General features: G+C 49.7%; 47 protein-coding genes, 2 tRNA genes and 1 pseudogene. 22 read left to right on the top strand and 28 right to left on the bottom strand.

The annotated features are described in order from the left end of the window. From JIN82_RS05960 to JIN82_RS05900, 15 genes are all read right to left on the bottom strand, one after another. On the bottom strand, positions 1 to 233 hold a 233-nt coding region (locus JIN82_RS05960), incomplete at its 3' end, for an IS3 family transposase (protein ID WP_200310074.1). Between the two features lie 8 nt (positions 234 to 241). Next, positions 242 to 577 (bottom strand): IS66 family insertion sequence element accessory protein TnpA, encoded by a 336-nt coding sequence (gene tnpA, locus JIN82_RS05955; protein WP_200310073.1) that lies wholly within the window; start codon positions 575 to 577, stop codon positions 242 to 244. A gap of 1,014 nt (positions 578 to 1,591) precedes the next feature. Further along, positions 1,592 to 1,909, bottom strand: coding sequence for a hypothetical protein (locus JIN82_RS17150; RefSeq protein WP_234041804.1), 318 nt, complete (start codon positions 1,907 to 1,909; stop codon positions 1,592 to 1,594). Positions 1,910 to 2,081: 172 nt separating this feature from the next. Then, entirely contained in the window at positions 2,082 to 2,459 is a 378-nt protein-coding gene (locus JIN82_RS05950) for a protein kinase family protein (protein WP_200310721.1), read from the bottom strand. A 193-nt stretch (positions 2,460 to 2,652) separates the two neighbouring features. Then, positions 2,653 to 3,060 carry a hypothetical protein gene (locus JIN82_RS05945; RefSeq protein ID WP_234041803.1) on the bottom strand — a complete coding sequence of 136 codons (408 nt, stop codon included), beginning with the start codon at positions 3,058 to 3,060 and terminating at the stop codon, positions 2,653 to 2,655. 369 nt (positions 3,061 to 3,429) lie between these two features. Next, entirely contained in the window at positions 3,430 to 3,801 is a 372-nt protein-coding gene (locus tag JIN82_RS05940) for a hypothetical protein (RefSeq protein ID WP_200310719.1), read from the bottom strand. A gap of 207 nt (positions 3,802 to 4,008) precedes the next feature. Then, entirely contained in the window at positions 4,009 to 4,320 is a 312-nt protein-coding gene (locus JIN82_RS05935; protein ID WP_200310718.1) for a hypothetical protein, read from the bottom strand. Between the two features lie 52 nt (positions 4,321 to 4,372). After that, positions 4,373 to 4,789, bottom strand: coding sequence for a hypothetical protein (locus tag JIN82_RS05930; RefSeq protein WP_234041802.1), 417 nt, complete (start codon positions 4,787 to 4,789; stop codon positions 4,373 to 4,375). A gap of 925 nt (positions 4,790 to 5,714) precedes the next feature. Next, entirely contained in the window at positions 5,715 to 6,266 is a 552-nt protein-coding gene (locus JIN82_RS05925) for a hypothetical protein (protein ID WP_200310716.1), read from the bottom strand. A 464-nt stretch (positions 6,267 to 6,730) separates the two neighbouring features. Continuing rightward, on the bottom strand, positions 6,731 to 7,774 hold the full coding sequence (locus JIN82_RS05920; protein ID WP_200310715.1) for an endonuclease/exonuclease/phosphatase family protein: 1,044 nt from the start codon (positions 7,772 to 7,774) through the stop codon (positions 6,731 to 6,733). A gap of 283 nt (positions 7,775 to 8,057) precedes the next feature. Then, positions 8,058 to 8,189 (bottom strand): hypothetical protein, encoded by a 132-nt coding sequence (locus tag JIN82_RS17460; RefSeq protein WP_267906508.1) that lies wholly within the window; start codon positions 8,187 to 8,189, stop codon positions 8,058 to 8,060. A gap of 171 nt (positions 8,190 to 8,360) precedes the next feature. Next, the gene (locus tag JIN82_RS05915; RefSeq protein ID WP_200310714.1) at positions 8,361 to 8,825 is read right to left on the bottom strand and encodes a hypothetical protein; all 465 of its coding nucleotides are present in this window, start codon (positions 8,823 to 8,825) and stop codon (positions 8,361 to 8,363) included. Positions 8,826 to 8,847: 22 nt separating this feature from the next. After that, positions 8,848 to 9,174, bottom strand: a complete 327-nt coding sequence (locus JIN82_RS05910) for a putative signal transducing protein (RefSeq protein ID WP_200310713.1) — start codon at positions 9,172 to 9,174, stop codon at positions 8,848 to 8,850. Positions 9,175 to 9,671: 497 nt separating this feature from the next. After that, positions 9,672 to 9,758: transfer RNA gene (locus JIN82_RS05905), tRNA-Leu, on the bottom strand. Further along, positions 9,727 to 9,885: a hypothetical protein gene (locus JIN82_RS05900; RefSeq protein ID WP_200310712.1), complete on the bottom strand. Its 159-nt coding sequence runs from the start codon at positions 9,883 to 9,885 to the stop codon at positions 9,727 to 9,729. The genes JIN82_RS05905 and JIN82_RS05900 overlap by 32 nt, the downstream gene beginning before the upstream one ends. A 290-nt stretch (positions 9,886 to 10,175) precedes the next feature. Here JIN82_RS05900 and JIN82_RS05895 point away from each other — a divergent pair, with 290 nt between their 5' ends. From JIN82_RS05895 to nrfA, 4 genes are all read left to right on the top strand, one after another. Further along, on the top strand, positions 10,176 to 11,465 hold the full coding sequence (locus tag JIN82_RS05895) for a cytochrome c biogenesis ResB family protein (protein ID WP_200310711.1): 1,290 nt from the start codon (positions 10,176 to 10,178) through the stop codon (positions 11,463 to 11,465). Continuing rightward, on the top strand, positions 11,462 to 13,237 hold the full coding sequence (locus tag JIN82_RS05890; RefSeq protein WP_200310710.1) for a cytochrome c biogenesis protein: 1,776 nt from the start codon (positions 11,462 to 11,464) through the stop codon (positions 13,235 to 13,237). The genes JIN82_RS05895 and JIN82_RS05890 overlap by 4 nt, the downstream gene beginning before the upstream one ends. Before the next feature lie 146 nt (positions 13,238 to 13,383). Then, on the top strand, positions 13,384 to 14,013 hold the full coding sequence (gene nrfH, locus JIN82_RS05885; RefSeq protein ID WP_234041801.1) for a cytochrome c nitrite reductase small subunit: 630 nt from the start codon (positions 13,384 to 13,386) through the stop codon (positions 14,011 to 14,013). Between the two features lie 3 nt (positions 14,014 to 14,016). Continuing rightward, positions 14,017 to 15,528: an ammonia-forming cytochrome c nitrite reductase gene (nrfA, locus tag JIN82_RS05880; RefSeq protein WP_200310708.1), complete on the top strand. Its 1,512-nt coding sequence runs from the start codon at positions 14,017 to 14,019 to the stop codon at positions 15,526 to 15,528. Positions 15,529 to 15,550: 22 nt separating this feature from the next. Here the strand turns inward: nrfA and JIN82_RS17455 are convergent, their stop codons facing one another. Beyond that, positions 15,551 to 15,679, bottom strand: a complete 129-nt coding sequence (locus JIN82_RS17455; protein ID WP_267906507.1) for a hypothetical protein — start codon at positions 15,677 to 15,679, stop codon at positions 15,551 to 15,553. Positions 15,680 to 16,828: 1,149 nt separating this feature from the next. Here JIN82_RS17455 and JIN82_RS05875 point away from each other — a divergent pair. Beyond that, positions 16,829 to 18,142: a glutamate--tRNA ligase family protein gene (locus JIN82_RS05875; RefSeq protein ID WP_200310707.1), complete on the top strand. Its 1,314-nt coding sequence runs from the start codon at positions 16,829 to 16,831 to the stop codon at positions 18,140 to 18,142. A gap of 24 nt (positions 18,143 to 18,166) precedes the next feature. Next, positions 18,167 to 19,069, top strand: coding sequence for a shikimate dehydrogenase (aroE, locus tag JIN82_RS05870; RefSeq protein WP_200310706.1), 903 nt, complete (start codon positions 18,167 to 18,169; stop codon positions 19,067 to 19,069). Between the two features lie 42 nt (positions 19,070 to 19,111). On the opposite strand, the gene JIN82_RS05865 is transcribed toward aroE, so the two are convergent. Together JIN82_RS05865 and JIN82_RS05860 are read right to left on the bottom strand one after the other, a co-directional pair. Continuing rightward, positions 19,112 to 20,353 (bottom strand): hypothetical protein, encoded by a 1,242-nt coding sequence (locus JIN82_RS05865; RefSeq protein WP_200310705.1) that lies wholly within the window; start codon positions 20,351 to 20,353, stop codon positions 19,112 to 19,114. Between the two features lie 9 nt (positions 20,354 to 20,362). Continuing rightward, positions 20,363 to 21,571, bottom strand: a complete 1,209-nt coding sequence (locus JIN82_RS05860; RefSeq protein ID WP_200310704.1) for a hypothetical protein — start codon at positions 21,569 to 21,571, stop codon at positions 20,363 to 20,365. A 241-nt stretch (positions 21,572 to 21,812) separates the two neighbouring features. On the opposite strand from JIN82_RS05860, the gene tmk reads away from it, so the two are divergent. Together tmk and JIN82_RS05850 are read left to right on the top strand one after the other, a co-directional pair. Next, on the top strand, positions 21,813 to 22,433 hold the full coding sequence (gene tmk / locus JIN82_RS05855; RefSeq protein WP_200310703.1) for a dTMP kinase: 621 nt from the start codon (positions 21,813 to 21,815) through the stop codon (positions 22,431 to 22,433). A gap of 68 nt (positions 22,434 to 22,501) precedes the next feature. Continuing rightward, positions 22,502 to 23,131 (top strand): DUF4126 domain-containing protein, encoded by a 630-nt coding sequence (locus JIN82_RS05850; protein ID WP_200310702.1) that lies wholly within the window; start codon positions 22,502 to 22,504, stop codon positions 23,129 to 23,131. Between the two features lie 13 nt (positions 23,132 to 23,144). On the opposite strand, the gene JIN82_RS05845 is transcribed toward JIN82_RS05850, so the two are convergent. Beyond that, on the bottom strand, positions 23,145 to 24,341 hold the full coding sequence (locus JIN82_RS05845) for a transposase (protein ID WP_200310701.1): 1,197 nt from the start codon (positions 24,339 to 24,341) through the stop codon (positions 23,145 to 23,147). A gap of 283 nt (positions 24,342 to 24,624) precedes the next feature. On the opposite strand from JIN82_RS05845, the gene tatC reads away from it, so the two are divergent. The 7 genes from tatC (at position 24,625) to JIN82_RS05810 (ending at position 31,504) form a co-directional block, all read left to right on the top strand. Next, positions 24,625 to 26,145 carry a twin-arginine translocase subunit TatC gene (gene tatC / locus JIN82_RS05840; RefSeq protein WP_200310700.1) on the top strand — a complete coding sequence of 507 codons (1,521 nt, stop codon included), beginning with the start codon at positions 24,625 to 24,627 and terminating at the stop codon, positions 26,143 to 26,145. 9 nt (positions 26,146 to 26,154) lie between these two features. Further along, positions 26,155 to 27,036, top strand: coding sequence for a YicC/YloC family endoribonuclease (locus JIN82_RS05835; RefSeq protein WP_200310699.1), 882 nt, complete (start codon positions 26,155 to 26,157; stop codon positions 27,034 to 27,036). Positions 27,037 to 27,090: 54 nt separating this feature from the next. Then, positions 27,091 to 28,359 carry a M48 family metallopeptidase gene (locus tag JIN82_RS05830; protein ID WP_200310698.1) on the top strand — a complete coding sequence of 423 codons (1,269 nt, stop codon included), beginning with the start codon at positions 27,091 to 27,093 and terminating at the stop codon, positions 28,357 to 28,359. Positions 28,360 to 28,396: 37 nt separating this feature from the next. Further along, a complete protein-coding gene (locus JIN82_RS05825) occupies positions 28,397 to 29,104 on the top strand; it encodes a Bax inhibitor-1/YccA family protein (RefSeq protein ID WP_200310697.1) in 708 nt (235 codons plus the stop codon). Between the two features lie 224 nt (positions 29,105 to 29,328). Continuing rightward, a complete protein-coding gene (locus JIN82_RS05820; RefSeq protein WP_200310696.1) occupies positions 29,329 to 30,003 on the top strand; it encodes a PEP-CTERM sorting domain-containing protein in 675 nt (224 codons plus the stop codon). Positions 30,004 to 30,318: 315 nt separating this feature from the next. Then, a complete protein-coding gene (locus tag JIN82_RS05815; protein ID WP_200310695.1) occupies positions 30,319 to 30,993 on the top strand; it encodes a zinc metallopeptidase in 675 nt (224 codons plus the stop codon). 115 nt (positions 30,994 to 31,108) lie between these two features. Further along, a complete protein-coding gene (locus tag JIN82_RS05810) occupies positions 31,109 to 31,504 on the top strand; it encodes an NINE protein (RefSeq protein WP_200310694.1) in 396 nt (131 codons plus the stop codon). 1 nt (position 31,505) lies between these two features. Here JIN82_RS05810 and JIN82_RS05805 read toward each other — a convergent pair whose 3' ends face one another. Both JIN82_RS05805 and JIN82_RS05800 read right to left on the bottom strand, forming a co-directional pair. After that, positions 31,506 to 32,186 (bottom strand): hypothetical protein, encoded by a 681-nt coding sequence (locus JIN82_RS05805; protein WP_234041799.1) that lies wholly within the window; start codon positions 32,184 to 32,186, stop codon positions 31,506 to 31,508. Positions 32,187 to 32,253: 67 nt separating this feature from the next. After that, entirely contained in the window at positions 32,254 to 36,033 is a 3,780-nt protein-coding gene (locus JIN82_RS05800) for a hypothetical protein (protein WP_200310692.1), read from the bottom strand. A 414-nt stretch (positions 36,034 to 36,447) separates the two neighbouring features. Here JIN82_RS05800 and JIN82_RS05795 point away from each other — a divergent pair, with 414 nt between their 5' ends. Both JIN82_RS05795 and JIN82_RS05790 read left to right on the top strand, forming a co-directional pair. Beyond that, positions 36,448 to 38,196, top strand: a complete 1,749-nt coding sequence (locus tag JIN82_RS05795) for a serine/threonine-protein kinase (protein ID WP_200310691.1) — start codon at positions 36,448 to 36,450, stop codon at positions 38,194 to 38,196. Between the two features lie 92 nt (positions 38,197 to 38,288). Continuing rightward, positions 38,289 to 38,702 (top strand): hypothetical protein, encoded by a 414-nt coding sequence (locus JIN82_RS05790; protein WP_200310690.1) that lies wholly within the window; start codon positions 38,289 to 38,291, stop codon positions 38,700 to 38,702. A gap of 110 nt (positions 38,703 to 38,812) precedes the next feature. On the opposite strand, the gene JIN82_RS05785 is transcribed toward JIN82_RS05790, so the two are convergent. From JIN82_RS05785 to JIN82_RS05775, 3 genes are all read right to left on the bottom strand, one after another. Beyond that, on the bottom strand, positions 38,813 to 39,433 hold the full coding sequence (locus JIN82_RS05785) for a zinc metallopeptidase (protein WP_200310689.1): 621 nt from the start codon (positions 39,431 to 39,433) through the stop codon (positions 38,813 to 38,815). 44 nt (positions 39,434 to 39,477) lie between these two features. After that, positions 39,478 to 42,330: a hypothetical protein gene (locus JIN82_RS05780; protein ID WP_200310688.1), complete on the bottom strand. Its 2,853-nt coding sequence runs from the start codon at positions 42,328 to 42,330 to the stop codon at positions 39,478 to 39,480. A gap of 61 nt (positions 42,331 to 42,391) precedes the next feature. Continuing rightward, positions 42,392 to 43,360 carry an alpha/beta fold hydrolase gene (locus JIN82_RS05775; RefSeq protein ID WP_200310687.1) on the bottom strand — a complete coding sequence of 323 codons (969 nt, stop codon included), beginning with the start codon at positions 43,358 to 43,360 and terminating at the stop codon, positions 42,392 to 42,394. Between the two features lie 117 nt (positions 43,361 to 43,477). Here JIN82_RS05775 and JIN82_RS05770 point away from each other — a divergent pair, with 117 nt between their 5' ends. Both JIN82_RS05770 and JIN82_RS05765 read left to right on the top strand, forming a co-directional pair. After that, complete coding sequence (locus JIN82_RS05770) at positions 43,478 to 43,840, top strand: hypothetical protein (protein WP_200310686.1); 363 nt, start codon at positions 43,478 to 43,480, stop codon at positions 43,838 to 43,840. Between the two features lie 104 nt (positions 43,841 to 43,944). Beyond that, positions 43,945 to 44,031: transfer RNA gene (locus JIN82_RS05765), tRNA-Tyr, on the top strand. 1,446 nt (positions 44,032 to 45,477) lie between these two features. On the opposite strand, the gene JIN82_RS05760 is transcribed toward JIN82_RS05765, so the two are convergent. Both JIN82_RS05760 and JIN82_RS17700 read right to left on the bottom strand, forming a co-directional pair. Then, entirely contained in the window at positions 45,478 to 46,896 is a 1,419-nt protein-coding gene (locus tag JIN82_RS05760) for a sulfatase family protein (protein WP_200310685.1), read from the bottom strand. Between the two features lie 132 nt (positions 46,897 to 47,028). Next, positions 47,029 to 47,214 carry a pentapeptide repeat-containing protein gene (locus tag JIN82_RS17700; RefSeq protein ID WP_425511511.1) on the bottom strand — a complete coding sequence of 62 codons (186 nt, stop codon included), beginning with the start codon at positions 47,212 to 47,214 and terminating at the stop codon, positions 47,029 to 47,031. Between the two features lie 433 nt (positions 47,215 to 47,647). Between JIN82_RS17700 and JIN82_RS05750 the strand changes: the two genes are divergently transcribed. After that, the gene (locus JIN82_RS05750) at positions 47,648 to 48,553 is read left to right on the top strand and encodes a tyrosine-protein phosphatase (protein WP_200310684.1); all 906 of its coding nucleotides are present in this window, start codon (positions 47,648 to 47,650) and stop codon (positions 48,551 to 48,553) included. A gap of 362 nt (positions 48,554 to 48,915) precedes the next feature. Here JIN82_RS05750 and JIN82_RS17135 read toward each other — a convergent pair whose 3' ends face one another. Then, positions 48,916 to 49,140 carry a hypothetical protein gene (locus JIN82_RS17135; RefSeq protein ID WP_234041796.1) on the bottom strand — a complete coding sequence of 75 codons (225 nt, stop codon included), beginning with the start codon at positions 49,138 to 49,140 and terminating at the stop codon, positions 48,916 to 48,918. A gap of 273 nt (positions 49,141 to 49,413) precedes the next feature. Then, positions 49,414 to 49,587: pseudogene (locus JIN82_RS17695) on the bottom strand (P-loop NTPase fold protein); the annotation flags it as partial. Positions 49,588 to 49,661: 74 nt separating this feature from the next. On the opposite strand from JIN82_RS17695, the gene tnpA (JIN82_RS05740) reads away from it, so the two are divergent. Both tnpA (JIN82_RS05740) and JIN82_RS05735 read left to right on the top strand, forming a co-directional pair. Then, entirely contained in the window at positions 49,662 to 49,997 is a 336-nt protein-coding gene (gene tnpA, locus JIN82_RS05740) for an IS66 family insertion sequence element accessory protein TnpA (RefSeq protein WP_200310073.1), read from the top strand. Positions 49,998 to 50,005: 8 nt separating this feature from the next. After that, a partial coding sequence (locus tag JIN82_RS05735; RefSeq protein WP_200310074.1) for an IS3 family transposase occupies positions 50,006 to 50,238 on the top strand: 233 nt, incomplete at its 3' end.

Below are 50,238 nucleotides of genomic sequence, written 5' to 3'. Positions count from 1 at the left end.
ACGGTATTTTCAGAGCACTTCCAGCCTCTGGCCTGTAGCTCTTTAGTCATTCGAGGCGAGCCATAAACCTTAAGGTTGTGGTCTTTATGTATGGCTTTAATTTCTGCAAGCAATTCTAACTGAGTGCATTTTCTCTGAGTTGACGGCTGGCTAACATAGTACCTATAACCAGCTCTTGAAACGCCGAAAGCTGCGCACAGCTCTAGCTCCGAATAGTTACCCTGATCCTTCATTTTCTGAACTAGCTCATATTGTTGTGAGGATCGTTTCCCAATATGAGCGCAGCCTTTTTTAGGATTTCTTCACGGCGCTGTGACTTGGCTAGCTCTTGGCGCAGCCTCCTAACTTCCTCAGCTAACTCTGCGACCGAAGCCTCCTTGGGGACTTCGTTCATGCCCTCGCCTGAGGCTCGGTCACTCTCTGCGTCCCCAAGGAGCTTCTTTTTCCAGGCATAAAATTGGCTGGGCGAGATTTGGAAGTCTCTACAGATTTGGGTTACGCTTTTTGCACTACTCAGAAAGTAATCGATGACTTCCTGCTTAAATTCTTCGCTATGTCTTCTACGTGGTTGTGTCATGGTCTCTATGATTCCTTGGTATCAATTAGGAGACCTGCTGGCTAGTATTTTGGGGAAGTTCACTCAATCCCCATCTGAATCGCTGTGTCTCTGGTAAGAATGTAATCTTTCTGCATTTGTCGCCTAACGTCTAGCACACCAACCGCTGACCACTCAGCGCGCTACGTTTTTGGGTTGAAATTATCATAAAGGTCATTAATTCGGCCGGGAAGAGCTTGGGAGCTGCGCCTTGTTAGCCATTGGATGGCTTTCAATGAATCTCAGACGCGATATCAATCAGTCAAAGGCCTGTGTCATTGTTAGTTAGGTTTTACTCGTCGAAAAATAGCAACAAAACTCTTGGTTCTACTGAAAACTGCAATAAAAACAAAAAATAGCCCACTACTTTGGATGGGCTTCATTTCGACGTATTCCCAGCCTTCTTTACCTAGTTGGTCAAAGCGAAGATTCAAATCGTCTGGCAGTGATGATTCCGTAGCTAGTCCAGCCTTGAAGTGGAGCAGCTTATATTCGTAGCAAGCCATTATAGTGTATCCTTTTTAGTTGAATGGTGGAATGAGTGATAAGGTGAATTTTCAGCCTAACAATATTGATTCGTAGTGATTGGTGAGTGAGCTAACCTATCTGCAGCGCGATTAGCCGAGGCTACGATCATGGCTTGGGTTTAGCTGGCGGGCGGCATGTTTAGCTAGATGGATAGTTTTCATGATGGTAGCGTGATATGCCCATAGTTAGTAGCTGAAATTTTCAGTTTTCAGTGGACCTAATGAAGATTGCTAGAACGCTCTAATCAGTCAATGAAATAGCTAGCAACAAAATAGTTATCCACCGATCTCCAGCCAGAACGACGAGGTCTAGCTAGCTAGAACGCGGGCAAAAAAGGATCATTGCCCAGCCAGCTGAGATACAGGCATTTCACCAGAAGCGAAGCTCTTCATTGATACCGATTTCCTCACGGATTCTCGAACCGACTAACTTCATAGCGAGAGCTATGTTTCTAGTCGTGAGCTCTGCCTAGTTCGGTCGTTTTCTTCTTAAAAATTTATATAGGAGAATGAGATTATGGATACTCAAAAGTGCGATGATCCAGAGTAACGCCTTCGTTGATTTAAAGTAAGCAGAAGAGGCTTTTTGCTGATTCCAGTTTATCACTTTTTTGAGTGACTCGAACCTCTTCTTTTCTTCTTCATCCAGCTCTTCGTTCAGGAAGTCTCTTTCGATGTTGTCCAGCGCGGTTCTAGTCGGAAGCTTTACCAATGGTCCCGACAGGAATGATTCCATGAACAGAAAAATGGATGCTACTAAGATTAGTGGTGGAAATAATTTCATCATTTCTTATCGAGATTCTAGAGTTGAAGACCAGTCGGGGTTTCGATGTCTTCCTTGTTAGCCCAGCGATTGCGGGCGCTGTTTGCTTCCGAGCATGCCCCTTGCCCAAATAGAATCATTTTCATTTCTTCTAAAAAATACTAGCTTGGGTTAGATGTCCACAACGAGCCTCTAACTAGAGACAGTCAACCCCGTATAGAGAGGCTAGTAACTCTCCCATCACTACACTCCGATTCCCGTCAAAGTCAGCAACTTCCACTCGGTAAAATGTGGTCTGGTTTGGCGATGAATCAACCGACGGACTATATCGGGCAATTGCGTGCCATGAGATCCCTCTAACCTGTCTCTGAATAATCGGCTTCTTGAACAGACTAACGACCAATGAGAAATGGTCATCCTCGGCATTGAGCTCTAGCCGCGTGAACAGCACACAGAGCACACCTAGTAATGTGATAGAGGCAATCAAGACTACCAATTTACCAAATAATAGTGACTCAAACGGGAGCAGTGCACCAACAAAGACTACAAACAGCGGTAAGATGAACGCATTCATCAGCACTATCGAAAGGCGAGGTCTAAATTGTCGTCTCAGCGTTTCCATTTTTGAAAATGTCATAGTGGAGGCAGTGTGGGAAACAAGTCTCGAACCGAGGGGCGTTCGACCGGAGGTAGCTAACAAGAATCAGCTACAGCCGAGCTTACCTCCCACAACTTGTTGGGTATTGTCGTATAGTGCTAGAAGGCAATCAAGAGGATGCACTACGTGCGAGATGAAGTGCTGTGTCAAGGTACTCCAAGGCGCTAGTGACAAGAAGGCGCTCGAGGTAGTAATCTCCAACAGCTTCCGGCTCAATCCCCTGCTCAGATAAACCACGCCAGTAGAGAAATGCCCTGAGAATGACGTCATGATCGTCGCATCGTATCAGACAGTTGTTATGCAACGAACTGCACACGTTGAAGCGCTGCTGCATGGATTGTACCGTTAGCGAAATTGCCTCTTGAACAGTGAGCAACCTTAGCGATGGATCAGCCCACGCTGCGAACGCATCGGCATCTTCGTGTGTTAAGTTGAGGGCTGGAATTTCAGCAATTTCACCGTCTAAGACCCCTCGTTGCTTCAAGTCCGCAACTAGTTCATTTGTGTGGTAATTCATTCGCCCTGGCATTCTCTCCGCTACGGTCTTGTATCCCGTTTCCGAGGTGAATCGCCGCATACAATCAAGCGTGACAACACTTGTGACTTCGAACGCTCCGATAGAGAACGTGTCGTTACTTACGCGGATCTTGCCAGCTGGGCATTTGTAGTACTTCAGTCCTGCAGCTTTCATGAGTTCTTTGGATATTTTGTCAGATAGGGATGTTAATTGCCCGACAGTACTAGTTCGTTGTAATGGTTCAGTGATTTAGCCTATCAGCGGCGTGGTTAGCCGAGGCTACGATCATGGCTTGGGCTGAGCTGGCGGGCGGCATGTTTAGCTAGATGGATAGTTTTCATGATGGTAGTGGGCTGCGCCCATAGTTAGCTACATAACAATTTGTTTCAAGAAGGCACCAATCTGCGCGATGCCTGTGTAGCCAGCTGCAAACTGAGCAATGGCAACAGCAGCCACGGTAAACTGGGACACACTTAACAAACCAACACCAAATTGGCTGATAGAAATTGCCCCTGCAGCAAATTGACCGATGGCGATAATGCCTACCGCTGGCACGGGTCTACCATTAGCTCGATATTTGAACGAGATGTGCAGAATCGGCAAGCCCATCAACTTTGCCTCCGACTTATATTCATAACCGTAACCATCAAACTTGTCTTTCGCTGGCTCAGGAGCGCCACAGTTTGGACAAGCTCTGGCTTGTTCGCTGACCTCATGTTTACATTCTCGGCATGGTTTCATTTTGATAGAAAATTATCGGTTCTTAGTAATCTCGGTGAGCTTAGTCATTTCAGTCATAGAACGCTGCGAGTGTTCTCATAGAGATAGAAGTGATAGAAATGTCAGCTCGCTGCTATGATGATAGATCTCTAACTTGGGTCAATAAAATAGCAACTCGATGTCACCAGCCCACACACAAGTCTGGCTGGCAGCTCGGCAGTTAGAGAGCTAGCTGGCACAGGCTCCCTGTCTGAAAATACCATCGGTAGAGGCTTTCTCCGTGATTTGATCAACGAGTGACTTCTCTCCGCATAGTGTAACGCCCATGTATGTCTCAGTCATTACTGTGATGCTCTTATCCGGAATGGAGAAGTCATACCGGGTGACTTCTTGCGCGCCCCAAAGCCCCCAGCTGTCGCCTTTGTATTCCGCGTTGAAATGAACAACTAGGTATTCACAGAATCGCTTGAGGAACACGTCATCATATTCCTTGTCCCATATTTTTCGCTCCTCCTTTTTGGGTATGCATAGAAATTTCACAAAACATCTTATCTGTTAGTTCTATAGATATGTAAATACCTAGTAGTATGCGTTATCTTCTAATTCTGACAATCTCTGCATCTGAATCAGCAACGTCAGTATCAACGGGAGATTTACCCTCCGCATAATGCTCTTGGTAAATCACCAAGCCATATTTATCGTTCAACTTATGAGTCAGTACATAGACCGAAATAACACCATCATCACTAATGATAAAATCAGTAATGGAAGCCATCAAGCCAACATGAGCATCCTTGGAAAGCATTGATCTGACATATCCAGCAGGTTTTGGAAATTCAGTGTTCATTAACTTAATATGAAGTTCATCCACTTCCTTCTTCGTATAACCATAACCATCTGCATCAGGTGAGCGGATCAAGTAATCTTCATTTAGCCGATAACTTGGAGCACATGATTGTAGAGAAATCACAATTACTATACCCAAAGCAATTATTCCGCTTCTCTTCATCGTCGTGAAATTATTTAGCATAACAGTCTTGGTTCGTAGTAATTCGAGAGTGGCCTAACCTATCTGCGGCGGGATTAGCCGAGGCTGCGATCATGGCTTCGGCTGATGGTTGCGAGCCGCGCCCTTAGTTAGTAGCTGAAATTTTTCAGTGAACCTAATGAAGTTTGCTAGATCGCTCTAATCAGTCAATCAAATAGCTAGCGACAAAATAGTTAACCACAGATTACACAGATTACCCACAGCTCTGGACGCGGTAAAAAACGGTGCCACATATCTAGCTGAGAACAGTTTTCCCCCACTCGAAAAAATGTTATTCAGCTCGATTATTAGCGTATTTTTCAGGATAGATATATGTTTGCCTCCCATCCTTATCAAAGGTCACAATTGCATGCTGCGGGTTTTGCTCTAGGCCGAATTGCCACATCGACCCCGAGGTCCGCAGTTTAGATCGTAGATTCTCGTGCTCTGCATCCGAAATAATGAAGTGGCGCAGACCAGATTCTAGCGCGTTATCATGAGTAATTTGAAATGGTTCACTCGTATTTGATAACCATGTATCTAGTTTACCCACCGATGATAAATAGTAAAAATCGGCCTGAGAGTTAGATCCCTGCTGACGAGCTTCAGTAGTATGACGCCCAGAACGAGGTGTATTCCAAGAACATGAAACTAGAGAGCTAGCAGATAGAATTATGATTGTAGATCGGAAGAGCATGGCAATATAACAGAACATTATTGGTTTGTTGTAAAAGTGGAATGATTTCACAGATAGCCCATCGATCTGGACAAGGCGAAAAAACTCAGCTAACTGAGAAATGATACTAACAAAAATGTATTCATGCTAAGTCCCAGCTCCATAGTATAGGAATCTGTGCAGTCTGTGGTTAGAAATCAGTGCTGGTTTACTCTCGATGCTGGGCACAGATTAGTCGTCGTTCTTGGCTCTAGCCGCATCATCCTTGATGCGTTTAACGAACTCCTCAAGCGGGACTGTTTCACGGTTCTCATTGCTTGAATCAAAATCTCCGTCCCAATCAAAGCCGCTCATACCAACAAGCTCATTTTTGACACGATGCATACAGAATGGGCCGAGCGGATGGAAGTAATTCCGGCTCATGCTGTCTAGAAATAGAATGTAATCTTTAGATTTAGTTAGCTCGCAAGGGCTCTCGTCATAGCTGTAGCCACAGGGAACAAAGATCACTGAATCAACTTGATTTTCGTCGTCCTTGATTACGCTAACAACTCTAATGACAGCAATCGAGTGTGGCCCCGTCCACGCACCTTCGAGAATACTCTCCTTGCCACCACTTGAGTCCTCAACTTCTCCAGCTACGGTTATAATATCGAGCACAACACCTCGAATAATGGCATCTGACCGTTCGCACTTTTCAGCAAACTTCAGAGGAACAACAAATGCGTAACATGGCGAGAGCATGATCAAGGTTGCTAGGATTGCTTGAATTAGGGTCTTCATTCTTTGAGATGACTGTATGGGTTTGCGGTAATGGTTTCCTGACTTAAACTATCTGCACCAGATTAGCTGGTCAGCGCTAAGCTGATAGAAACCTCAGCTCGCCGCTATGATGATAGATCTCTAACTTGGGTCAATAAAATAGCAACTCGATGTCACCAGCCCCCATAATTCAGGCTGGCAGCCCGAAGCTAAAGAGCTAGCTGGCTCAGGTCCCCTAGCTGGAAGTCCAAAGCGGTGCTGAAGCACACGCACTCAAAACGCAGCTGCCCAATTTGAGTTTGTTAGCTAGCCGCTAGCTAGCTTTCGATAAGGTCGTTCTACCTTAACTTAGGTTCAAGTCATTCCCCCGCTCGCCCCTAGCTGAGCTGGTGGCTGAGCTGGGATGATGGGGAGGATTTTTACGACCACGATGAGGAATCTCAGAGCGACGTTAGAAAATTGCTCAGCAGCCTCCGCGTGGTGATTTACTGGAAGCTAAATTTAACCAGCACGCCTTTGTGATCGGATGGCCAATGGATTTCATCACAAATAAATTGATCTTGGCCGGTATTTTTAATGAGTTTGTTAAACTGATAGCTCTCTTGTGGGCCGACGATAAATGCATCTTTTGCCTGAAGGTTGAGCTTTCGATAATAGATATAATCAATGCGGTCTCTTTCATCGGAGAGCGGCGTCCAGGTCGTTGGTTTTTGCTCGTATGCCGGGCTTGGCCAGGTGATCCCTGGATGGGTCACTGGGTCTGGGTATAACTCACGATAAGCATCGATGAAGCCATTTGATTTCAGTTTCTGACTATTTTTCCAAGGAATGACGAGACCTCCGTGACCATATAGATCTTTGGTTGACTCAATCCAGTCGAGGTGGGAGCCATCATTAAAATCGCCAGCCAAAATGATAGATTTACCTTTAAGCTGAGGTGATTTGGCATAATCACAAAAAGCTTTGATAGCCGGTCCCTTATAAGAAGACTGGTTATATGAAATGATTTTATCTACATCCAGCTCATAGTCAGGCACCCCATCCTTGTCTTTATCGATAAGCTTAAATTTAGGAGTGCCCCCATTATACCCACGGACAAGGTTCAGCCCATAGTATTTCCAATCAAGGTGAGCACTGCAGACAACAAGCTCTTGTTTGTTAGTCAGCTCTAAGTGGTAGGCGATGATAGATCCTCTATCAATCTTAGTTTTATCAAAAACGACTTCCGTTTTTATGATAGGAAAACGGCTGATCAGACCAACATCACCACCTCCAAATTTGCCATGATAGGTCTTTCCACTCTCAGCTAGTTTTTGAATAATTTTTTCATGCCAGTCACCCTTTTTATTACGGACTTCTGAAAATGCGATGATGTCAGCATCAGATTCTATGATGGCTGTAGCGATGTGATCAATACCATCTTTCACACGATGAGCCTCGTTCCATATATTAAATTGTAGGATGCTAAACTCAGCTTTATTCGCGTGGCAAAGTGTACTCATAAAGAGTAAGAGTAAAATGATTTTCATAGCTTATATAGATTGTTAATAACAATATTGATTCGTTATAATAATTTGAGGCTTATATATTTCCGCTCCCAACCCAACTAAGATCACCATCATGGCTTTTGCTCAGCTGACAGGCATCTTGATTTGTTAACTTGAGAGCGTTCATGCTAGCGAATCACCTGCAAATTTTATTCGTGTGAAGTTTTGAGTTTTCAGAGAATGCCCGCTACAGTTCACTGCCTGATAGATCATCCTTTGAATTTACCGAAGGATGATAGAAAACTCTAATGAGTCAATGAAATAGCTAGCTGGCTGTAAGACTTAATGGTTTCACCATTCCCACTGCCCCCTGCGGCACAGCCTCCAAGATGGCGTCAATGCCTTTGCTGTTTGATAGACTAAATATCTTGGCATCTAGAGCTATGATGGAGTGCATGGACGATTAATCTCAGAGAGCAACATGTCTGGCTTCATATTATGGAAAGCTGGCAAAGATTCAACAGAGCTGGCTGGCGACGAGCTTAACATTTCTGTTAGCTCTCAGAATGGGAAAGGTGAACTAGCGAGAAGATTCGCAGCTTGTTACGAGCTTTGTCACTTTCCTCACTTAGTTCGATTTGTTAATCTTTTTGGGCTCCGCGAAAGGATCATCGAAAAGATCCGGGTAATCATCCACAACAGTTCGCAGCGGCAAGCGGTACACCTCATGATTTGTCGGCCCCCTGAAGATCAGGCTCCCGAAGTCTATTCCCCCCAGGGGAACTGAGAATGCAGCTCGTATCACGCCGTCAGCTTGTATTTCGAATCTGACCTGTAGCTGTTCCGCCCACTCCCTATCAGGGCCTGCAGCATAGAGTAAATCCAAACGGGCTGGCGCTGCTCCAGGCTCACGATCTACGGGCTTCCACTCGACCGCGAACGAGACCGAGTCATCAAACATCTGACTAGTTACACCGGCGCCAATCTTCGTGAGTTGCTCCTTAGACTCAACGAGACGAAGCATCGGACTCGCATGCAGCGCAGAGCACCAGAGCGCAGCTATGAGGGTGAGGTAGAGTTGCCTAGTCTTCATTTCTAATGATCGAGCTTTTTAATTAATTGGCTAACTCTAAGGGTTCTTCACACGAAAAACACAAATCAAAATTACCGGGATTGATTTCTCCGCAGCTGGAGCAAGCCACTTCCAGATTAGCTTTCTCAGAATTTGTCACCATCGTGCGCTTCATAATCTCCCATGCGCGAGGGTAATCCTCATCATTCATGACACAAATGTTAGGATAGAACTCTGGAATCGGTATGTCCGATAGACCTGACATTGTTGCATGTTCATTTCTAAGCATCACAGCTATCCCCTCGGCTTCTAGAATCGACTTATAATAGGCTACAGTTGAATGGTCCTTATGGCGGTAGAGCTCTTTCATGATTTATATTCAAGATGTGTGGGGCACTTTGATGACTAGAAATTCTATGCTCTCAGTGGCGAGATTAGCCAAGCATAAGCTTAGCGATTTGCTTGATAGAAAATGTCAGCTTGTCGCATGATGATAGATCTCTAACTCAGGTCAACAAAATAGCTCTTACCACAGACAGAACAACATAGAAGTTAACCGCAGATTTCACAGATTGGCTATGGCTCTCGACGTGGTAGAAAAAACTCAGCTAGCGGGTCAATCACACTAGTTAGCTTCCCAAGCTAGCCATGTGTGGGTTTCATAAAATCGAAATCTGCGCAATCTGTGCTTAGAAAACATTTCCCTCACGCTCACCCAACATCTTGGATGTCACCTGCCAACCCAGCCAGCTACGCGAGATCGCAGACCTTATGAGCTGAGGTCCTGAAGTAGCTGGCATCCCAACCACCAAAACACAAAAAAGCCATCTATTTGTTATAGATGGCCTTCAATCCCTTATACTTCAATGGTGCGCGCGAGAGGAATCGAACCTCCACGGGGTCGCCCCCACATGAACCTGAATCATGCGCGTCTACCAATTCCGCCACGCGCGCCTTGAAGTTGGCGGAAGAAATCATTTGTGGCGGAAAATTGCAACAAGTTTTCGCAAAAAAAATGCGCCAGCGTGTTTGAGATACCAGCGTATCCCCCACCAGCCAGCTTACTTTCAATGATTTCCATGGTGCCGCCTACCGACCAGCGAGCTGGACGTTCCTATAAGTCCTATAAGTCCTATGAGCCACTAGCTGATTGCCGCTGAGATTGATATCCAGCCAGCTAACCCGAGCTCACTTGCATTTCACGACCGTCATGGCTTTGTCGAGCTGGCAACCCGAGTGCTCGACAATGGCAAAGTTGTCTCCATGCGCGTTTGCAGCGTGGACGCTCAAGCCAGCTAGCTAGCGATATCAATCAAACACTTAAAAGATTCAGCTTTGCTAAAAGTGGCTGCGGGTGATTGAATGCGCCATATGACGCAAACAAAATCACCCCTGTGGCGAGCGCTGGCTCCGCTGGCCTCAATCCGGCTTACCGTTGGATTGTTAGTAGCGGCGATGGTGTTGGTTTATTTTGCGACCATTGCGCAGGCAGACCAAGGGATATGGGAAATCCAGCGTCGCTTCTTTCGCAGCTTTTGGTGTTATTACGATTTCAAATCCACGCCAGTTTACCATTCCGCCGACGATACGACCGAGCCAGCCAAAGTACTATTTCGGCTATTTTTGCCGGGCGGTTATTTGATTGGCGGACTGCTGCTCATCAACTTGCTGTTAGCTCCTATTTTCCACTACCAGCTGAAGTGGAAAAAACTAGGTATTTGGGCCATCCACATTGGTGTTTTGCTCTTGCTTGTTAGCGAGCTATTCACCGGCATCTTCAGCCAGGAAGGGAAAATGAATATTCCCGAGGGAGGTCAGTCTAACTACGCGGAAAAAGTCACCCCCATGCATACCGAAATCTGCCTGAAGCAATTGCCAGCTAATGATACTTCAGTTAATTCAATGAGCTCGGCAGCATCAGCCACTGGCCGACCAAATGGAGAATTTGCCGTATTGCAGAATGATTTTCTAGTCGACGAGCCAGTCGTCGATCCATCTAGCCAGCTATCTATCAAGGTGCTCACCTTTTTCCCCAATGCCTTAATCATTCCACGGCACACCGAGGAAACCGGCTACTACCATCCACCGTGCAACCGCGGCTCAGGGCTGCACATTGCCTTCCAGCCACAGCCGTATAACCATCTGGAAAATAACAACCCGCCAAACCATCCAGCGGCATTGATAGAAGTGAGAGATTCTCGCTCTAATGAATCGATTGGCAAATTCTTCTGCACCACTAGCATCCATGCACCAGATCGTTTTGAATACAATGGTCATAACTACGAGATCTCGCTGCGACCAGAGCGCATCCATCTCCCATTTGCAGTCCAGTTAGACGACTTTACCTTCACCCGTTACCCAGGCACCCAAACACCAAAAGATTACCGCTCTGAGGTCACGCTGATAGAACCCGATGGCGCTAGCTCGCGCCAACTAAGCATCTGGATGAACCACCCGCTGCGCAAAGATGGATTCACATTATTCCAGCACAGCTTTGGCAGTCAGGAGGACAGCACCGTGCTCAATGTGGTGAAAAACCCTAGCTGGCCGCTGCCCTACATCGCCTTTGCGCTGGTCACCTTCGGGCTGATTTTCCAGTTCTCCTTCTCGCTAACAAGATTCCTCAAACCAGCTAGTTCACCAGCTAACAAAGCCTCATGAAATCATCTCGCCACAGAATCATCCAGCTGGCGACCGTCGCCATCGTCGGGCTCTACTTCGCTCTAACTATTTGGCAAAACCAACGCCAAGCAGAATCTAGCTGGGATCAATTTGCCGCCATCCCCATCGTCTCAGGTGGCCGCATCCAGCCAGTTGATAGCTATGCGCGCAACCAGCTGATGTCGCTCAGCGGCAAGTCATCTATCAAGCTAAAGGAAACGGGTGAAAAGCTTGGCCCACGCGCATGGTTTGCCGAGGTCCTTTTCCTGCCAGAGCTAGCATCTACACGTCCGTGTTTTCGGGTAGAAAACGAGGAAGTGAAAGCGCTTTTTGGCGAGCAAGCGAGCGCGGAAAAGAACTTCAGCTACCAGCAAATCCAGCCGGGCATGGAGAAGATTGCCCAGCTAGCTGAGCGCGCCGAGGCCAAAGAGAAACCACAGCTCACGGTATTCGACCAGCAGATCTCACAGCTGCACAAAAAGCTCAAAACATTCCGTGAACTCAGCCAATGCCTGCCAGCTCACATTGCCGCTGGCGAAGTGCTCACCGAGCAAGAGCTCATCACCATCGTCACCGCCAACCAAGGTCTCAAGCTGCTGCTAGTTCCGCCAGCAGATGAAAAACAGCCGCTAACAAAGTGGCAAAACCTCGGCACCTATTTGGCAAAAAATCCTGCCGTCGCATGGCCAGCTGGAAATGATGGCCAGACTAACTGGTTTACTTTAGCCCACGCCTATCAGGCAGCAAATGGCCAGCCAGATGAAAACTTCCAGCAATGCTGCGCCAGCTACCTTGAGCAAGTTAGAACGAGCACTCCTGATGGTCTGCACAAGGCGGATCACGAATTCACCTTCTACCAGCTGGCACCATTTCAGCGCTCATTACCGCTGTATTTGTTAGCTGGCCTCATCATCCTCGCTAGCTGGAGTTTTTCCAGCCAGCGCACCGCTAGCTGGCTAACGGTAGCCATGACGCTACTGACTACGTTGTGGGTCATCCACACCTGCGGGCTGGCCATGCGCGTCTACCTATCAGGTCGTCCACCTGTGACTAACCTCTATTCCTCAGCGGTCTTCATTGGCTGGGCCGCTATTAGTTTTGCTCTACTGATAGAATCTAAGTTATTGAAAAATGGCATTGGCGGATTCATAGCTAGCGTGATCGGAACCGCCACGCTCATCATTGCCTATCAGCTCTCCTTTGACGGTGATACCATGGAGGTGAAACAAGCGGTGTTGGATAGTAATTTCTGGCTAGCCACCCACGTCATCATCATCACGCTGGGGTACTCGGCTAACTACCTGCTAGGTCTGCTCGCCATCACCCACACGCTGCGCAGCTGGCTGAGTGGGAGTTTCACTAACAAACAGGTAAAACAAAGCTACCAGCTGATCTACGGCGTCACCTGTTTTGCGCTGTTATTCTCATTCATCGGCACCATCCTTGGCGGTATTTGGGCCGACCAGAGCTGGGGCCGCTTCTGGGGCTGGGACCCCAAAGAAAATGGCGCGCTGATGATTGTGCTATGGAATACCATCATGCTGCACGCTCGCCTATCAGGTCTGTGCCGCGTACGTGGATTCATTGCCATGGGCATCTTCAGCATGGTGATCACCTCGTGGTCGTGGTTTGGCACTAACTTACTTGGCATCGGCCTGCATTCCTATGGATTCCGCGAGGGCGCCATGCAGAAACTTGCCATCGTTTGTGCGGCGCTCACATTGATCGCCATCGCCTCGCTTGCTAAGAAACACAGGACCAAAGAGTCGTGAGAATCACGTCACCTGAAATTTAGTTTTTGTTTGATTTTATCACGAATAAAAGAGCTATACTTCAGTAAAACACTTAATTCATACTTGTTAAGTACACAAACCTATGTTTACTTGTGACCTTGCGATGTGGCTCATCGCGCTGCAAAATGAAACTGTTTCACTCCATCACCCGGTTAGTCAACTGGATCAAACCTCCTAAGCGCTGGGTGCTCCCAGTTATTGTCATGCTAGGTATTCTTGTTGGCACCGCTGCCAGCGTGCTGCACATCTCTAATGCCACCTCGTACTTATCCGACGAGCCCGAAGCGTGCATGAACTGCCACATCATGGCTCCGCAGTATGCTACCTGGCAACGCGGCAGCCACGCCAAGGTAGCCACTTGTAACGACTGTCACGTTCCTAACGACAACTATTTACGCAAGTACTTATTTAAAGCCAAAGACGGCGCCCGTCACGGCTACATGTTCACCTTCCGCTTAGAGCCGCAGGTGATTCAAGTTCACGAACCCGGCATGCGTGTGATTCAGGAAAACTGCATCCGCTGCCACGAAAACCTTCTTGGCGATACCAATCACCTCGCCATCAGCTTTGACGACGCAGAAGCAGGCAACGGCACCTTGTGCTGGGATTGCCACCGCCAAACACCTCACGGTCGCGTCAACAGCCTCTCGTCCGTACCACACGCACGCGTTCCCCAGCTTAGCGATCCATTGCCAAAATGGCTCAGCCAAGAGCTCAAAGAAAAACAAAGCATCGAATTTAAAAACCAAGAGTAAGCAATGAAAAGCATCAGCGATACAGTAGAAAAAAAACCCTGGGTCGGTTGGCTCGTCTTCGGCGCCACCGTAGGTGCAGTCATTGTGGCTGGCCTGCTAGCTAGCTCCATCATGGAACGCCGATCTGAGGCAAAACAAATTGGCATGGTCAATCCGATTGCCGATTGGGAACCACGTAACGAAGTATGGGGCGCCAATTTCCCGCGCCAATACGAGACCTACATGGATACTAAGGACACCTCATTCCGCAGTCTCAATGGCGGCGGTGCCCACCGCGACTACCTCGAAGATTATCCAAACCTCGTCGTTCTCTGGGCCGGATACGGTTTTGCTAAAGATTACGAACAAGGACGCGGCCACTACTACGCCGTGGAAGATATTCGCAATACCTACCGCACCAACGCTGGCATGCCATCCACATGCTGGAGCTGTAAGAGCACAGACGTGCCTCGCGTGATGGAAGAACAAGGTGTGGCTGAATTTTACGATGGCAGCTGGTTTGACCGCGGCCACGAGATCGTCAACACCATCGGTTGCCAAGACTGTCACGATCCTAAAAACATGAACCTGCGCATTTCTCGCCCAGCGCTAGCGGAAGCACTCGCTCGCCGCGGCGAAGACATCAACGACGCCACTCACAACGAGATGCGTTCATTGGTCTGTGCCCAGTGTCACGTGGAATATTACTTTGATAAAAGCGACGGCAAAAAGAACTACCTCACCTTCCCATGGGATAAAGGCTTCTCTGCTGAATCCATGGAAGAATACTACGATGAGATCGAGTTTAGCGACTGGACTCACAAGCTGAGTAAAGCGCCAATGCTGAAAGCTCAGCACCCAGATTACGAGCTCTACATGACCGGCATCCACGCCGAGCGCGGCGTTTCATGTGCCGACTGTCACATGCCTTACAAGAGCGAAGGTGCGGTCAAATTCACCGACCACAAAATCCAGAGCCCACTCAACAACGTAGCGAACTCATGCCAAGTTTGTCACCGCCAGAGCGAGCAAACATTGCTAGAAAACGTCTACTCACGCCAAGAAAAAGTCATGGGGTTGAGAAAGATCGTCGAGCAAACATTGGCCACCGCCCACATCGAAGCCAAAGCCGCTTGGGATGCTGGTGCTACCGAAGAGGAAATGAAACCTGCCCTCACCCTCATCCGTCACGCTCAGTGGCGCTGGGACTGGGTAGCTGCTGCTAACGGATCAGGATTCCACGCACCTAATACCGCGCTGGAAGTACTCGGCACATCCATCCAAAAAGCCGAGGAATCACGCCGCCTGCTCGCCAAGATCCTCTGGACTCACGGAGTTACAGATCCAGTGCCACTTCCTGACATTTCTAGCAAAGCCAAAGCACAAGCCTACATCGGCCTAGACATGGCCATGGAAGAAGAAATGAAACAAAAGGCGAAGAAAGAAATCTTCCCTGAGTGGGACAAAAAAGCTGCCGAGCGCCAAAGCAAAATGGACACGCCAGCAAACGTCGACGACAAAAAGAGCGACTACTAATCATCACTAGTAGCTCAGCCAGCTAGACTGCTAGCTGGCCACATTCTAGCAAACAATCTCCAGCTAGTCGATTTCCAGCCAGCTGGAAAACCAATCTCCAACAGGCCGCCATCCCAGCGGCCTGTTTTTTTTGTGCCCAAATCTCTGACATGAGAACTGAAATCAAAACGCTAGCTAGACCATGATCAGCTAGAAAGAACCACCCCAGCTGGAACCACCCAGGACCATTCCGCGCTGAAAGCGCTGCAGAACAAAGCCCGCGGCTTCAGCCGTGGGTTTGGCATCAACAACACCCCGCACGCTGAAAGTGTGCTAGAACCGGCGCCAGCTAACACGCAGTTAACTAAAAATGACCATCGCCAGCTGGTTCAACTGACTCGCTAGCCCGGAGGGCTTACAGAATTTAGCCGCGGGTCAACGAGCCCAAGCGAGTGCAACCCGTGGTTCGCCCAAAAAACCATGCGTCCCCCGAAGGGGAAATGGAATTCCCATCAACGCGCTTCCGCCCACTGACAAAACCATCACCACCTAGCTAAAATCCGTAAACCTTCAAGGTTTGGCTGCAAAAAAATGCACGGCATTTTTTATCACAAAATACTCAGTGCATCGTATTTATAGGCATTCCAGCCGTTTCTCGTAAAAAATTTCGGGTTTTTCCGAGCATTTCCCAGCCGCTGCAACCATCACCTTCAGGCTGACTGGCTCGCTAGCCCATTCCATTCTACCTTCGGCAGATCAACGATTGAACTCCTGCCCTGGGTGGCACTCGCTGCGCTCCCTGACCCACGGCTAAAATCCGTGAAAAAAATGCACGGCATTTTTTATCACAGAATACTCAGTGCATCGTATTTATAGGCATTCCAGCCGTTTCTCGTAAAAATTTTCGGGTTTTTCCCGAGTATTTCCCAGCCGCTGCTAGCATCACCTTCAGGCTGACTGGCTCGCTAGCCCGTTCCACTCTACCTTCGGCAGATCAACGATTGAACTCCTGCCTGTGGGTGCCACTCGCTGCGCTCCTTGACCCACGGCTAAAATCCATAAACCCTCCGGGTTTGGCTGCAAAAAAAATGCACGGCATTTTTTATCACAGAATACTCAGTGCATCGTATTTATATGCATTCCAGCCGTTTTTCATGAAAATTTTCGGGTTTTTCTGGGGGATTTCCCAGCTGACGAGAGGCATCTGCGACCCGCTGACATCGCACGCGGAATAAAATTCGCCCCATTGAATTGGCCAGCTAGATGAGAATGCGCACAGCTGGTTCTTGCCAGCTAGCCTTTGACGTAGTAAAGCAGCGAGGTGGAAACTGTAGTACGAACACGATTTGCTCCTTCGCCGACTGGCTACCTACATATTGGTGGCGCCCGCACCGCATTGTTTAACTGGCTGTATGCCCGCAAACATGGTGGTGAATTTATCCTGCGCGTGGAGGACACCGATAAAGAACGCAATACCGAAGAAGCGCGTCGCGCCATCTTTGACAGCATGAACTGGCTGGGACTCAACGACGATGAGGGACCAGAAACTGGCGGCGAGCACGGACCGTACTACCAGAGCCAGCGCGATGAAATTTACAACGAATGGTTTGCCAAGCTGGAAGAAGCTGGCCGCGTCTATGAGGACGAAGGTGCCTGGCGTTTCCGCTTTGAGCGCAAGCCAATGGTGATGCAGGACATGATCTGCGGCGAGGTGACCGTCGACTACACCGACGAATCTAATACCCCAGACATGGTGGTGAAACGCTCCGACGGCTCCTACGTATTCCATTTTGTAAATGTGGTAGACGATCTAACGATGGGCATCACCCACGTGATCCGCGGTGACGATCACCTAATGAATACACCAAAGCACCTGCAATTGTTTGAGGCCTTTGGCGTTGAGCCACCAAAGTACGCTCACCTTCCGCTGATCCTCAACATGGACGGCTCAAAGATGAGCAAGCGCGATCAGGGTGCAGCTGTTGGAACCTACGCGCCAGAAGGATTCCTTCCAGAAGCGGTGTTCAATTTCATCTCACTGCTTGGTTGGTCGCCTAAAGATGATAGCGAGATTTTCTCTATCAACGAGATCGTCGAGCGCTTCAGCTTGGAAGGTGTGAACCGCTCACCTGGAAAATTTGATATCGAAAAATGTGCGTGGGTCAACCAACAGCACTTGCTCAAACTCAGCGCTGAGGAATTTGCCGAAGCCGCAAAACCATTTGCCCTCGAGGCCTTTGGTGAGCTGCCAGAAAACTTCACCACTATCGCCGCATCTGTGCAGGAAAAAGTTTCTCTGCTCAAGGAGATCCCTGAAGCCATCGAGTTTTTCCTCAAAGAAGACTACGTATTTGCTGAAGACGCGCTGGCTAAGTTAGAGAAAAATGCTCTCGCCAAACCACTGCTAGCTAAGCTGGCTGAAGCCTTTGCTGGGCTCACTGACTGGAGTGAAGCTAAAGCAACCATCGGCGCAACCGCTAAAGCAGAAGGCGCCAAACCTGGCCAACTGATGTTCCCAACACGTGTGGCGCTCAGCGGTAAAGCTGGCGGCCCTGACCTCGGCGACATCCTCGATATCCTCGGCAAAGACGAAAGCATCCGTCGTGTTCAGCGCACGCTCGAGCTACTTGGCTAAACTATCACCAATCACTAACAAACGATGAAAGCCGTCTATACGCTAGCTGATCTATGCGATCGCCAAACACTCGATGCCGGAGCTGACAAACCAGCCAAGCTGGCTGTGTTAGGCTACCCGATCAAGCACTCTGCTTCGCCGCAGATGCATCAAGCTGCTTTAGACGAGCTGGACATCGACTGCCGATACATTCGCCTGGAAGTTGAGCCTGGAATGCTCAACGAGGCGATTGATAGAATGCGCCAGCTGGGATTTATCGGCTGCAATGTCACCGTGCCTCACAAACAAGAGGCCTTTGAAAACTGCACCCAGCTGAGCGACGATGCTCGTGCGCTTGGCGTATGTAATACACTAACATTTTCAGACGATGGCGTGCACGGTCACAATACCGACGGCCCCGGCCTGCTCAATGCCATCAAAGATGATTTTGGCGTCGAACTCAAAGACCTCAAGGTTTTGATTGTCGGTGCTGGCGGTGGTGCTGGTAAGGCAATCGCCACTCAGTGCGCTCGCGCTGGCTGCCCGCAGCTCACGCTTGCTAACCGCACGGTGGCCAAAGTGGAAGCTGTACGAGACGAGCTCATCCAACAGCTCCAGCTAGATCCAGCTAACATCCATGCCGTAGCTCCAACTGATAGTTCATTTGGCGAGCTAGTAAAATCTAGCCAGCTGATTATCAATGCAACCTCACTTGGGCTGAAAAGCGATGATCCACTGCCGATGGACGCGCAGCTCATCGATGCCAGCCAGCTAGTTTACGATGCGATTTACAATCCACCCGTAACCAGCCTGATGGCTGCTGCGGCTGAAACCGGCTGCAAAACTAGCAACGGGCTTTCAATGTTAGTTCATCAGGGCGCACTGGCCTTTGAAACTTGGTTTGGCCAACAGCCAAATACCAAGCTGATGAAATCCGCCATTTTATAGGCGGAGCAAATGTAGCTCAGCTGGAAATTATCCAGCTGATGTTTACTGTAAAATCTCGACGTTAGGCATCTTACTATCAGCGCCTTCTTCGAAATCTTCCACACTCAGTGGTTTGCTTTCTAGCACGCCGTCGTCATCGCCAAATCCAGCTGGCAGGCTATTTGCCTTCCAGTGGTTAGCTAGCACGTCGACCATCTCAATGCGCATCAAGTTGCCTTCTGCAACGAGGCGAAGCTTCACCCGCGCGCGCATGTAGTTGATTGGATCAGATTTCACCAATCCAGAACCAAAGGCCGCTTTGCCTTTGTTGTAATCTTCTATCAGCTCGACAAGCTTCTCGCCAACCTCTGAATCACGTGAGACACGACAAACTTTTTCTACGCCACCAATGGAACCAATGCCCGTGAGTGTAGGTGAATAGAGGTCGAGCACGATGTCTGAGTTCTCCGTAGCACCTTCGTATTGGTGTTTTCTCAGGTACAGGCGAAACTCACCTTCATCGCCAGCTTTCCCCGTGGCAAACAATGGCCACGAACGAGAATTGAATTTCACCAGAGCTTCCCAATCTAACTTCAACTCACCTTCTTGATCGAGGAAGAAGGCTTCAAATTCTTCCGCCCCATCAGCTGACCAGCGAGTCTCAATGCCTGAGTTGCCGTCAATATCAACATAACGATAGTATTTGAGATCAAGGTCTTTAGGTTTCACGCTCATCGCCGGATGGCTGTCGTAATAAGAAACCATGATAGGAGCCAGCCGCGTACTATCCATCACTAACTGAGTCCGTTTGATTTGGTCCCGGCTGTTCAGGTAGCCAGCTAGAATCCTGTGTGCCTTTGGCGCTACATTGCGCACGTAGTTCTGCTCGCGCATGCGTTTGCGCGCAGCCAGCACCTCTTCGAGCTCAGCTTGTTTATCACGCTCGTCGACCTCTTCTTCAGCGATATCGCGAGTTATTTCAAAAAAGGCAATCGCGCCGATGAGGATGCTGGCCCAACAAGCCGACAAAATCAGCCGCGACCGCAGTTGTTTTTTCAGCTTCTTTTTGAGCTCATGGCTCTCGTGATGGCGCGCGTTTTCGATTTGTTCTTCCGTCAGCGCGAAGCTCTCCGCGCTCTGGAATGAGGTATCATCAAAGGGTTCATCGGCTGCCTTAGCGGCGTTTTGCTCAGGTGAGCTCTCCGGTGGTTGTTTGCAATTTGGACATAATCCGCCGATAGCCCGAGGCACAGGTGATTTGAAAAATTCACCGCAAACGTGACAATGATAGAACCCTTGACTCATAATTTGATTTTATTCACAGACCCAGCCGTCGCTAACGATGCTGCGCAGCTCGTATTGGTTATCCAATGAATCTCGGCCTCTTGCCAGCTTTAATGTAGCTTGAGTCCCTTTGCGTAAGTTCATTACAAAACGCCCGTAGTTGAGCATGTCCTTGAGCTGCTCGTCATCGGCTGAGTCTTTCTCCACATATACCCAGACATATTTTGACTTATCTACAGAGGAAAATGTATAGGCTGAGTACTCGTCTGCTGTATATGGCCCTAAGTACAAATCACCACGCTTTGCTAGAATTCCACGCATAATTAACGCGCGGTTTTCTTGATATTCTTCTAGGTCAGAAAATGGAATATCGCTAAAGCAAACTGACGCGTCCCAGTCGATTTTCAGCCCATCTCCATCTCGTACAAAATACACACTAGCTGGCATGAAATCTTTTTCTACACCATTCAGAATGAGGTAAGAATTGGCGCCATTTGCTTTTACCCCCCAATGGATGTTGCGGTCGTCGTCCAATCGTAGACGTGGGAAAAAGTAATATTGCGCAGCTGAAGAGGTAAAGCTGTCGTCAGAGCGCAGCAGTCTAGCAGCACTGCGCATGTTGTCCGTATCTTCGGCTTTGTAAAAATCCTTGAGCTGTTGAAGTGCTAACTCATGGATACGGTTAGAATTTTCATGGAACCATAGCTCGTCTTTGTCATCTTCCAGCAAGGCCTCCTCTGAGTATGGGTAGCTAACTTCTGGCTGTTCGACCACTTCCTCCGGCGCCTTTTTATTCACCAGGGCCACAATGCTCAAAATAACCACGGCAAAACCGACAACAGCAAAGAAGGAATACTTTACGAATTTTCCAGAAACGCCTTTGTCTGTGCGCTTCTGCTCCGTCGCCCACTGCTCCTCTTCCCTTTGCTCGGGTGACTTGGTGCGTTGGCGTTTTTCAAAAACGACGTTGTCCCGGCGCATTTTGCCAATCTGCTTTCTACGCACTTCCTGTTCGGAAATGCCAACATCACGCTCCACAGTGGGAGCTGGTTCTACAGGAACAACTGCTGGTTGAGCTTGGGGATCTAGTTGTGCTTCCGCTTTTTTGCTAACACGACGCCTAGGCTCAACAGCGAGCCGTGGTGCTGCGCTCATAGCCTTGACGCGCTCTTCTTCGAGTTTGCGTGCGGCTGCTAGTTCGTCTGGGTCGCTAATCCGATTTGCTGGGTGATCTTCCATGTTCATTTGCTGATATAAGAACACCCCAAATTTCCACCATAAGCAAGCGAGCTTTCTGGAATTGTTTGATTGATTCTAGCACCTTTGACCGCTTATAAGACAAGCTATCATCTGCTCTTCAGTGATATAATTACCCTATCAGGGGGGCTCCCAGCCAGCGAACAAACGATCAAAAATCATGACCCATTCTGACTTTGTGATTCTCCATGCACGCCAGCTGTGATCTAGTTGGCCAACAACTATGCAAGACTCACCTAATCGCGGCACATTTATCGTCATCGAAGGCATCGATGGAACGGGAAAATCGACTCAAGTTAGAATGCTAGCCGAGGCTCTGCGAGCCGATGGTCACGAGGTGGTGCAAAGTTTTGAACCGACGAATGGCCAGTACGGAAAAGTATTACGCGAAAGCGCGAGCACTGGCAGACTGTCGATAGATGACGAACTCGACCTCTTTCTCAAAGATAGAGCCGAGCACCTCGACCAGCTGATTTTACCCGCGCTGGCTGAGGGGAAAATTGTCATTCTCGATCGCTACTATTTTTCCACCATGGCCTACCAAGGCGCTCGCGGACTAGATCCAACAATGATTCGCGAAAAAAATGAGGCCTTTGCCCCCCAGCCAGATTTGTTGCTCATCCTCGACCTCGATGTGGAAAGTGCCCACCAGCGCATTGGCCTGCGGGGTGATACCACTAACGACTTTGAAAAAGCGGAAAACTTGCGCCGCTGCCGAGATATTTTCCTATCGCTCAAACCTGAACCATTTGCCCGAGTGGTTCCAAGTACAGGCAGCATTGAGGAAATTCACAGCCAACTGCTAGAACTCGCTCGCAGCCAACTGAAATCAGCCAGCAAATAATCATCGTTACAAAATCCAGCGGATTTCACCATCGCTTAGTGATCATATCTGGTTTACCTTCCTAAGTTATGGAAATCATCGAGCAACTCGGACTAGCCCTCGGCTTTGCCTCGCTAGCTGGACTCAACCTTTACCTAACCGTATTCCTAGCTGGAATCGCGGTGCGTTTCCAGTGGGTAGAGCTGGCTGAACAGCATATGGCACTTGCCACGCTGGGCAACGATTGGGTTCTTGGCGTTGCTGGCGTCCTCTTTCTCATCGAATTTTTTGCCGATAAAGTCCCTTGGGTCGACAGCACCTGGGATAGCATTCACACTGTGATCCGTCCAGCTGGCGGCATCATGCTCGCTCTAGCTGCCTTAGGAAAAATGGACCCTAGCATCACCGTCATCGCGGCGATGTTAGCTGGCGGCACATCGCTGCTTACTCATTCGGCAAAAGCCGGCATGCGCCTAGTGACAAACCTCATCCCTGAACCGACGACTAATACTGCCACCAGCGTCGGGGCCAGCGTGGCTGAAGATACCATCGTCATCGGCGGGCTTTCGCTCATGGCGCTCAACCCAGCTATCGCGTTTTTTGCCTTCCTCGCCCTCGTCATTTTTGCGCTATTCCTGTCGCGCTTCGCCTACTCGCAGTTGAAAAAAGTAGGTGCTTCATGCAAACAGCTATGTAAACGACTCAAGTGGGCCGGCTAACAGGACACTTTCTCTAGCTGGAAAACTTGCGCAGTGAGTAGATTACACAGGCTGAGTTTTCAGAGGTCATAGCTTTGGCGCCTTGCTTGCGCTGCTTGCCAAATTTTTTGCGGTGAGTTCTGAATTGATTGTTGATGAAGGCTTTGCCGCCGATGGCGACGCCGTCGGTGAAGTATTTTATTTTATGCCGTAGTAGCTCAGCGGGTGAGATTTTGCCATCTCTAGCACGTTCATTTTCTAGCTGGGATTTGGCATTATCATTAGTCACGGCGGCATCTTCTATCAGCCAGAGTCGGTATCGATGGGCGTTTTTCTTCCAGCTAGTTTGCGCTACGCGCATCACCTCGCAGAGCCCGTAGCGACAGCGTTTGCTGCCAGCCAGCGCGGCGGCGTATCCACACCAGCGGTAGTCTTTTGGATCGCTAACGATGCCCGCTCTAACTGGATTAAGATCGATGTAGGCGGCGATGGCGTGCAGCGCGGTGAAATCTTCACCGGTTTCGTGTTCGGCTGGTTTGTTAGTCGACTCTACCAATACACTTTTGTAGCGCCCCATCCACAGCGCACCGCGCCTACCGTGAGTTTTGTTATACCATCGGCTGTAGCGCTCTTTGAGTTCTTTGACGAATTTTTCTAAATTACAAAATCGCTCTTTGTATTTAGTTAGTTGCTCATCAGCATAGCGCTCCATGCCATGGGCGCGCATGTGCGCCAGCTCGGCTCGCAGCTGGCTGATGTACGCTTTGCTATACAGCGTTCGCAGGTGGTCGATCAGCCGCTCTTCCCCTTGCTGCTTGGTTTGCGACGGTCTTTCGTCTGGCCGACCTTGTGACTCATAGGCTTCAAATTTGGCATTGAATTTCACCCTGCTAGGCACGCGAATGAGCAAGTGAAAATGGTTATCCATCAAACAATAAGTCAGTATCTTTATGCCTGAGAAGCGCGCCATGCGCCACATGATGCGCAAAAACGCTTCTTTTTCCTGGTCGCCAAACAGATAATCTCCTCCCGCCGTGCGGCTCATCACGTGGTAACAGTAGGAGTGCTGATCATCGCCAACAATGCGAACATGCCCGCCAGACGGCGGCGCACAAATCATGCCCGCCGCGCCACCAGAAAAACCCGTTTTACAATCCGCCAACTGCAGCGGCGTTAGTGGCTTCCTTGCCGCTGGTTTTGGACGATTCTGCAATGGTTCTGGAGATTTCATAATCACCAATATCGCACAGGATCAGTGGCTTGCACCTCAAAAAATGCCGTGCATCTTTTAGTAGTCACCACGAACTCCCAGAGCTGCTCGCAGTCTAAAGTAAGCCAAAAAACACCCAAAGCTCCCAAAGCACCGAGATATTATCTGTGCTTACAGAGCGAAAAATGCGGTGTCTCCATGCCGTATAGGGAGCCATATCCAAGCAAAGATGAAAAAAGATCCTCTTTGCGAAAATATCGCCTTTGTTGTATGGCGTTCATGACTTAAATAGCTGTCACCACACATGTTTCTGCTCACAAAAGTTTTCAACCTTCGCGAAAAAGCGAATCCGGAACACGAAAAACCATTTTTAGATCACCTCGACGATCTCAGAATCATGGTGACTCGTGTGATTATCACACTTGCCCTGGCCACAGTGATTTGCTGGGCGTTCAGTGACTCGTTGATGAAAATCATCCGCCAACCGGTGGCCAAACTGTGGGACATTAGCCAAGGTCAACTACTGCCAGATGTTAAAGAGACAGGAGTCAAAATCGACGTCGACACATGGGAACGGGCAAAAGAAATTGCCGACCGAGCCGCCCCACTTACTAGCGGACAGCGCCGCTTACTCTTCAAACACCTCGACGACCCGCAGCTCAGCTTTCACAGCGAGTGCGTCATCTACTACCGCACAGCCATGCTCATCAAAGATGAACAAAAGCGGCTCGCCTACGTCGAAAAATTACCCGGCATGGATGACAAAATGCGCAAGCAGGTCCTCGAGCTCGTAGCCGAGGACAAACAACCTAATGCCGACACAGGTGCTGGTGACCGCATGCTCTACATGCAGGCACTCAACCCAACAGAGGGCTTCATGCTCTCCCTCAAGTTAGCATTTTTCTCAGGTCTCATCATCTCCTTCCCTATGCTGCTGTACTTCATCATGCAGTTTATCTTGCCAGGGCTGAAGGAAAAAGAAAAGCGCGCCATGTGGCCAGCGATGGCTATCGGTTTTGGACTCTTTCTCATTGGCGTACTATTCGCCTACTTTGTCGTACTGCCGAAAGTGCTAGATTTCTTCTACAGCTACAGCAACAACCTCGGTGTATCTAACGAGTGGCGTATTGGCCACTACATCACCTTCGCCACCCAGTTCACCCTGATCTTTGGTCTAGGCTTCGAGCTACCAGTTGTGGTTATGACATTGGTTAAAATTGGCCTGCTGAACTACCAGATGATGTCTAATACGCGCCGCTACGCCATTCTAGCCATCTTCTTCACAGCAGCCATCATCACACCAACTCCAGATACCCTCACGCTTTGCCTGTTAGCTGTACCTATGTACGTGCTCTATGAAATCTGTATCTGGCTGGCATATTTCCATAACAAAAAAGAACGCGAGAAAGAAGCTGCTGAAGAGCAAGAATATCGCGAGAAATATGGTGCCGCCATCGTTCCCGCCGCAGGCCTAGAAGCGCATCCAGCCGATGACAGCTACCACGATCCATTCGAGGACGAATACGTCCACGACGAAGATGACGACCACTGGAGCGACGACGTGCACGCTGACGGAGAAGGTGAAGAATGCGACGACGGTGAAATCATCGGCGTAGATAGCAATGACGACAGCTTCTACCCAACACTAACACCTGTATCCGAAATCACCTATGGTGAGACCGATGAATCATGTAATGAAATCGATGACGACCACGACATCGACTTCCCAGACGATCACGAGGAAAAAACAGAATCATCATCAACTGAGGAAAATTCAGCTGACAGTGATGACTCTGACGACGACAAAACTAACAAACCAACCTAAGTTACCAATATGCCCATTTTCTCCATGACCGGCTTCGGCCGCGCCGAACACGCTGGCGACCAGCTTATCGCTAGAGTTGAAATCAGCTCCGTCAATCGCAAGCAAGGGGAAGTCGTCGTGCAGATGCCGCGCAGCTACTCAGAGCTAGAAGCGCGCATTCGTAAGGCTGTCCTCAGCTGCGTCTCGCGCGGTCGTATTCACGTCGCCATCACCATAGAGAAATCAGCCTCGGCTGGCGCTCAAGTCGACGTCAACCTTGAGCTGGCAAAAGCTCTTGAACTAGCCTTCACTCGTCTATCAGCAACACTAGAACGCTCGGTAACTCCAGCTGCTAGTGATTTTCTACGCACCCCTGAGGTTTTCACCTTCGACCAGGAAGAAGCTGATGCCGATGCCGCTTGGACTGTGATCCAGCCAGCACTGCAAGACGCTCTGAAAAACCTTGTCGACATGCGTTCTAGCGAAGGTGATGACCTCGAAACCGACATCAATGCGCGGCTCGACTCACTCGCCCAGCTGGCTGATCAGATAGAAACCCACGCCCCTAGTGTGCTAGAGAACTACCGTCAAAACCTTCAGCGCCGCCTCAGCGAAGCTGAGCTGGAAGTCGATCTAGCAGACGAACGCATCGTCAAAGAGATCGCCCTGTTTGCCGACCGCTGCGACATTTCAGAAGAGACAACTCGCCTGCGCTCACACCTGCGCCGCTTCCATGAGTATTTGCAAAATGACGAGCCATCTGGCAGACCATTAGATTTCCTCTGTCAGGAGCTCAACCGTGAATTCAATACCATTGGCTCTAAAGCTAACGATGCCATTCTAGCTCAGCTGATTGTTACTTCCAAAACCGAGCTGGAAAAAATCCGCGAGCAAATTCAGAACGTCGAATAAGCGCGCTCAACCCATTCCAGCCAGCTGGGATACACACCAACTTTCACCTAACTCATGGACAACGCCACCGCTGTTTTTATCGTCATCGCGCTCTTTGCGCTATGGAACCTCGACTTCGTCGCCGCCATTCTCAACATGAAATCACTGCAGCCTGAGCTGCCTGAAGAATTCAAGGGAATCTACGATGACGACAAATACGCTCAATCCCAGCAATATACCAAAGTGGGCGAACGCTTTGGCATCATCAAAGCCAGCTTCAGCTTAGGAGTATTGCTAGTCTTCTGGTTTGCCAATGGATTTGGCCAGCTAGATGTATGGGTTAGATCTCTAGGTTACAGCGAAATCACTAACGGCCTAGTGTACATCGGCGTGCTCATGGTGGCTAACGGCATCATCCACATGCCATTTGATATCTACAGCACCTTTGTTATCGAAGAGAAATTTGGTTTCAACAAAACCACTCCAGCCACCTTCATCACCGATCTCATCAAAGGGCTCGTGCTGATGGCTCTGCTAGGACTGCCGCTACTAGCCATGGTTTTATGGATCTTTGAATCCGTAGACAACGCCTGGTTCTGGGCTTGGTTAGCATTTACCTCATTCCAGCTGCTGATGACTTATTTAGCCCCCACCTATATACTCCCCTTGTTCAACAAGTTTGAGCCGATGGAAGACGGCGAGCTGAAATCAGCGATCCAAGAGATGTCTAAAAAGTGTGACTTCCCACTCACCGAGATCTACGTGATGGACGGGTCGAAGCGCTCCACCAAATCTAACGCATTTTTCACAGGTTTTGGAAAACGCAAAAAAATCGCCTTGTTTGACACCTTGATAGAAAACCAAAGCACCGACGAGCTCCTCGGTGTTCTAGCCCACGAAGTTGGCCATTTTAAGAAGAAACACATCATCCAGCGCCTCGTTTTTGGCATCGTGCAGACCGCTGTGATTTTCTTCCTGCTCGGGCTAGTGACCAACAAAGATGGCGCTTTTGCTAGAGAACTCTTTGACGCCTTTGGTGTTAGCCAGATCTCTACCTATGCGGGCTTAATCTTCTTCTCGCTGCTCTTCTCACCAGTGTCACGTGTACTTGCAGTGATTGGCAATATGTCTAGCCGCAAACACGAATTTGAAGCTGACGCCTACGCCGCGGAAATCCAGAAAACTCCAGCCCACCTCATCAGCGCGCTGAAAAAACTCGCCTCAGATAATCTCAGCAACCTAACCCCTCACCCGCTGCCCGTCTTCCTCGACTACTCACACCCACCAATGCTCACCCGTCTTGATGCCTTAAAAAAATTAGAAAATCATCGCCAAGACAGCTAAGTCTTCTAAACTAACGGCACCCAAACTCTAATCTACAATGAACGGATCCTACGCAAACCCATATACTGTCGCCCAAACTGACGTCGACACCCGCTCAGCTTTCATCCGCAAAACCTACTGGCACCTAGCTGGCTCCGTGCTCGCGTTCATTGTGCTAGAGGCAATGTTACTGAGCATTCCAAATATTGAACAAACCGTCTTTGGCCTGCTAGGAAAGTCATCCCTCAGCTGGCTTATCGTACTCGGCGCCTTCATGGGAGGCTCGATGCTAGCTACAAGATGGGCAAATAACAGCACTAGCTTAGGCATGCAATATCTAGGCTTAGGCTTCTACATTGCGCTTGAGGCTGTGATCTTTTTACCAATGATTCTACTGGCTCTACGTATGGCGCCAGACGGTGATCTATTGGTTAAAGCTGGCGGCGTAACCTTCTTCCTATTTGCCGCACTCACCGCCATCGCGTTCACCACGCGCAAAGATTTCTCATTCCTAGGTGGCATGTTGAAAATGGCTGTGATCATCGGCATCGGTGTCATTGTCATATCTATCATCGGTGGCTTTGAGCTGGGTATCCTATTCTCTGCTATCATGTGTCTCGTGGCAGGTGGCTACATCCTCTACGGTACTAGCAACATCATCCACCACTACGGAACAGACCAATACGTAGCAGCCTCTCTCGAACTCTTTGCCAGCGTCGCTCTACTCTTCTGGTACGTGCTGCGCATATTTATGTCGCGCGAATAACACGCTAACATATAACTTTATTAAATCCGTTCAGCTAAGGCTGGACGGATTTTTTTTGCATCTGTCATCTCTATCACTCAGTCAGTTAAATCGAAAAACTCAACAGCGATAAACGTTTGTAACCTTAAATAGCTGTATGATGAAAATCGTTATACTAGAAGACCGGTGAGAGCTAACTCACCCCACGTAGTTAGTTTTCAGAGAATACATATACTAACTGAGACATGAAACTACTCACCCAAATCATCGGCTGTGCTGCCCTCACATTAGGCAGCGCACATGCAACAACCACCCTCATTGGAGGTAGCATTGGCAATGGTAACTTCGAAGCAGCGCTCCCCGATGGTTCAGATAACTCCTCTATCGACTACTCTGGTCACTGGTACTACAACAGCACTTCAGGAGATGCCGCAGATGGCCAAATTAAAGCCAAAACATGGGCGGCCTCAGAAGGCTCGGCTGGTTTGTGGTTGAAAGCCTACAAAGCAGATACTGCAAGTTCCTTCGGCCAAGAATTTGCTGCCACAGAGGGATCTACATACACCCTATCAGCTGACTTCAAAGCTACGTCTACGGTCATTGCCGATGGTGCTAGCTTAGATATGTCTATCATCTGGCTAGATATCGACGGCGAGGTTATGTATGCAGAAACATTAAGTCTGTCCGACAGCTACACATCTAGCAATGAACTGTGGGAGACATTTGAACTCACAGCCACCGCCCCAGAAGGAGTAAGCGACGTACAAATCGAATTCGATTTCGCAACAACAAAAGACGGCAGCACTGGTGGAGGGTTTATGCTTGATGACGTGAATTTCACCGTCATCCCAGAGCCAAGTGCTGTAAGTCTACTCGGCCTATCAGGCATCTGCCTACTGCTGAGACGCCGTCGCTGCTAATTCAGTAACTACATTTACATAACTCACGAAGTCCACTCAGCATGCACTGAGTGGATTTTTTGTTCCCGTAGCGATATTCTAGCTAGAAGATGAATGGATGAATCCAGCTAGGCGGATGAGAAAAATTAGAAAATGAATAAGCAAACTGTCCATCTGTAGACGCTAAAAACATGTAAGAACTAGTGTTTAGGAAAAGTAAACTTCACCACCCTTGCAAAGCAGCCAATCACACCTAATTTGACGCCCATGGAAACTATCATTACAGACTTTTATTACTTAGCCCAATCAGGACACCCTCGCCCGGGTGGCATCCCTATGATTTGGATCATTGTTGGTATCTCAATGCTCGCTAGCCTTTGGGTCAGCCACATGCTCAAATCACGCTTTCAGCAATTTTCTCAGAGCCCCATTTCACAGAGCGGCCGTGAGATTGCCGAGATGATGTTACGCCAAAATGGCATCACTGACGTGAAAGTCATCAGCACACCTGGCCAGCTGACCGACCACTACAATCCAGCTAATAAGACAGTCAACCTAAGTGAAAGCGTTTACCAGCAGCGTAATGTGGCAGCAGCAGCGGTAGCGGCCCACGAATGTGGTCACGCCGTGCAGCACGCACAAGCGTACCACTGGCTGGGCATGCGCTCGAAGCTCGTCCCCATTGTTGGACTGTCTTCTAAAATGATGAATGTGATTTTGATCATGTCCATTTTTGGCGCCTACGCCACCGGAAACCTCACCTTGCTGTGGCTCTACGTAGCCTGCTTGAGCATGGTTACCTTGTTTTCCTTCATCACGCTCCCGGTAGAATTTGATGCTAGCAAACGCGCATTGGTATGGATGCAAGGCACTGGCGTGATGAGCAGCCAGTATCAAGATCAGGCGAAAAGCGCACTGCACTGGGCGGCGATGACCTATGTGGTGGCCGCGCTAGCCTCACTCGCCCAGCTACTTTATTATCTATCCATTCTGCTGGGTCGCCGCGAATAACATATCCAGCTAGAGATTTTCAATCCACGGTGAGATCACCGTGGATTTTTTTGTGTCTGGTAATAACTAGCTGATAAGGTTAGAGTGCGTCGAATTTAACAACACAACTATAACTATGTCCACAGACACACACTCTAAAGCAATTGGCTACATCTTATGGATATTTGGCTTCACTGGCGCGCATCGGTTTTACTACGGGCGCCCGGTCACAGGTACCATCTGGCTATTGACAGCTGGCCTGCTAGGTATCGGCTGGCTGATTGACCTGTTCCTCATTCCATCTATGGATAAACAATGCGACTTCCGCTACACTGGCGGCAAATATGACTACAACTTGGCGTGGATTTTCCAGACATTCCTCGGTCTCTTTGGCATTCACCGTTTCTATCTTGGAAAAATTGGCACCGGCATCCTATGGATGCTAACAGGTGGTTTGTTTGGTTTTGGCTGGCTGTACGATTTCTGCACGCTTAACGAGCAAGTTAGCATCCGCAATAGCCAGGCCAACTAGCTTAAGGAAGAACCAGCTCAAGCCAGTGGAAGCTGCCATCACTACGCGCCGTCAACACATAACAAAGCTTGAGCTGAGGTTCTAACTTGGCTATGCGTTGGTTGGACTTTTTGCCATCGCGTACTAAATAAAGCGACCGCAATGGTCGTGTATTGCGGTATGGGCAGCTAACTAACTGCCCAGCTGGAACCAGCTGGCTCTGACTACCAAAGCCAATAGGCATGGGCGTCGGCGCCGCATTAAAAATCCAAAACTGCCGCTGACTTGCCGTACGATCAACTCTCGGAAGTTTCACTAACTGGTAGCTGGATGATTTCCAGCTAACTACTGCCGTTGGAGATTTCGGCTGCAGCAAAACAAGGTAACTGCCGTTAGCATCAAGAGGGTCAAGCTGGATGTAGGCCTCGCCGCTTTGCGCTGCGGGCGACAGGCGCAACGAGATTTTCTCTCCCGCTGGTACTCGGATAAACCCAGCCATTGAATTCATGCCCACCGCAACTCTTAGCGCTTGGGTCTCTTCACCCGTCCCCTCACTTGATAGAAATAATTGAGCTGGTGGGATATCGGGAAACTTGCGCACGACTAGCTGACTCTCCCCCTGTTTATTCATTTGATAGCTGCGCTTCACTGGCTCGCATACCGCCACTACAGCTAGCTGGGCAAACTCACGTTCAGCGGTCATTTCAGCCCTCGCCAAGTGGGCCAGCCAAAATAACAGCGCACAAACTAATACCAAGACATTAGCATTTCTAAAATTCCTCATCATGTAACCATCGTTGTCTGACCACACGGAACCTGCGGCCAAATTTTTTGTTAAGCTCGCTGAGTCCTCCATCTATCAGCTCACCAGTTTTAGGGTGTTTCACCCAGCGAGCATCTAGCGGGCTATTGCCAACTCGCTGATCACCTTCGCCACTAAGCGGTTGCAGGTATTCGTGTGTGCGCTGAACCACCGCCTCCAAGCAAACCCTAACTTTACCGCCATCTCCATCACTCGCTTCACCGTAAGCGCGGATCAGAAAAGTATCACCGCGCGCTGTCAAAAATGGCGCTAGCGGTTCAAGTAAATCGCCCTGAGTTAGATAACCAGGAGTGCCCCACGCTTTTGACTCTGGCTGCCGATCTACATCAAATCTCACATCTGCCCGGTTGGCATCGTTAGACAGATCCTTACTGGTCTGCAGTCGCTCTAACTTCCTGATTTCATCATTAAGTCCAGCCGCCTCAATCGCAGCCTGCAATGCGCCCATTTTGCTAGAATCATCATCTGCTCTAGCTAGCCGGCGGTTCACAAAATCAGCCATGGAAATGAATGGTCCACGCGCTTTCACCTGCTCAACAATGCACTCAGCTAGATGGTAAATCTGCTCGTCACTAAGCTGCCAACAGCCAGTCCAGTCGACCCCAAATGCCTTTTGCTCTTTAGTCAGCGGCCTACTCGTGCGCGAAAATGAACTCGTTCCATGGCGGGTATTTTCTTCGTCGTGGCCGAGCTGGCAGCCAGCTAACAAACTGGCCCACGCTCTCACTGAGGTTGAGTTCACATTAAATGCCCAATTTTGATAGAGGTGACCAGCGTGTTCATGCCAGAATATTTCTCCATGGTCGCCCCAGCTATCTAACCAGTCAACCTGAGCTGAACCCACCGTCTGGCTGAACTGGTCGACGAAGTAGCTAGGCATACCATCCTCTAACTTCAACACCCCATTCTCCAGCTGGATTGTAGAAAGAAAATACTCATCCCAGAGCGCGTGGTTGACTTCGTAGGCGAGGTCAAATGCATAGATCTCGTCATTCAGGCTAAACTCCCCACCTGCTGGCGTCGGCGCATAGCTTGCGCTTTCTAGCAAACAAGCATGATGCAGCGTGCTGGTACGCAATCCATAACCGCTTTTGTACGGCGCATTACCACCCACCAGAGCATCCCAACGACACTCGTGCAAGCTACTAGGAAAAAAATCGTCCAGCCACGCATCGTGCGCTGTTTGTCTAGCTGGCGCATGCCCATCAGCTAGGCTATTGCCAATCAGATAACTAGGCGCCCACGAAAACGGGCTCAGTTTGGCGTGGCGAAAAGCTGCTAGAGAAACGACTGGGGAATCAGCCGCTGGCAGGTCGAACAAAACCGCCTGTGTTAGTTTGCCAAAATCTTCACTGCGACCAAAAACTGAGCGGTTAAAAGACTGCCCCGATGACGAGATCGCTGGCTGATCTCCAGCATCGTTAGCTGCTGAGGGCACAAACTGTAAGATCCAGCCACCTGAGCTGTGAGTGTACCAATCAGCCGTTGACGGGCTCGCTGGCGAACGCATAGCGATGGCAGGTCGAAGGTTCCAGTTAGCCACTACAGCTGGCTGATAGGCCAAATGACTTTCCCCCCAACGATTGACTCGTAGAGGTGGCTGGTTAGCCTCATTGCTAGACTCATCCAGGGTGAGTAGTTTGGCGCCGATTTGATGTAACACAGGAGCGTGTTTTACTGGCGAGTCGGCAAAGCGGTGTAAGTTTCCTAGCTCACGGCTGTCTCCCCAATTGCGAGCGTAATAATAGAATGGATAGGTTCCCGCGCCACCATTACCGTGGTTGAGCAGCTGAATTGTTGGATATGCTGGGCCGACGACAGAGCTTTCTACTAACTGACGAGCCGACACCGCAGGTGCAGTTGCGGAGCAAGATTTTAGGACAAAGGGAAAGTTATCACGGAACAATGCCCACGGTTCGTAGTACTGGATTTGCGACATTTCCAGCTGGAGCATGAGGTCGTCAGGCGCGGTGACCCATCCTTCTTTCATTTTCCCAGCTGACTCTGACCAATAGCTGTGTTTCATTTCGCATTCGATGCGCTGGCGATCATGATAGAAATGATGTCTGTTAGGCGCTGCATCAGCGCTGAGTTTATTCAAGCTCAGGTCATCAACGCTGTAGTGGCCGATGCGAATACCTGCAGATTCTATCAACTTACTTGCAGCTGCGTCTATCTGTGGTGAGTAGACCAAACACTCACCAGCTGCTAGAACTGCTGGCTGGAGAACAAAAACCAAGTACCTCGAGTTAGGAAATAGTCCCGCTTTGCTAGATGGGTCGTCAGGGTCTTCAGCCGAGCTGCGAAATCTGATTTTTCCATCAGCCCACGACTGCACACCAGAATGGTTTTTATATCCTTCTAGCTGCTGCAACCGTGCCACCTCAGACGGATCGGTCACAAAATGGAAGTAGTTATTCCCCTGCCAAAACGGGTTTGGCATCATAACAATCATCTCGGCTAACTGCATATCTACGGATAGCGGGTTCCACAGGCAAACGCGCGGGAGAAGGTGGCTGCGCAGCTGGCTAGCTGGATTTTGAAAATAAGAAAAATAGAAATGCCAGCGAGCATCTACCATGACTGGCTGAAGGTTCACTTCTGGCTGCGCCCAGTCTAACCAAGAATAACTCCAGCCATCAGAGAGTCCATGAGGCCAATGTTCAGCTGGACGAAATCGACTTCCAGCTGGCATAGCGGGCACCTTTACGGTTTTGTCATCGTCAGCTAAAAATGAAGCTGTCTGAGCCCACGCTGACAATGAGCTGAAATGAGGTCCAGCCAGTTGGTGACGCTGGCTGGCGAGAAGGCTATCCGCCAGCGTGATGACATCACCAGAGTTGAGCTGAAACTCATGCTCATTATCTTTGCTAGCTAACAATATGGTGAGATCCTTTTTCAATCCACCTAGCAATGGATTCACTAACAATGACCGCGCATTGACGGTAAAATCGTGCAGCATCAATGGCTCCTCAGCTGGATCTTCTGCTCCAATGCGGTCTAACGACATCATGGCCGCTCTGCCGTTCTCTGAGCCCTCGCGCGCAGCATCCATCTCATCTAGCGACACTTGCCAGCTAGAGATGACGGCGTCAGTAGCCGGCAGCACTGATAGGTCTGCAGCCATTGCCAGCTGGTTTTGCCGTTCCAGCTGGGTCAACTCGTTGTCGAGGCTCGCCTTTTGCTGACAATCACTAATCCACCATGCGTAGGCGCCACCTTCGCCCACCCTAACTAATGGCGCTCGTACTTCCTGATGCCCGTCTGCTGCTGGCACAATGGTCATACTACTTTTCTTCAGCATCTCATTTAGCTGATCTAAATGCTGAGGATGACCGCTCACTAACCACCGATCTAGGCTATCTAAACGCTGCCAATTTTCACTAGATCGTCTGTCCTCATATGCGTCTTTGTATTGATTCTCAGAGAAAATTTGGTCAATCAACGGTCGGCCAGTGGTGGTGTCTGCGGTATGAAAAACTCCCAAGATCTGGCTACAGGCGGCCAGCTCATCATTGACCAGCTGAGCATTCGCAGTAACCCGCTGATCAGGCCCAGCAGATTCTTGCAACTCGGCAATAGCTAGATGCAGTGCGAGTTGGGCATTTTCGCGTGCTCTCTGGGTCAAATTCTGGCGATGAGTTTGCCGCATATCTGAGCTCATCAGCGAGAGCGAAAGCATTGCTGAAACCAGCAAAAGTACCGTCAGCAGCAAGGTACTCAACATGGCAAACGCAGATTGACTAAAATGATTTTGCTTATTCGATAATCTCACCAATGTTTAATTACACATCCAAACACCCGTTTAAACGATATTTTAGAATAAGTCAACTAACTCTCTGAGATGAAGCAAACACATTAATCTATAACCGATTGCGTGAATAGATCGGACGGATTGTCAATTATTCAGACTAGTGGAGAAAAAAATAAATGGCCTGTTCTTACAAGTTAACTGGCTGAGAATCGAAAAACAGGCTTTACTTAGCGGATCTGAACTCTAAAAAAACTTAACAGTCACGAATTTTATAGGTAGATTTTTCGGCTGACCACGACACGAGGCACTGTGATGGTGCGGAACTCACCGAGAGTCAGCGTAAAGATAGCCGAATTACAGATAGCGATGAACGACAGATATGACATAGTGCGATTAATTGGAAGCGGTTCTACAGGAAGCGTTTACGAAGCCACCGACACCCTACTAAACCGCCGGGTAGCCATTCGCAAAATTCTAGAAGTTGAAGGCGCTGAAAACTCTGAAAGCTGGCACGAGGAATTTAAAGATTTCGCCAAGAGCCTCACCTCACTGCAGCACCCAAACATCCCAACAGTTTTTGATGCGGGCATCGATGATGAAGGTCCGTATATGATCAGCTTTTTTGCCGAAGGAATCCCGATGATGGAGCGCCTTGAGGAAAACGCCCAGCTGGACCAAACTGAGGTTCACTCCATGGCTGAGCAGATTCTTGACGCCTTGATCGCCATCCACGGCACAGGCAGCACACACGGCATGTTGAGCCCAGAGTCATTGCTCTGCGCCCAGAACACCCGTGGAGGCTACCGCTACCTGATTATCGATAATGGTCTGCGCAAGCTGGCATACTTCGTTCACGGCGCAAAAACCGCGTTCCCAATGGTAACGGATCCAGCACTTGCTGCCCCGGAGCTATCGGAGAAACAAGATCCAACCCCGCAGTCTGATCTGTTCATGGTTGGTCAGCTATTTTACAGCCTACTCGCTGGTGGTCACCCGTATGCAGGGCTGACGATTGATGAAGCCTGTGAAAATCACAAAAACAAATCACTGCCGCCGCTTGCTGATTACGTTGATAATCTAGCCCCTGGCATGGAAGAGTGGATCACATCATTGATCGATCCTGATCCAGAAAAACGTCCAACCTCAGCTGAAGCCGCGCTTTCTAGCTTACCTGAGCTGCCTGAGCCCACACCTGAGCCGCAGACCGTCACCGCTGCCGTCAATCCACTGACCTCAGCCACGACTATCGACCCAATGGTAGCGAGTGCTAGCCAAGTCGCGCAGATCAATACTGCCACACAAATGGCAAGCGCAGCGGGCAATAACAGTAACCGCAACCTCATCATTGGTGGATCCATTGCAGGCATCGCCATCATCGTGGCCATCGCTGTGATCTTTGGTGGTGGCTCAAATGACGGAGAAATCAAAGTCACTACCGCGCCCATCACCGCAGAGCCTGAGCCAGCCGATGAGCCATTTGAGGATACACAAAAAGCGGACAGACCAAGTGCGCCAGCTGAAAAATCATCCCCAGCTGCGAGCAGCTCAAATAAGCAGACTAGCATTACTCTGAGCTCGAAAAATATCGCCAAGAGCAACCAGAAGGAAATCGTTGCGCTCAATGCCAACGCTTACCTCGACTACAATATTTTCACCGGTGTGCCGCTCGGCTCCACCATCGAGGCGATGCGCAAACCAAACAGCCTGTTCAGCAATGTGCAAGCGATTGGTAAATTTGGCCAAAAAGCCTATTTCACATCTAACTTCGAGTTCAGAGCCCCACGTGGTGGCCAGAAATTTGTAGGTAGCTGTAAAGCGAGCACTGGCCAGCGACTCACACCTGGATCTGGCTGGAAGGTCACCTTACGCGCCCCACATGGCCACAATGGCCCGCTTAAAGGCACAGTCTACTTCACTCAGTGGAATGCAGAGATCAAGTTAGTGATCAAAGAGACCACTAGCAATCTGCAGAAATCACAAATCGCTAGATCAACACAAGACGGCAGCGGCACATTCTCATTTGTTATTGAGAACCCAACTGCGGATGCCAGCTACGACATCGAATTGCTTTACAACAAGCCAGTCAGCCAAGCGCCAGCCAGCATCGCCTTTGATGCCATCTCCTTGGACAATTAATTCGATCTAGGAATTGAGATTGTCTTTTCTGAAACATTTGTTCATATATGTCGCGGCCTAGTAATAGGTCGCGATATTTTTTGAACCTAGACATGCCCGTAGTCAGCCAAAACAGATCTGTCCATCGCCCGAAGCCATTTATCAAAACGGCTCGGCTTTGTGTCACCCAGTACTTATTTGCCACAGCTGCGATCACCTTGCTAGTCTACACGCTGGCCTTTCCTTCGCCAGCTACGGCGATCATCGCGCTTGTCTGCATGGTCCTATTCTTCGCCTTCTGGCTGCTCTCCAACATCAGCAGCCGCAGCGCCACTTGCCCGCTCTGTCGCGGCAAATGCCTAGCTAGCAGCAAGGCCAGCAAACATAAAAAGGCGTACCGGCTAAAACCACTCAGCTACGCGCAGACAACCGCGCTCTCCATCGTCTTCACCAACAAATGGCGCTGCATGCACTGTGGGTCCGTGTACGATCTGAAAAAGAAACCTGGCCAGCGACCGCAATACTAAGGGCTCAAGGCTGAAAGGCTCAAAGCGACGGGACCTGTGAAATCACCCGTCTCAGCTGGAAAATTCTTTTTCATTGGCAGACCAGCAGCCGAGCGTTTTCTCGCGGCAAACTACAACTGACGCCACGCCTCCGCGCGCATCATTTCTAGCAAGCGATCTTCTTCAGCGAGCCGGCGCATGAAACGCTTCTTTTTTAACAAGACGGCTACCAACTCAGCTGCATCGCGCTCCACACTCTGGCTAGTGAGACGCAAAATGGCAAACACAGCCATCACAGCTAACAAAATCAGCAGTCCGTAAAGCAGCTGGATTTTCAGGCTGAGCATGGAAAAGATCACACACACACAGCCGAGCGAAAATACCAATCGCGACTGCAGGCTGAGCCGCTGGCGCCAGCGCACCGAAGCGGCATTTTTCTCCGCGAGTAATGCCAGGCCAACGCGTTGGGCGGCGGCAGCTAGATCGACGATCTGCTTTGATTCAGCGATTTTTTCTGTCAGGTAAACGGTACCAGCTTCGGCCCGCAAGCCATCCCATTTCGCTCGTTTCCCCACCATCACTTTGGCCTCAGCGCGGCCACTATGCTCGAATAGACTTTCAGCCAACTGGCCAGCGGTCCAATCAAGGCTCTCCTCACTAACCGCCTCGAGTTTTTTCACGCCAAACTGGCTTCTCAGCCAGAAAGCGAGCGCGACGGGCAGCGAGAATAAAATGAGCAATAGGGCAAACACACGGGCAGACTAGTGATCGTTTGCCTAAAATACAAGACCCACCATTATTTGCCCGCAGGCAAAGGGTCATTTTGGAAATGCAAATACTGTGGCTCTAGCCCCGACCTCTCATTTAAAGTAGCTACAACTAGTTGATAATAGGTATTATGATTAATCACCTCATCCGACCATGGTCGGCCATTCGAGTAGCTGATCGAGCTATTCATTGCCATGCGTGAGTAGCGCATCGCTTCATCACGATTTCCTTGGGCAAAATAAACTTCAGCCTGAGTATCCAAGTAGGCGCAATTCCGAGGCCTAATGCGCAGTGCTTGGCCAACATGTGCCATCGCCGCAGCTGGTTTGCTCTGAGCTCTGGACAAGATCCACGCTGCGCCATTTTGTAAATTATGTGCGTCTGGATACTTTTGTGTCATTGCCAAAACTGGTTGGTAACTTTTCTCCACCCACGCGTCTAGCTGATCAGCATCAACAAATTTCATCACCTGTGGGAAAAAATGATCCGCAATCCCTGCATGTGTCGCCCAGATGCGATGGGCATCATCGAGGTATTTGATAGCCAGGTCCATGTTGCCAGCTTCAGCTAATGCCAGCCCGTGATACATGTCGGCAAAATGTCGAAGGTATAACGGCGTCACAATGCCGCCATCATTATTCCCCCTCAGCGAGAGAAAACTTATAGTCGCTTCTGAGATCGCCGCATTTTTCTGCCAATCTTTAGGGGTGTCCAGCCCACTTCCCCAACTGCCGTACCCCCTGAGTAATGTCTGCAAGCGAGCAACGGCACTATTGTCCCATATGCCAGCACATAAAAATGCCTGCTGCCACCAGTACTCAGCCAGATCATATAGCTGGCGAGAATAGCACTTAACGGCAATATCCTGCAGCAATGAGACATCGCCCAAGATAAACAGCTTAATAAGCTCAGTCGACTCATCAACCATTACCTGATCTTTACAGAGCGCACTGGCGATATGCCACTGGATCAGGGTACTGACCTGTTGATCTGGTCCTGTGCTAGCACCGTCAAATTCTTTAACCATTTCAGCGAGATCATCCGCACTTTGCCGCCACCCATTTTTTTCCGCCTCCAGCAGTTCATGAGTATCATTCCAACTCGCTGTAATCTTCTCAGCGCCAATATCCTCAAGCAGCATCCCCACCGACTCCACATCTCTACGATACAGAGCGATAACAGCCAGCTCAGATTTGTATTCAGCCTGGTCGCCAGCTGGCAAATCAGCAAATTCTTCGAGCAACTTCTCCTGCAGACCTCTAGCCTTTTCATCACTACTGCGAGTATAACCACGGAGTATTGCTAAGGATTCATAAGCGTCTTTAGCCGATTCACTATTTTTTAGTAGATAGCTCCAAAGTAAATCATCTGCGCTACGGCTATAGAGCTCGGCTACCACTGCGCTGAAATATTCTTCGCTATTGCCGCGCGCCAAAACCTCATTGTGAACATAATCATGTAAGCGATACTCATCACCGAGCATGTCGCTCAACATTTCTAGCCACCCCTCTAAATCCTTCAACTCTGGGTTCTCGGCGTCCTTAGCCTCACTGCTGTATGTTGATTGCAAATACGGCTGCAGAACTCTGTTCGCTTCTTCAGTCTGACCAATAGAATCAAAAAAACAAGCTGCCTCCAGCAAACGACCGATGTCAGCTTTATCCTCTGTATCTTTGATCACCGACATCTGTGTCTCAACCCAAGCATCCAGTGAGTCAGGCTCAATACCCATCAGGTCCAGCTGATGGTCCAGCTGCATGGTAGCGTCGTAGTAGCTGTCCAATGCATAAGTATTATAGAGGCCAAAAAACTTCTTCGCCTCTTTGAGGTAGCCATTGGCTAGCAGGAAATAGCTATGATCGAGCACATCGTTATCGCGCATGATCATCTCGCCGTTATCCTGAATTTCTGCAGCTAGCTCATCGGCTTCGGCAAATTTCCCCTGCCAGCGGAGGCGCTGAATCATCAGCGACAAACTAGCTAGACTATTCTGCGTTCTGTGGTCGCGCAGCAGCCAGCCCATCAATGGCTCAGGGTCATTTTGCAATAATGATACCAACACCTGATCCTCCAAATTTTTCTCAGCAGCAGCCACCTCTGCGACTTTCTCGAGCTGGCCAGAGACGCGATACAGCCCCTTGAGCAATGACTTATCTGCATCAGCTGGTTTTTGTAATTCCACCTCAATAGCCGATTCCAGCTCACCAGTTTCACGCAGCAGCCAGGCTAGGGAAATTGACGTCGCCTCACTAGCTGGAGTTTTTTCTAGCACCATCCTAGCGCGCGCCAGATCTCCTGCAGCCACGGCTTGCCGTGCCATGACAAGCGAAATACGCTGCACAAAGCCCTTCATATTGGCCCGTACGAACTCATCTTTCTCGCGCTCGTAGAGGTGAAAAATCTGCCAGTAGGCTTGTTTTTGAGCTAGCTGGTTGAGCAAGTTCTGCTTGGTTCTCACATTCGCCTTATTATAGCTCATGACCATGCTTTTGATCTCATCGTCAGAATCCGCTAATACCCCTGCAGAAATATACTGAAATAGCTCAGTAGCGCGCAGGCGAATCTCTGGCTCACTAGAAAGCATCGCCTGCTCAACGGCAGGCAAGGCATCCATACCCAATTCCCACAGATCTATATGCGCCTGGATCCTCTCTTGGTAATTGTTTCCAGCCAGCAAAGGAATGAGCTTCTCCGCCTTCTCTTTGGCACTTAGCTCAGGCTCAGCTGGCTGGCCGCTACCATCGCCCTCAACCACCACACCATCTTGCTCGGTCAGTTCATTCACCGCGCCGCCCGCCACCTGAGAATCAGCCGCCAGCGCAAAACAACAAGCAGCTCCAAGTGAGCTCACCATTACAGAAATCTTTGCGCCTAGTCTCATATCTTTAATCTTCCCTTATCCAAACGAATTGCAATGCCTTATTCTCTTCTTAATAAGGCGCTCAAGGCGAGCCCAAACTTGCTAGAAATGTCACCAGATCAGCAAAAATCTCCTCGCGCGCCGGATCATACAGCAACAAATGAAAGCTATCTGGGTAATATTTCCACTGTAAACTAGGCCGATTTGCCTGCTCCACCAGCTGGCGGAGCTGCTCGCGGGTAGAAAAAATATCCTTCCCACCCTGCAGCAATAATGTTGGCGCCGCAGCCTCGCTCAGCGCCTGCGGCATGCCACGCACCATCTCAGCCAGCGTCACCAGCAAGCGCAGCGAGTAACGCTCGACGTGCCACGGGTTCTGCGCCACCTGATCGTGGTGGTCCACCCCTTCAAAAACCTCCAGCGGCTCACCGCCAGCCAGAGTCTGCAGCGAAACCTTAATATTCGGCATCGCCAGCGCGCCCACCTTCAGCAGCCCGTAATGCCAGCCAGCCAGCTTATCATCCAGGCTCACCACCGGCGCAGCCACCACCACCGCGTCAGGCAGCGGCCAGCTGTTCGCTTTGGCGAAATCATACCCGTGAGCGACAATCAACCCGCCCATGCTCTCGCCATACCACACCACCTTAGCAGCTGGGTATTTCGCCGCAACCAGCTGGGAAAATGTCGCCAAATCGCGGAACCATTCTTTTTCCGAATGAATATCCCCACGGCGCTCCACTAGCGGGTCCATGCCCAGCCCTCTCACATCAGCCGCGTACAGCGCCACCCCTGTGCGGTGCTTTTGCAGATACTCACCGAGATTGGCAAAATCCTGCGCCGTGCCATCGATCCCGTGCATGCCAATGACAATTGTGTCCACCTTGCCATCGCCCAGCCAGCGGTGATAGGGAAAATGATCCCCATCGTACGAAACATATTCATCGGCTAATAATTCCGGCATCACCTTATTTACTTTAATCTCAGACACTGACAAGGGCGCACAAGCAATCGTCAGCAGGGCAAACACCAGCGCCTGCGCAATGCCCCTCATTTGCCTGCAAACTAACGTAATCGCTAACACAACCATATCAGACTCCGAGATACAACATAGGTCAAGCGTCAGAAACTTGAAACTTGAATCTTTCCCACGCAGTGCTTTGCTCATTTCGTGCTCCAGATAGTATTCAACGAAATCAGTGCCGCAGAGATCTCTCGCCTCGATACTTTGACCCAGCTCGACCTATTCGACTCGTTCAAAGTCCATGAAGAGGACCTTGAAAACCTCGATGATAAGAGATTTGGCAAGCTAGACCGCGATGGAAAAACATTCTACCGCTTCCGCACCGACGAATACCGCATTTATTTCGAAGTCGCAAACAAACATGTGATCGTTCACCGTGTGATGCACAAAAACACCCTCGCCGACTTCCTCTTCCGTTCGAAAATGCCTCTAGCTGAAGACGAAGCGTTATCTCAATCCAAACATTTTTGGAAGCTCATCGACGAAGGTCGTAACGCCAGAAAAATGTAATCGGTAATTTTTTTACGAAAAGTGCTATTTTAATCTTGCGCAAAGGTGGCAAATCGGGGTATCTCCCTGCCGCCCGCAAGGGACAACGCAATCGACCGAATAAAGGGTAGGTGGCCGAGTGGTTAAAGGCGGCAGACTGTAAATCTGCTCACGTAATGTGTACGCTGGTTCGAATCCAGCCCTGCCCACCATCGATTGCTTCTAAACCGCGCTAACCACGCGGTTTTTTTGTGCCCACACGTCTCGCTCAAACAGCCCCCCGCCGTTGCGGGATGAAGGTCCGCTGCGCTGAAGGTTCTCCCGCAGTCGCAGGATGAAGGTCCGCCACCTTTCCAGCCAACGCCGAAGGCGTAAAACAGCCTAGCCTTGGGTAAGGCAGCCCCGAAGGGGCAACGCAACCCAAGGAAAACCGCCAGCCAGTAGAAAAAGCTCTGCAAGAGCGACACAGCTCGCAGCGCTCAAGGCCCACCTTTATTCAGAAGCCTGCCAATCATGCCCGCCGCACCACCGGAAAAACCCGCTTTATCATCCACCAGCGGCTACAGTGTCAACAACCCAGACCTCACCTACTTTTGTTGATTCTACAAGACTTCTAGAGGTTTCACACACATCTAGCTGGCTCAAAATTATGCGCACACATTTAAAAAATGCCGTACATCTTTTTTCAAGGAAAAGCGCCAGCCAGTAGAAAAGCTCTGCAAGAGCGACACAGCTCGTAGCGCTCATAGCCCACCTTCTTCAGAAGCCTGCATATCATGCCCGCGGCTCCACCGGAAAAACCCGCTTTATCATCCACCCGCGGCTACAGTGTCAACAACCCAGACCTCACCTACTTTTGTTGATTCTACAAGACTTCTAGAGGTTTCACACACATCTAGCTGGCTCAAAATTATGCGCACACATTTAAAAAATGCCGTACATCTTTTTTAAGGTTCGCTACGCTCAAGGTCCGCTACGCTGAAGGTTCTCCCGCAGTCGCAGGATGAAGGTCCGCCAGCTTTCCAGCCAACGCCGAAGGCGTGAAACAGCCTAGCCTTGGGTAAGGCAGCCCCAAAGGGGCAACGCAACCCAAGGAAACCGCCAGCCAGTAGAAAAGCTCTGCAAGAGCGACACAGCTCGCAGCGCTCATAGCCCACCTTCTTCAGAAGCCTGCATATCATGCCCGCGGCTCCACCGGAAAAACCCGCTTTATCATCCACCCGCGGCTACAGTGTCAACAACCCAGACCTCACCTACTTTTGTTGATTCTACAATACTTCTAGAGGTTTCACACACATCTAGCTGGCTCAAAATTATGCGCTTACATTTAAAAAATGCCGTACATCTTTTTTCGCTACGCCCAAGGTCCGCTACGCTCAAGGTTCTCCCGCAGTCGCGGGATGAAGGTTCGCCAGCTTTCCAGCCAACGCCGAAGGCGTAAAACAGCCTAGCCTTGGGTAAGGCAGCCCCGAAGGGGCAACGCAACCCAAGGAAACCGCCAGCCAGTAGAAAAGCTCTGCAAGAGCGACACAGACCACTGAGCAACAAAAAACCAGCTGAACTCGAGTTAGCCATAAGCTACCCCCAGCCAGCTGGTATGTGCGGAGATTAAATTTCTCCCTAAAGCAGGACTCCATCTCGCAGGAGCTCACACTTTTCTATTCAATCCTAAGCACCGGTCGCGCCTCTTCCTCCATGATGGCATCAAACTTCTCCATCGCCTCACGCAGCTGGCGTACTTTTTCCGGATGCTGCTTGAGCACGTTTTGTTGTTCGCCAATGTCCTCGGCTAGGTTGTAGAGCTGAGGCACAACCGGCCCGTTACGCTTCACCTCGCATTCCACGTATTTCCATGAGCCCTGTCGCGCGCCGGCAATCTTGCCGTGGCGGTCTTCATAATAAAATAGATGCTCGTGCACATCCTCGTCAGTCACCTCCGAGCGCAGCAGCGGCCAGATATTTTTACCATCAATCTCGCGGTCGTCAGCCAGCTCAATGCCAGCCAGCGCGCTGAAAGTTGGGAACAAATCCATATTGGAGACCAAGCCAGTGTAAACTCGTGCCGGCAGGTGCTCAGGCGCCCACATGATACATGGCACACGCGGGCCACCTTCAAAAACCGTCCCTTTCGTACCGCGTAGCGGATGCGCTAGGCCAACTTTTGCATCCGGCGCTTTGCCATACCCCCACGGACCATTATCTGAGGCATAAACCACCAGCGTATTTTTATCTAATCCTTCTTCCTTCAGCGTATTGAGAATTTCACCTACGCTCCAGTCGAGCTCCTCCACTGCATCGCCGTACGGGCCAAATGGAGATTTACCGGCAAAAGCGGGGCTGGCATCCACTGGCACATGCGGCATAGGATGAGCTAGGTAAATAAAAAATGACTGGTCCTTGTGATCCACAATGAAGCTCTGCGCTCGCTTAGTCAGCCGTTGGGTCAGCATCGATTGATCCGTGGGGTATTCAATCACCACATCCCCCTCCATCAGTACTCCCTGCGGCAAGCCGCTGCGACGCTGAAAATGCACGCCGCCAGCCGCATGGTCGCGCTCCACAAACCCCTCCTTCAGCTCCAGCAGTGGGCTCAGCTTCATATCATTGCTGTACGGCAGGCCGAAAAATACATCAAACCCCTGCTGCTGCGGCAGCATAGAGCGATCCGCGTGACCCAGGTGCCATTTGCCAAAAAGCGCCGTGGCATAACCACCAGACTTCATCTGATCGCCCATGGTGATTTCATCTGGATGCAGGCCATGCGTATGCCCGTCCATCACTACACCTCGCTGCAGAGAAACACGACGCGGATAACAACCCGTCATCAAAGCCGCGCGCGATGGCGTACACTTCGACGACATCACATTAAAATCTGTAAAACGAACCCCCTCAGCAGCCATGCGGTCAATATTTGGCGTACGAATCATCTCTGAGCCATAACAACCCAGATCATTATACCCCTGATCATCGGTATAGATCATGATCACATTCATCGGTCGCTCATCCGCGCTGGCGGCACAGACAGCGGCCCCCATCATCAATCCAAATAACTTAGCTGCATTTACCTTATTCATCATTCTTATCTTCTATTAGGAAATGTGGTCTGATACCGCACAACCGAAGTGTTCATACTAATTCGCGAAAGTCAGGAAACAAGATGCATTCTGGGCTAACATCCACCCAGCCAGATAAAACGTCCATTCCCGCCATCAAACGCAGTCCCAAGGTCCTCCCGCAGTCGCTGGATGAAGGTTCGCCAGTTCAAGGTCCGCCAGCTCAAGGTCCACCAGCTCAAGGTTCGCTAGCTGAAGGTTCGCCAGCTGAAGGTTCGCCAGCTGAAGGTTCGCCAGCTGAAGGTTCGCCAGCTCAAGGTCCGCCAGCTGAAGGTCCGCCAGTTCAAGGTCCGCCAGTTCAAGGTCCGCCAGCTGAAGGTCCTCCCGCTGTCGCGGGATGAAGGTCCTCCCGCAGTCGCGGGATAAGGTCCGCCATCTTTCCAGCCAACGCCGAAGGCGTGAAACAGCCTAGCCTTGGGTAAGGCAGCCCCAAAGGGGCAACGCAACCCAAGGAAAAGCGCCAGCCACAATACAGCTCTGCAAGAGCGACACAGATTTCTAAAACACCTCCAGCCAGCTCAGCAGTTCTGCCGAAGGCTTTCGGACTGCGGAGATCCTTCTCCGCTTTCTCCAGCTAGCTCGACATCAACAATCTCTAGCTCGCTTTCAGGGCCCGATACCCAATCTCATCCATCCCATGGCTAAGCCTTGCGCTTTGTAAAAATCGACCTATCAATACAGCAACGCACCATCCTAACATCACTCCAATATTACCATGAAAAAACAGGCTATCACTATCACCCTGCACGTTCTTCTCAGCGCAATCGCGCTCGTTAGCGCTGGCTGCAATAAAAAAGCTGAGAGTTCAGCTGAAACCAAACCTTCCCCCAGCCGCATCATCAAGCTAGATGGTCAGTCGAATTTCCGCGACTTAGGTGGCTATCAAACTAGCGACGGCAAAACCGTGAAATGGCGGCAAGTCTTCCGCTCCGGCGAGTTGCCCAAGCTGAGCGATGGTGACGTCGCCAAACTTGAAGAACTAGAAATCCGCACCGTCATCAATTTCCTCACAAAGGCTGAAATCACCCAGCGTGGTGAAGACCGCCTACCAGATGGCACAAATACCGTCGCTCTAACTATGGAAGCTGGCGACCTCGGTGAGCTAGCTGCCGTCGTTCTCGAAGCGCGCACAACAGGCGACTTTTCAGCGGTTCCACCGGAGCTCAACCCAGACCTGCACCGCCGCTTGATGGAGGAGGCCAAACAGCAATACGCCGCCCTCTTGCGTGAAGCCATCGCCCCAACAAATCGCCCTCTCGTCTTTCATTGTTCGCACGGAATCCACCGCACCGGCACCGGCGCCGCCATCCTGCTCTCCGCGCTCGGAGTGCCATGGGAAACCGTGCGCAAAGATTACCTCATCTCTAACCAAGCCAGAGCTGAAGAAAACACAAAACGCCTTGGCCAGCTAAAAGCACTCCACGCCAAAAATCTATCTATCCCCATTGAAGACGTCGACTCAACTAACATGGAGGCATTCTACCTGCTAGAAGGAGCCTACATCGACGCCGCGCTGGAAGCTGCTGTTGAAAAATACGGCTCGATGGAGGCCTATATTCGCGACGGCTTAGGCATCACAGACGCCGAACTCAACGAGCTCAGACAGCAGTTACTAGAATAATCACCTACTGATAGAGCTTACTAGAAAAGTGCCCAGAACAATTCCACAGCTCAGCAGTTCTGCCGAAGGCTTTCGGACTGCGGAGATCCTTCTCCGCTTTCTCCAGCTAGCTCGACATCGGCAATCTCTAACTCCCTTTCAGGGCGCGTTACCCAATCATATCCCCCCCATGGCTGAAGCCATGGGCTTTGTTCTTGGCCGCCTTCAGCGCCAGTATCAAAGCCTTCAAGAGCGATTCAAATTACCTCATCAATGCCGCCTCTAAAGCCCAGGCCACAGCCAATGATATCTTGAAAGTAGAGTTCGGCAATTAAGCCAAATTGCCCATAACTAAGGTAAACACAGCCCTCTGCAGATTGTGTTTACTTTTCAATCTCAATTAAACTATGTAGGTATTTATCAAGGGTCAGAAAAGAGATGCCATCCCATTGGCTTGTGCGATAAAGATGATAGTCTAGGTCAGTTGTCTGTCCTGAGACGCTCATTACTTCACGATATGTTTTCTCCGCATTATTTGGTCCGTATCCATTCAGGAGCATTGTTACATGCTGGCTCCTCTCGCTTAAAGGAATGGCGATGAAATCCATTATACTTTTAAGACTCAGAGCTGGTGCGTCATAGCTCAGGGGCTCTCCGAGAACATGAGCAATAGAAAGTATTAGAGCTCCATATGCGTTACTTTGGCTCAAATTTTGGCCTGATTTGTAGGTCAAGTAAGAGAATATACGAAAGATCTCTTGGGCATCTCTGGCTTTGACTTTTTTAACGTTAAATATCCGAATGCATTCTAGGCATAAAAAAAGGCGCCTGGCATGATCAACAGGACCTGGAGTCTTAAATAAGTTGGGCAGGTAGTTGTCGAAGTAATGAGATACTAAATCTCGATAATTGCCTTCTGTTGGTGGAGGCAATTTGATTGTTCGTTGAACAAATTTTCGTAGATAGGCAGGGAAATCAATATCTCCATACAGAGCTTTAACGCTATGCTCTAAGTGGGATTTATCGATAGCTAGAACAAAGATGATGCCCTTACAGTCAAAGAGGTGTGAACTTCCCCAAAATACTAGCCAGCAGGTCTCCTAATTGATACCAAGGAATCATAGAGACCATGACACAACCACGTAGAAGACATAGCGAAGAATTTAAGCAGGAAGTCATCGATTACTTTCTGAGTAGTGCAAAAAGCGTAACCCAAATCTGTAGAGACTTCCAAATCTCGCCCAGCCAATTTTATGCCTGGAAAAAGAAGCTCCTTGGGGACGCAGAGAGTGACCGAGCCTCAGGCGAGGGCATGAACGAAGTCCCCAAGGAGGCTTCGGTCGCAGAGTTAGCTGAGGAAGTTAGGAGGCTGCGCCAAGAGCTAGCCAAGTCACAGCGCCGTGAAGAAATCCTAAAAAAGGCTGCGCTCATATTGGGAAACGATCCTCACAACAATATGAGCTAGTTCAGAAAATGAAGGATCAGGGTAACTATTCGGAGCTAGAGCTGTGCGCAGCTTTCGGCGTTTCAAGAGCTGGTTATAGGTACTATGTTAGCCAGCCGTCAACTCAGAGAAAATGCACTCAGTTAGAATTGCTTGCAGAAATTAAAGCCATACATAAAGACCACAACCTTAAGGTTTATGGCTCGCCTCGAATGACTAAAGAGCTACAGGCCAGAGGCTGGAAGTGCTCTGAAAATACCGT

It is taken from the genome of Persicirhabdus sediminis (assembly GCF_016595495.1).
GTDB classification, from domain to species: domain Bacteria; phylum Verrucomicrobiota; class Verrucomicrobiia; order Verrucomicrobiales; family Akkermansiaceae; genus Persicirhabdus; species Persicirhabdus sediminis.
This window is presented reverse-complemented; position numbering and strand designations above follow the sequence as displayed.

Coding starts and splice junctions, on each gene's coding strand:
- tnpA (WP_200310073.1), bottom strand. CDS start 577: ATGACACAACCACGTAGAAGACATAGCGAAGAATTTAAGCAGGAAGTC.
- JIN82_RS17150 (WP_234041804.1), bottom strand. CDS start 1,909: ATGATGAAATTATTTCCACCACTAATCTTAGTAGCATCCATTTTTCTG.
- JIN82_RS05950 (WP_200310721.1), bottom strand. CDS start 2,459: ATGAATGCGTTCATCTTACCGCTGTTTGTAGTCTTTGTTGGTGCACTG.
- JIN82_RS05945 (WP_234041803.1), bottom strand. CDS start 3,060: ATGAATTACCACACAAATGAACTAGTTGCGGACTTGAAGCAACGAGGG.
- JIN82_RS05940 (WP_200310719.1), bottom strand. CDS start 3,801: ATGAAACCATGCCGAGAATGTAAACATGAGGTCAGCGAACAAGCCAGA.
- JIN82_RS05930 (WP_234041802.1), bottom strand. CDS start 4,789: ATGAAGAGAAGCGGAATAATTGCTTTGGGTATAGTAATTGTGATTTCT.
- JIN82_RS05925 (WP_200310716.1), bottom strand. CDS start 6,266: ATGAAGACCCTAATTCAAGCAATCCTAGCAACCTTGATCATGCTCTCG.
- JIN82_RS05920 (WP_200310715.1), bottom strand. CDS start 7,774: ATGAAAATCATTTTACTCTTACTCTTTATGAGTACACTTTGCCACGCG.
- JIN82_RS17460 (WP_267906508.1), bottom strand. CDS start 8,189: ATGCACTCCATCATAGCTCTAGATGCCAAGATATTTAGTCTATCAAAC.
- JIN82_RS05915 (WP_200310714.1), bottom strand. CDS start 8,825: ATGAAGACTAGGCAACTCTACCTCACCCTCATAGCTGCGCTCTGGTGC.
- JIN82_RS05910 (WP_200310713.1), bottom strand. CDS start 9,174: ATGAAAGAGCTCTACCGCCATAAGGACCATTCAACTGTAGCCTATTAT.
- JIN82_RS05900 (WP_200310712.1), bottom strand. CDS start 9,885: ATGGAAATCATTGAAAGTAAGCTGGCTGGTGGGGGATACGCTGGTATC.
- JIN82_RS05895 (WP_200310711.1), top strand. CDS start 10,176: ATGACGCAAACAAAATCACCCCTGTGGCGAGCGCTGGCTCCGCTGGCC.
- JIN82_RS05890 (WP_200310710.1), top strand. CDS start 11,462: ATGAAATCATCTCGCCACAGAATCATCCAGCTGGCGACCGTCGCCATC.
- nrfH (WP_234041801.1), top strand. CDS start 13,384: ATGAAACTGTTTCACTCCATCACCCGGTTAGTCAACTGGATCAAACCT.
- nrfA (WP_200310708.1), top strand. CDS start 14,017: ATGAAAAGCATCAGCGATACAGTAGAAAAAAAACCCTGGGTCGGTTGG.
- JIN82_RS17455 (WP_267906507.1), bottom strand. CDS start 15,679: ATGTCAGAGATTTGGGCACAAAAAAAACAGGCCGCTGGGATGGCGGCC.
- aroE (WP_200310706.1), top strand. CDS start 18,167: ATGAAAGCCGTCTATACGCTAGCTGATCTATGCGATCGCCAAACACTC.
- JIN82_RS05865 (WP_200310705.1), bottom strand. CDS start 20,353: ATGAGTCAAGGGTTCTATCATTGTCACGTTTGCGGTGAATTTTTCAAA.
- JIN82_RS05860 (WP_200310704.1), bottom strand. CDS start 21,571: ATGGAAGATCACCCAGCAAATCGGATTAGCGACCCAGACGAACTAGCA.
- tmk (WP_200310703.1), top strand. CDS start 21,813: ATGCAAGACTCACCTAATCGCGGCACATTTATCGTCATCGAAGGCATC.
- JIN82_RS05850 (WP_200310702.1), top strand. CDS start 22,502: ATGGAAATCATCGAGCAACTCGGACTAGCCCTCGGCTTTGCCTCGCTA.
- JIN82_RS05845 (WP_200310701.1), bottom strand. CDS start 24,341: ATGAAATCTCCAGAACCATTGCAGAATCGTCCAAAACCAGCGGCAAGG.
- tatC (WP_200310700.1), top strand. CDS start 24,625: ATGTTTCTGCTCACAAAAGTTTTCAACCTTCGCGAAAAAGCGAATCCG.
- JIN82_RS05835 (WP_200310699.1), top strand. CDS start 26,155: ATGCCCATTTTCTCCATGACCGGCTTCGGCCGCGCCGAACACGCTGGC.
- JIN82_RS05830 (WP_200310698.1), top strand. CDS start 27,091: ATGGACAACGCCACCGCTGTTTTTATCGTCATCGCGCTCTTTGCGCTA.
- JIN82_RS05825 (WP_200310697.1), top strand. CDS start 28,397: ATGAACGGATCCTACGCAAACCCATATACTGTCGCCCAAACTGACGTC.
- JIN82_RS05820 (WP_200310696.1), top strand. CDS start 29,329: ATGAAACTACTCACCCAAATCATCGGCTGTGCTGCCCTCACATTAGGC.
- JIN82_RS05815 (WP_200310695.1), top strand. CDS start 30,319: ATGATTTGGATCATTGTTGGTATCTCAATGCTCGCTAGCCTTTGGGTC.
- JIN82_RS05810 (WP_200310694.1), top strand. CDS start 31,109: ATGTCCACAGACACACACTCTAAAGCAATTGGCTACATCTTATGGATA.
- JIN82_RS05805 (WP_234041799.1), bottom strand. CDS start 32,186: ATGACCGCTGAACGTGAGTTTGCCCAGCTAGCTGTAGTGGCGGTATGC.
- JIN82_RS05800 (WP_200310692.1), bottom strand. CDS start 36,033: ATGTTGAGTACCTTGCTGCTGACGGTACTTTTGCTGGTTTCAGCAATG.
- JIN82_RS05790 (WP_200310690.1), top strand. CDS start 38,289: ATGCCCGTAGTCAGCCAAAACAGATCTGTCCATCGCCCGAAGCCATTT.
- JIN82_RS05780 (WP_200310688.1), bottom strand. CDS start 42,330: ATGAGACTAGGCGCAAAGATTTCTGTAATGGTGAGCTCACTTGGAGCT.
- JIN82_RS05775 (WP_200310687.1), bottom strand. CDS start 43,360: ATGAGGGGCATTGCGCAGGCGCTGGTGTTTGCCCTGCTGACGATTGCT.
- JIN82_RS05760 (WP_200310685.1), bottom strand. CDS start 46,896: ATGATGAATAAGGTAAATGCAGCTAAGTTATTTGGATTGATGATGGGG.
- JIN82_RS05750 (WP_200310684.1), top strand. CDS start 47,648: ATGAAAAAACAGGCTATCACTATCACCCTGCACGTTCTTCTCAGCGCA.
- JIN82_RS17135 (WP_234041796.1), bottom strand. CDS start 49,140: ATGGATTTCATCGCCATTCCTTTAAGCGAGAGGAGCCAGCATGTAACA.
- tnpA (WP_200310073.1), top strand. CDS start 49,662: ATGACACAACCACGTAGAAGACATAGCGAAGAATTTAAGCAGGAAGTC.